The sequence below is a fragment of the Paenibacillus sp. RC73 genome, assembly GCF_044908085.1.
GTDB lineage: Bacteria > Bacillota > Bacilli > Paenibacillales > Paenibacillaceae > Paenibacillus > Paenibacillus terrae_A.
Genome location: NZ_JBIYCV010000003.1, coordinates 403,700 through 461,370, shown reverse-complemented (window position 1 = coordinate 461,370; position 57,671 = coordinate 403,700). Strand labels below are relative to the sequence as shown.

Below are 57,671 nucleotides of genomic sequence, written 5' to 3'. Positions count from 1 at the left end.
CTGTGTATGATAAGCCTCACTCAATTGCTCAATTTGGTGCTTCACCTGCTCGGGTGAGCCAACCACCATGCGCTTGCGATTCTCGCGGATGCGCATCCGGTCATATGGCGTATACGGATAGGCCAATGCCTTTTCTACGGAAGGTGTGCCGGCTGAGCGCATTCCCTGCTCCAGCAACACCAGGGACAGGTCCATACTGGAAGCCAATCGGTTGGCTTCCTCTTCGGTATCCGCACAGATAGCAAATACAGCGACAAGTGAACGCGGCTGATCACTGTGCTGCGAAGGCTTAAAATGCTCCTGATACTCTTTCATCGCTCCTGTGCCGCCTTCGCCGTTGATGAACTGCGCAAATGCAAAGCCCACGCCACGTTCGGCTGCAAGCCCTGCACTGTCGCCGCTGGAGCCTAGCAGCCACATTTCTGGCACGGTTTCTACGAGCGGCATCGCCTGTAATGAGCCGAAGCGATGCTCACTGCCTGTACTATCATGCAAATAAGCTAGCAGGTCATCCAACTGCTCAGGGTACAGATCGACGCCACCTCTAATTTTGCCCTCCTGCAAGGCTCTGGTAGCGATTGGCATGCCTCCCGGGGCACGTCCCAGGCCCAAATCCATGCGCCCCGGGTACAAGCCCTCCAGTACACGGAAGTTTTCCGCTACTTTATAGGCGCTGTAATGCGGCAGCATCACACCCCCTGATCCCACTCGAATTGCCCGGGTACGAGCGGCCAGATGCGAGATCAATACCTCCGGGCTGGAACCAGCAAGATTAGAGGCAGCATGATGCTCTGATACCCAAAAGCGATGATACCCCAAGCGCTCCGCCTCTATAGCAAGCTCAGCGGTCTTTTGTAATGCTTGCGCATGCGTCATGCCTTCCGATACCGGAGATTGGTCAAGAATGCTGAGTTTTATCATATAAAGTCTGACCTTTCTGTTTGGGAATAAGAATAGGCATTAATTATAGCACGCGAAGCCACAGTTACCCAAGAGGGCTCAATTTTATTTACCCTGAAAAATTGATTTCACACAGGAATTGGAAATGTTTATTTTTCGTTGAGGCTCGCCTTCACTTTATCCGCTTCATAAAGATGAGAACGCTTTTTAAAGAAACTAAACAGATGTGTGACGATAACCTTCAATACAGCATAGCCCGGAACCGCCAGTATAATCCCTACCACTCCAAACAGATTGCCCGCCGTCAGAATGACAAAGATAATCGTGATTGGATGCACCCGGAGAGACTTGCCCATAATTTGCGGAGAAATAAATTTACCCTCAATGAGCTGTACGACTGTCCATACAATGACCATTTTGAGCAGCATAACCGGAGATGTTACCAAAGCTACAATTAATGCAGGCGTAATGGCAATCACAGGTCCCAAATAAGGAACAACGCTCGTAAAGGACGCAATGACGGCAAGCGTCAGAGAATAGTCCAGTCCGATGATCAAGTAGCCGATATACAACAGCACCCCGATACAGAAGCTGACAATAATCTGCCCCCGGATATATGAGCTGACCTGATGATTCATTTCGGTCATAATGCGATCAGTCTCTTTACGAAACATAGGCGGGAACATCTTCAGCACCGACTGTGGCAGCTTGCGTCCATCCTTCAGCAGGTAGAACAGAATAAATGGAACCGTAGCGATCGCAAGCACCGTTTCTGTGACTACACCCAAAAAACTTCCCAAACTTGCCCAGATATTATTAATGAAGGCAGATAACTTTTCAGAAGCTTTGGAGGCCAGCTCCGACGGATTGATTTGAATCGTGTTTTGGAACTGGTTCACGAAGTCACTGCCAATTAATTTCTCAAACTGTTGTTGTACTTGCTCGCTATATGCAGGCACATTTTGAATCAATCCCTGAATCTGATCGCGGATCACGGGCACTACCGATGTAATCACGATGGTAATGATCCCTATGATGAGCAAATACAGCACAATAATGGAGTATATCCGCTTGACCTTGTTGCGCTCCAGTACATCAACCAGCGGATTGAACAGATAGTACAAAACTCCGGACAAAATGACTGGGAGAATGATCGTTTTCAGCAGCACAATAACGGGGGTAAATATGTACGAAATTTTGGTAAGCACCAATACATTTAAGCCGATCAGCAGCAGTACCAGCAGGAATAACACAAACTTGTTGTTCAGAAAAAACTTTTTGAATCGGTCTTTCCATGCCGGAGTTGTTTCCACATGACATTCCCCTTCTCTTTAAGCAAATGAGTGTAATGACCCTTCATATCGTTAAGATATATTCTTAGATCAAAATATACAAGGTTATACCCGAATAAACACAAAAGCAAACAAAGTTGTACGACAGCATACAGACTTTGCTTGCTTTGGAATGTTATGGAGTATCGTTTGTCTTGGTTGCAGCGGAATCCGTCGTTGTGGTCACAGGTTTGTTTTCTTGCTCAAACATATTTTGTACAAAGTTCTTAAGCTTTCTCTGGTCCACACCCAACACCTGTGCCCCCTTAACCGTTGTCTCTCGCACCAGCTCATTCGGTGGAATTTGCTGTTTCGCGATCGTTTTGGCGTCGATATTAAAGCCCAATGAAGCCAGTTGCAGCATTTCCGTTGTGCTCAGATTCGTTTCAATATATGGAGAGATGCTGTTTAAAATACTTGGCAGCTTAATCAGAGACGAGGTCGACTGGATTTTGCCACCCAGCTCGGTAATAAATTTGCGTTGCCGCTCCGTACGCGTAAAATCGGAAGTGGCATCATGACGAAAACGCACATATTGCAAGGCCGTTTTACCGTCCATGTGCTGCATTCCCTTTTTCAAATCAATATCAAACTGGTGCTTGTCTGCTTTGGAAGTGTAGTACATATCCTTTTCGACATCCAAATCAATACCGCCCACAGAATCCACCAGCGCAATAAAGCCGTTAAAATCCGTGTATACATAGTATTGGATCGGTATGCCGAGCAGGCCGCTCACCGTTTGTCTGGTCAGATCAGGCCCGCCGTAAGAAAATGCAGCATTCAATCGACTTTGCCCATGGCCCGGAATATCAACGTACGTATCACGCAGGATGGACATGAGCGTAGCCTTCTTCGTGACCGGATCAACAGAAGCAACCATAACAGAGTCAGAGCGTCCTGAATCCTCCCCGCGTGAATCGCCGCCCAGCAGCAAAATATTCACTCTCTCTTTCCCATCCCACTCTGGGGGAAGAGATACTTCTACAGGCTGTACATTCGTTGGGGACTGGCTTTGTGCTTGCGGCTTAAATTTCGAATCCTGACCGGTAGCGACCGAAATTTGATTTGTAAAATGATATATAGAGTAAGCATAATATCCGCCCACCAAAAGAACTGCCGCAGTCACAGAAATGCCCAGCCATTTTAATATTTTTCGCATATTTTCGAGTAACCTCGCTTTTATTCAACATCTTTCAGCTTATAAAAGCATACCCTCCCTGCAAGTTATCTGTCAATTCGCGTCGTCTGTTCAGCGTACACGATTGACCTGTGACTAATGGTAGTTTTCCTTGTCTGTCACGCTGTTATTCTTATGTTCTTGCGGCGCCAGGTTAGCTTTGTCAGGAGTGTCCGCGTACCATGGATTAAGATGCACAAGCACCTCGTAAACCCTCGGCTCCTGCTTCATCACGGCCCCTTTGATCAGCCGGATAATATCATGTCCCTGCTGAATCGTCAGGGAGGCATCCACAGAAGCGCGGATATCCACAATAATGTAATGACCGTGCTCACGGGCACGGATGCGGTCAATTCGCTGAACCTCGGCTACACTTAGGGCTGCTTCGGCATAGCTTTCGATTTCCTCGGTTGCAATCGCCTTTTCCATCAGTACATCTATGGATTCACGGCCCATTTCCCACGCCAGCCTCAGAACCAGCAATGCGACCACAAACCCGGCAATCGGGTCACCGTAGGATAAAATATGAATGCTCCAGTGCTCCCCGATCAAGCCCAAACCGATACCCAGTACAGCAGCAGCGGAGGCGTACACGTCCGCCAGATGATCTTTGGCCGTAGCAATGAGACCCTGGCTATTGGCTGCCCTTCCGATACGGATCGTATATATATACAGCCATTGCTTCCAGAGCAGGGAGATGATCGCCGCCACCAATGCCAGTATATGTTCCTTCGGCATCGGTTCAAACAGCGCCATAATGGAATGGTAGCCGATAAATATGCCGGCTGCGAACAAAATGACCGCTACCACGCTGGCTCCAATAACCTCTGCCTTGCCGTGACCATATGGATGATCCTCATCCGGCGGCAGACTCGATATACGCATCGCCCCCAGCGCCGTTGCCGAGGCGATTACGTCCCCGGCGTTATGCACACCATCAGCAACCAGCACCTTGCTGTTGAACATGACGCCTGTAATGATTTTAATGCCAGTTAATAGGATGTTGCTGATCAGGCTGATCCACGCTGACACCATAGCGCGTTTGCCCATATCCTGTTCGTGCATGATGTATAACCTCCGTATCTATCTTAAAAACAACTGTTATCGCCAAGTTAATCAGTTGTTTTTAAGGCAGCTATGCTGCTGGTTTTCTTTGTTTGCCCAAAATAGTAATGCCGCTTATTCCATCCTATGATGCTGCCGCGTTGGCGGCATGGGTGGAGATGATAATAGCCCCGGAAGATGAGCCTCTCCGGGGCTATTATCATAACCATAGTTGAGCGTTCTATGAGAACGCTCTTGCTTTATCTGGACCGTCCGCGACGGCCTCCCTGTCCTTGAGTCCCGCGCGGGCCGCCTTTGGCTTGTCCAATGCGACCACCTTGGCCTCCGCGAGCGGAGCCGCCGCTGCTGCGGTCATACCCGCCGCGTTCGCTGCTTTGCCCTGCCGAGCGACCTTGGCCTCCCCGAGCGGAGCCGCCGCTGCTGCGGTCATACCCGCCGCGTTCGCTGCTTTGCCCTACGGAGCGACCTTGGCCTCCGCGAGTGGAGCCGCCGCTGCTGCGGTCATACCCGCCGCGTTCGCTGCTGCGGCTGGAGCGACGTTCGCCGCCTGCGGAAGCTGCGCGTCCTTCGCGCGGCTGTTCCCGCTCCGTGCGGCCACGGCCTGTGCCGTCACGACGGTCAGCCTGTTCACGGCCGCTGCCCCGGCGTCCGCCGCCGGAACCGTTGCCGCCGAAGGAACGGCGGTCGTTTCTGCCTGAGCGGCGTTCTCCATCCTGCCGCTCAGCTGTACCGGCAGCAGGTCTACGCTGCCCGCCGCCCTCGCTGCTGGTGAATGTGACACCAGCAACCTTCTGGATGTTCCGAAGCTCTGGAACATCCCGTGGCGTGGCGAGCGTTACCGCCACACCCTTGCCTCCGGCACGGCCAGTACGCCCGATGCGGTGAATGTAGCTTTCGGCATCCTGCGGCATGTCATAGTTGAAGACATGCGTTACGCCTTCCACATCCAGGCCGCGTGCGGCTACATCAGTCGCTACAAGCAATTGAAGCTTCGCTTCACGGAACGCCTTCATCACTTGTTCACGCTTGTTCTGGGACAAATCCCCGTGAAGCTCGCCGCTCTCGAAGCCCATTTCTTGCAACTGCTCATTTAACGCAGCAGCGCGGCGCTTTGTACGGCAGAAAATAACAGCCAAATACGGACGATCTGCATTCAGCATATCCACTAATGCTTGCTGCTTGCCCCGATCCGTCGTCTGTACAACGACCTGACGGATTTGGCTCACCGGAACGGAAGAAGCAGACTTCACTTTTACATCCACAGGCTCGTTCATATATACACGAGCCAGTTTGCGGATACCTGCTGGCATTGTAGCGGAGAACAGCATGGTCTGTCTCCGGTACGGAACTTCCTGAAGAATCGTCTCTACATCGTTCAGAAAGCCCATGTGCAGCATTTGGTCGGCTTCATCCAGCACCAGCATTTTAACACCGCTCAGATCCAGCGTGCCGCGTCTCAGGTGATCCAGCAATCGTCCGGGTGTACCGATAATCAACTGTGCGCCGCCCTTCAGCTTGCGAAGCTGACGCTCTACATCCTGGCCTCCATAAACAGCCAGCAACGACAAGCTTGGCTCCGTAGCAGCCAACACGTTCGCTTCCTGTGTAATCTGGAGCGCCAGCTCACGCGTTGGAGCAATCACAAGCGCCTGCGGATGGCGCTTGTCCAAATTCATTTTTTGCAAAATCGGCAGTAAAAACGCAAGCGTTTTACCTGTTCCCGTATGCGCCTCGGCAATAACGTCCTGGCCTTCCATCAACAGCGGAATGGATTCCCGTTGCACAGGTGTTGGTACTGTAATTCCCTGCTCTTTCAAGGCGTCTACCCAATGCTGCTCTACGCCTAATGCTGCAAAATTCTTCAAGTGATATTCACTTCCCTTATCTGTATTCAATATGTGTCACGTAAAATAGGTTCATGTGCCATATGACATCCATCGTTCCATAGTTCAGAATTCCCATTTTTGTATCGGTTCTCATTCAACCCTTTTCAGGAAGGGAGCTTATCCGTTATCGTTGATTCTGTTCATGTAACCCAAACATACGGCCGCAATGCGGCTCAGGCCGTTCCATATATGACTTTCCTAGTATACGCGAAGTTGAACGGGTTTCCAAACCATTTTAATGAACGGATGCAAAAGGTGAATTTAGTTGCCATGTCAGATATTATGAAATAGGAAATGCTCGAACAGAACACCCAGACATAAATTATGTTTCCAGTCATGGACTTGTTTTTCTTTACCACAACCTTGAAAAATCCATTATACTAAACATCAGGAGGTTGAAACTTATGCATATTCAGGTTCAAAACGTTGAAAAAATAGAAAACGATTATCTCATTCATTACAAAGCAGGGGGCGCACTGCCGTTCGTTCCGCATGATATTGTTCTGATTCATGGCAAGCAATATTTTATCGGCACGATTGTGGAGGTAGGGGCGGAACAGGCTCTTGTACGGATCAATCCGCAATATGAGAGCCAGTTGGCAGGCTCCATCGGGCTTGAACTGGCTTTCTCACCGACCGTCTCCATTCAAGGAGCAGATAAAATCGTGGAAAAGCTCGGATATTTCCCTCCCTTTCATTATGACCACATTACAGCAGCCGATATCACAAAGGACCAGATAACATTGACGATTGAACTATCACCACCTACCGTACTGATACCCAAATCACCCGATCTGACGCCTTCCGCTGAGCAACCCTTACTTACTATGTCTTCAACGGAAAATGTATCCCGTTACGCGGTGACCTTTACTTTTTTAGAAACAAAGGAACATGAGTTGACGGCTATGGAAACGGAAAATATCATTTTACAGCTTGATTTCCGTTATGAAGAAGCGGACATGGTCATTGATATTGATGCAATAACCGGTCTGTCAGGCAGCTTCCTGTGCAGAGGCATCCGTACGGAGATTGCAGAGTTGAATGAATAAACAGGAGGCTCGGGAGCTGCTGCGCTGTCATTCTTTTACACATGATGATCTGGATCATCCCAAAATGACGAACGGATTTTTTCTGTTGCAGTTGGCGCAGCAGTCGTCCGAGGATGAGCTTATTCGTATGGAGGCGCTGAAGGTCATCGGACTGTACACGGATGGCAACCAGCAGCCGACCATTTTACGGGGAATTTGCGAGCTGCTGGTCACGCCTGACGAAGATGATGATGTGCAAATAGCCGCTTTGCAAACTTTGGCATGGATGCCCTGCTCGGAAGCAGAACTCGGATTGGCCCTGAAGCTGATCCACAGTGATGCATACATATTAGTCAAGGAAGCAGCCTTTGCGCTGCTGTGCTCACATAAGCACCTGCCTTTCGCACAACATGCCCTGAAGCAATTGTTACAACATGAGGAATTCGGCGTGTCTGCCAAGCGGGAACTGTCAAGATAATCGACAACCAAAGGAGAATCAACCTACTCATGCGAGTCAAAATATTTATATTCATACTTATTATCGGGGTAATATGTGTTCCCGCCTATTTCATCATGAGCAGCTTCGGGTTATTTCAAAATGAAAAGGTACTTGTACAGTACAAGGTTGCCGTGGACTTGGAGGGTGAAAAGTATGATGCCTGGCCTGTAATCAGCAGCTTTACCGCTATAGACAAAAAAGGCGACGACCGTCAGCTCTACTATCAGGCGGAAGGCGCCGGCTTAGAATACTTGTTTCAGTTAGCCTATGGACAATATGAACTCAAGCCCTCCAAAGAAAATCCTTTTCTGGACGGAAGGATTCACTACACCCTGGATCATCCCGATTACGTTCGGCAAGAGAAGAAATATAAGAACGCCAACGATTACAGTCAGTTACAGCATTATTATAACCAGCAGGAACAAGTCATCTATACTTATAATCCCGAAGCCAGGCTTGACAAGGCATATGTTCGCTCCATTATCACAACAGGTATGACTCGCAGCTCTGGTGGATCAAGCAGTCTTGTGAAAGATAACTACATCAATATCAGTAGACTGTTCAAGGACAAGCTGGGAATTACCGTAAAAGTAGACGTGGACGAGGACAATAAAATCGTTACTCTATTCATAATATGAAAAATATCCGTGAGAAAGGAAGGGGATACTTATGACAGAAACACAACAATATCGATTGGGACCTGCTTATTTGGAGGGATGGGCTGTACCCGAGAACCCGGACGCATGGATCGAGCAGGAATGGACAGGAAAGCTCCGTTCTCAGGCCGGACATACGAAATTTCATATTTTTTATTATGGAGAGTGGATGGACGAGCTGATCGCCGTGACTGAATTTGCACCTCAGCTCATGATTGCGGAGGATACGGTCACGGGCGAACAGATCGTGATATTTGACGGAACCCGACACGGTTACGACGCACTGCTATGCGAAGTATATACGGAGGAACAGCAGAACAACCGCACTCCCCTTTTACCCTATTTAGATGAAGACGGTGAGGATACGTTTGAGGTGAGCGTGACCGCTTATTACAATGTCGATTGGGATGATGAATTTTCAGACGATGTGGATGAGGATGGGCAGCTTGAGCTGATCAACGGCAAGCTATGCGATTTTGAAGAGGCGAAGCGGAACGGCTTTGATGCGATTAGTATTACGATTACAAGCGCCAAAGGTCTGAAAACAGAAATCATTCAGGAAGAGCTGGCCTGACGAGGATGGAACAGAAACGCTTCAAGGATGAATCTCTGAGCGTGAGCGGTATGAATGAATGGGTATTCACCAATCTGGAACGTTTTCAGAGCAATCCTGTCAATACCACCTATTATATCATCCCTGAGGAAGAGCTATGGGAGCTGGAGGATGCAGGTCTCACCGTCACCAATCACCGCGATGAAAGTATTCCCGCTTCCCTTCCCGATCACCATGCACAGACATGGCTGGAGATAGCGACCGTGCAGGATGTCATTGAAGTGCTACCGCAGCGGCAACGAGCCGGACATCCACCGCATCGCACAGGGACTTCAGTATTACCATGAATACGATGCTTTTATGGAATAAGCGTCTCCAGCCGCACTTTTACCTCAGGATCAGCCTGTTTCAGGCTGCTTTTCAGCTTTTTCTCGCCGCCCCAAATTCGGTAAACGAGCAGCTCTTTGTCGTAATCCTCCAGCTTCTCAAGCTCCTCGATCAGCACCTGTGCCTGCTCTACGCTTTCGATTCCAGACGACTTCAACGGCTTAGCACTTTGGTTGCCTGCCAGAAGAATCTTCGTCCAAACTGGAATCGTGTCCGGTGTCAGTCCATGCGCATCTGCAAAAACAGCCGCGTAGCCATCCTGTACCGACTGATGCTCCGTATCCACCAGCTTCATATAGCGAATCACCAATGAAAAATAGTCCGTTCCTTTCAGGCCCAGCCCCATCACCACATAGGTACCCGGCATCGCCGATTTTTCTCCTGGCTCCACATCGTTGTACCACTTGAACTCTTCCATCGCGATATCTGCATATTCAGCCAGTAGCGGGTAGAGAGCTGGATATTCCAGTGCATTGGCAAAAAAACGATGCAACGTGGATTTAGCCAGCTTGGGCACAGGCAGGATATTTTTCACCTTGCTCTTGAGCTTCAGGCGATATTCCTTGGTAAAGCCCTTCTGTAAAATATCGCATACATATACGAGCGCTTCCCTGTAGCTCTCTTCTTCCTCCGAACGAATATGAACCTCCAGCGTTTGCAAAATATCATTCGCTTTACAGGTGACACGCTCGCTTGTGTATAGCGCTGGAATGCTACCTGATCCGCTCTTGAGCCACTGGGCGGCCTGCTCCGAGCCTAGCTGTGAAGCGATCTCCAAATATTTCTGCCGTGCATCGGCATCGGTCGAACCCACTCGCATCGCGGTGAGCAGGAACATCTCTATGGCTGGTGCAGGAATATCTGAAGGACGAATATCAGGCTTCACCGTATAATCCAGCCCGTAGCTTTTTTCACGATCCGCATACCTCGCCAAAAATTCATCTTCGGCCCAACGCTTCAAGTCACCGTTAAGCTGATGTCTCCATGCTTCCTCACGATTGCGGCTCACCTTCACTTTTGCATCCATTCGATCCAGAAGGTCACCTACCCGTTCGGCATCTATAGGGTACAAATGAGGATCGAGCAAGTGCCTCACAAAGAAAAAATCGTCCTTTTCCTTCGGCACAGCTTTACTGGAGGGGTTGAGCTTCTGTTCCACAAACTGCTGGATAGAGGCTAACAAATGCTGTCGTTTATCTTCGTTTAGAAGTGAAAATGTAAAATGGCTGGATTTCTTCTCCAAGACCACTTCCAGATGAAATTCCAGCCGATAACGAAAGAACATGGAACTAAATTTTTCAGACTTAAACAGCGTCTCTATCCGTTCCCTGATCACAGGCATCCATTCGTCCTGCACCTGCTGGAGCGTTACACCCTCCGTAAAACCAGAAATTTTCGTATCCGGTCTACGGTTATCCCAATCAAACGGTTCATAGGTATCCACCCATAGCCCGTCCTCCTTACAGGTCACTTTTAAGTATTCATGAATCCCTTCGTGAAGGACACTTTTTGTCTGGAATTCGGCAATGCGCTTTTGCTCAGAAGCGTACGCCTTATCAATTGCCTCGAAAATCGGATCTATGTATGCTTGTACCCCTGATGCCATTATGATGTGTTCCTCCTTCATCCCCTACAAATTGTAGTTCTAACGTAATTAAGATAGACTAATTTATAACTATTTTATTTCCTGATTATAGCATATCTCTCATTTACTTTTGGACTCAATGAGCAGAAAGCAACGGAGCTTCGTAATGAGATTCTGTCATTCTTGCAGAAGCAGCATTGCCGGACTTTAAAGTAAAAGGAGGACGAATGAAAATGACGGCATATTTTGAGCAAACCCTTGATAGGCTGGGGGATATCGCAAAACGTCTGAGACAAAGCGGAATGCCTGACGTGGAATACAAGTGGACGGAGGGCATCTCCACAGGTGAGCTAACTGCGCTGGAGGAACGACTACAGAGACCTTTACCCGCCTCCCTGTCAGAATTGATACAACGATGTGGCAGCCTATACCTGTTATGGTCGCTCCCCCAACACTGTATTGTAAGTGATGTATCGGGACGTACAGGTGAACATAGCTCCATCTCTGATTACGAACTGAACATACTCGAAGATATCACGGGTGAGTTTGGCTGGAATCATGAGTATATTAGCTATTTCACATCTTATGGGGAAAATGCAGACTCACCAGCGACGACGGACGAACATCGGTATCTGATTTTCAACTACAACGGTGCGGGCGATCCGGTACTGCTCGATTTGGCGACATCATCTGCCGAGCCAGCGGTGTTCTGCTATGATCACGAGCAGGATCGGTTCACCTTGCTTGCGGACAATCTGCCCGCCTATATAGACACCATCCTCACACTACACGGCCTATGGATATGGAATTGGACGACAGTGATTGACGAGCATGGCATTCAGCTAAAAAGTCCCCCGCTACAAATGTGGGTACGCTGGCTGGATACGTTCTGCAATGTGAAGCTGGAGGATGCCCATTCACTTGAGGCTTTGATTAGACACACCACGATGCATGGTGTAGACAATCCTGCCATATTACAGGCTTTTCAGCCCTATGATCCGAAGGATATCTTCCTTGCCTGGGAGCAACTCATTCAGCATAACCCTACACAACTCGCTACATGGGCCGTTTTTATAGGAGAAACCGCTGGCGACGGGGCTGCCGACTGGGTCCGCTCCTTATGGCAGCCGGGCAACGTGCAAGCGTGGACTTCTTCTTCGGTTCCCAATAGCGGCTCTATTGCTGTAGGTACATTTGTATCCACCCGTGCCTACCTGACCGCCCGCTGTCTGCCTGGGCATGAAGGCTTGGCATACGTGTGCAATTACCTGCTACAGCATTCAGCGGTGGATGGTAAATTAGAAGGGTACACCGCTAACGGGCAGTTACAGCATTTTCATTCACCACAGGTCATTGACTGGATCCGGGATAAGGTGAATCATCCCGTAGAGGGCTGGGCAGCGCTTTTCGCCCACTCCCGTCCTACAGCTGAGCAGCTGCTTGAATGGCTATCTGATAGCGAGCTTCATCAGAAAATCACAACCGAAGCATTGAATATCATGATTCAACGGGATCTTCTTCCCACTCTGGAAGCAGACACTTGGGCTAACATCTCAGACCTGCTTCATGCTTCTTTGCAGCTTGTTATGCTCAAAAAAGATAAACGCCGTATTGAAGCAGTGCTGGAGCAGCTTTCTGATTTGGGGCTTTGTTAACCTTTTGGAGCCGCTGCGTCAGCGGCTTACCCCCTTGAAAAAGGTATCTATAGTAAATGAAATTAATTCGTCATTCGATTTTTCCGTAGGGAAATCAAAATTCAGGAGCAGAGAAGTCAAGCCGTGCAACATGCTCCACACGGATGTGGCGATCAGGCGATCATCCCCTTGAGTTATGCTGCCATCATCCATAGCGGCTTTTAGTCCGGATTCAAGCAGCTCAAAGCCTTTAAAGCGTCCACTGTCAATAAGGCTGATTAAGCTTACAGATTCCAGGTTGCTGATAAACAGAATGTTGTAATATTCCGGGTTAGCCGTTCCAAAACGAACATAAGCGTCGGACACTGTTTTCAGCACATCCAGGGCATTCAATCCTGCTGCCTGTGCTTCTTCCGCACGCTGCTGAAGAGACTGCAAAAACATGGAATTTCCTTCAATCAGCAGTTCTCGGACAATCGCTTCCTTATTGGCAAAATAATGATAAATGGTCGTTGGCGAATATTCGATCTGATCCGCAATTTTGCGCATAGAAACTTCGGCATACCCTTGGTTCAGGAAAAGCGAGCGGGCGGCCTCGATTATTTTCCGGCGGATTTCACTGCTTTCACGTTCTCGGCGTTTGATATGTTTCATGAGTAGATGTACTTGCCCTTTCTGCCGACCCCAATTTGGCGGCGATACGATCAGCTTCCATTATACCCGAGTTCATAGCCCCTTGAAACCCGCCCCCGGGTTGTGTCCAGGCCCCAACCAATGACAGACGGTTCACCGCTGTTTTGCGCTTCAGCCTTTTAATACCGGACTGCCGGACAGTTTGCGCGTAGCCATAGACGGCCCATCAGGATTGGCAGTATAACGCTGCATCGTACGCGGTGTGCCCAACTCGGCCACCACCACTTTACTGCCAAAACCCGGATACAGCTGTTCAAGGCGCTCCAGTATCTGCCGTATTACGGCTTCTTTTTTGGCTTTATATTCGGGACGTGTGGCAGGCCAGTTCTCAAATCTGTCCAAAAATGTAACTGCGATGACGCCTTTTCCAGGCTCATTAAGCATGGGATCCATGGCGTTATAATTGGTGAGCATCCAGTTGCCTTTGGTATACTGACCGCTCATCATGACTTCATAATCTGTCTCCGAATCCGGCTCGTTACGCAGGATTAAGTCTTCTTCGGTGATGCCCAGCTCACACGGCTTGCAAGATAACCCAAGATACAATTGGGTGAGAGATGTGCCGGTCTCCAGCCTGCTGACGGCTTCCAGCTCACGGCGGGCAGCATCATGGTTCGACAGCAGACGGCCATAGGTATGATGGGGACTGATACCGGACACAATCCAATTGGCTTCATATACGTCCCCTTTTTTCAGGCGTACACCAACTGCTTTGCCGCCTTTGAGCACAATCTCCGACACCTGACTGCGCAGGTGAACCTCTCCGCCGGCTGACTCAATGGCGGCAACCAGCGCATTGGATAAAGCCTGTGCGCCTCCCTGAATATAATACGTTCCCTCCAGATGATAGCCGATCCAGGGAATGAAAAAATACAAGGCGGCAAGCCGCTTCGGGGGCAATCCATAATAGCCCCAAAGCGCAGTGAAAAATTCCGTGAATCTCTCAGACAGCCTGAACTGACTTACAGCCTCCCAAGTGGTCATTTGCGTCCAGCGGAAGAAGGTTCCTGCTTTGAGCAGGCCAGCTGCCTTGCGCCAGAAAGTGAGGGAAGAGGAAGAGAAGGCGGAGAAGCCTTCCTCAAAACGGCGAATACCTGCAAACAGGCTGTCGATGGCTGCCTGCTCAGCAGGGAACATGTTTTTGAGAAGCTGCACATATTCCTGCACATCGGACGGGATATCAATGATCTGCCCTTCCCAACGAATGGAGTAAGGGTGCTTTTTGCGGAGAGGTACGATCCGTCGATCCACTTTGCAGTCTTTCAGCAACTGAGCGAAGCTGCCTTCTTCGAGTCCGCCGACGCCATGGAGGGATACGTCAAAAGTATAACCCTTTCTTTTGAATTCAGTTGCGAAACCGCCGGCCAGGGTATGACTTTCAAAAACAGCCGTTCGGTAACCGAGCGCGGAGAGCCTTGCTGCACAGGACAAACCGCCAAGACCTGCGCCGATGACGATAACATCATACTTGTTCATGATTTCATCTCCTTTATTAACATTGTTATTTAAATTAACACCGTTAAGTTAAAGGGATTATAACCCACAACATTACGTTTGGGAAGCCCCGGTTTTTGGGGTTATCTGTCGGGGCTAACCATCAAAACATAAGAGATTTAGCTCTTATTACATTACAGCCGCAAAAGTTGAGATAATACAAAAAACATCCAAAATTGTAGCGCTTTCACTTGTCAAATTCCAATGAAGATGCTATCCTGCAAGTGGGATTGTTACTGAAAAGGCAAAACCCGAGTACATTTGTGTACCCGGAGTTTGCCTTTTTTTGATTTTATATCGATGCAGCATTATACAGTCAACCATCCCAAGCATGTGTAAGCGCTTTAAAAAAATGACACCAAAGGAGATCAATTTCATGCAAAGAAGACGTTTCGCCCTTGTTTTACTATCTTTCGTGTTCCTGCTCACGATCGTTTTCCCGTCCTCCAGCTCTGCCGCGGCATCCGATGTACCAGCACCACAGGCTACCCTGCTTACTCAGGTACAGCCTTTGGGTGAAGTCGTTTCTGCTGTTGTACTGAAATACAGCACCAATATTGACGGGGCATCCTTGTCCACTTCCAGCTTTCAGGTTCAATCTGTACTCAATGATGTATACACAGACAGAACCGTGACTGGTGTGTATACCAACGATTCTGGAATCATCACCAACCGCAGTACTCATGGCAAATATGTCGTGATCGAACTGGATACACAGGATAAAAATGCAAGTACCCTTACTTACGATGCAACGAGTGGCGTCAACCGCATCAATACGTTGAATTATTACATTAGTCAAAAGAAAGACATTGCATCTCAAAAGAAAGCAGTCATTCCAGCCACTGCACAGACTGTAAAAGCAACCGATAAAGTTACACCTATCGTGGACGATTTCCAAAAAAACACCTTTGAAAATAAAGACGGCTTCAAACTGAACTACTTTACGTTTGAGCCTAAAGTAGAGTCTGGCAAAACCTACCCGCTGGTTGTGTTCCTGCACGGAAACGGCGAGCGTGGTGACGGAAACGGAGTGAACCTGCTGGCGAATGCTGGTGCCGTTACTTGGGCTTCTCCTGAGCAGCAAGCCAACCACCCTTCCTTCGTAATCGCTCCACAAAGCCCGATTGACCTGGAACATAAATTCATTTGGGCGGATGAGCCGCGCAACAGCGCTGTAGCCGATCTGGTACGTGAAACGGCGTTAAAATATCCGATCGACACTAACCGAATCTATATCGTTGGTCTTTCTCAAGGAGCTATGGGAACGTGGAGATTGTTGGAGAAAAATCTTGATTTGTTCGCCGCAGGTGTGCCGATTGCCGGTTTGACCAACTATGAAAAAGCCGTTAACATGTATGCACCTGTTGATCCTAAACACGTGGAAGTATTGAAAAACGTACCTATTTGGGCCTTCCATGCCGTAGACGACACCTCGGTAAGCCCTAAAAACTCGCAAGAAATGGTAGCTGCTATTCAAGCGCAAAACGGAAATCTCATTCATTTTACTGAATATGAGGCAGGCATTATCAAACCTGTAGGACACTTCTCATGGGTTCCCGCTTTGCAAAATCAGGATATGATTGAGTGGCTGTTTGCACAAAAGAAATAAAATTGTTTTTCATATCTCTAAAAATAAAGCGCCAGATAGGTTCGATATCCGTCTGGCGCTGTTTTGCTATCTAAAAAAACTACGACAGCATAATTAACTAACTTATAAGTGAATTCCATTTTTGCTCTAAGTCGTTGAGGTAGCCTGCGCTATTGCGATTAAATTTTTTGCGTAATATAACGCTGGTTAAACGCTGATCCCACAGTGCTTTTCGAGATTTATAGCGAGTAAAGCAAACTGAGCGCAGTCGTGAAATGACATGTTCTTGGCGCAGTGCATCATTCACTAATACGATCATTTCACCATTGCGTATGATGTAACTGTTCCAATTACGAAGTCCCGTAATACGACGGTGACTAGCCTTCGTCCGTCGAAAGAATTGCTCTAAGTCATTGCTCGTTCTTGGAATGTAGTAATGGTCATAACAAGTGAACAAGCCTTTCCAAAACCCTCTGGAAAAGTTAAGTAAATTGTTAACCATTAGCTCGTCACTCTGATGCGTGTAGGTTTGTTTCACCCATTCCAGTAGCAGGGACAGTTCCCACCCAGCCGTCTCACTACTTTTATCTTCCTCAGGAGTGAGAATGCTAGCGATATGTTCCAAGGGTTTCACTAGCCGCGAAACGGCTGTATAACTAGGTTTTAATTCTTCAATTTTACTGAATATTCTGACAACACCTTGAAGTAAATTAGGCTCTTTTTTTACTCAAGCATCTTTGTAAGGAAGCTTGTATGGCTTGTGCACGTTCATAAATTTTGGTACTCCTAACGCTGATAATCTGCCGTTCTACCTTACGGATTCCAAAGGTAATAAACTGGATACAGGGATCGCCGATCAAGGCGAGCCAGAGGGGATAATCGCGTTCATGACGGTTGGTCATAAGCTGCCGCAAGAGATGGTATTGCAAATCAATGTGAATCGCATCGGTGGGACTGAGGGAAGCTGGAAAGGCCAACTTCAAATCGACCAACTGAAGTCATCAACCCCAAGTACCAAGTAATCCGTGCTTTAAAATTTCCAATGAGAAAGGTGGACACCTCATGAGTGTCCACCTTTTTTTGTCGCGAATAAATCAATTTTGAACCGGGGTCCCTTTTCATTGGTTTTGAGACTCATAAAGTATGGATTCAGCAATCGGTATGCCGGGACAGCAACCGTCAGTGCTTAGGTAAGAACTTTTATCACTTCAACAACAATCTTAGATTAATAAACTATGCTGCCCGTTAGCTGAGCGAAGGGCTGCCACGCGGCAGCCCTTTCGATGTTGAATCTATAGTTCCCCGAGGGAGTTTAATAATCATAATACGGTGTTAACAAAATTTAGTGTATATGCTCAGGGTGACACTCACCTTTATGACAGTACCTGTACTAAAAGTGCGTACTTACATATTTACAGTGCAATCTTTATACTCAAAGAAGGAAATAAATAAATTTCTATAACCTGGAAATATAGAAACTTAAGAAAGAGGGATAATTATATGTCTAATGCTTGGAAAGTTTACTTATTAGCCGCTGTTAGCTTCTTGCTTGGAACATCCGAGTATATCATAGCAGGGATTCTCGACACAGTTGCAAGAGACGTTAATGTCTCCGTCGCTGCTGCTGGTCAGCTCATTACTGTTTTTTCACTCGCCTATGCTTTTGGAACACCTTTCCTTATCGCATTTACAGCACGAATGGAGCAGCGCAAGCTTTTAGTTTATTCACTTGGTGTATTTGTGATTGGAAATATTATCGCCGTAGTTTTACCTGGCTTTGGATTTCTTTTAGTCTCACGCGTTATTCTTGCACTAAGCATGGGAGTATTCGTTGTAACCTCCTTTACTGTCGCTACCAAGATGACTCCACCTGATAAACAGGGAAGTGCAATTGCAACAATCCTTATGGGCTTTAGCACCTCGTTGATTATCGGTGTTCCGCTAGGCAGAGTTATTGCTTCCGCTTATGATTGGAGATTGATCTTCGAAGGAATCGGTGCACTTAGTATTCTTGCGATGATCGTTATACTCTTAGTCATCCCACGCTCAAATGGCGATGAGTCGGTTCCCTTGCGCAAACAGCTTGCTTTAATTAAGCAACCGAAAATAATTGCAGCCCTAATGATCACTTTCTTATGGATTTCTGGTTATTCTACGGTCTACACCTACATTTCTCCCTTCCTGCTGTCGATTACAGGGATGAACAGTAAAACAGTTATCATTGCTTTATTCGCTTTCGGGATTGCCAGCTTATTCGGCTCAAAGCTTGGCGGCTATAGTACGGATAAATGGGGATTCCCTCGTACTTTATTTGTCAGTATGGTACTGCATATAGTAGCCTTAGTTCTACTGTCATTATCAGCCCAATCGCCTGCTATCGTTTTCCTTGTGCTCATATTTTGGGCTCTCTCTGCTTGGTCAACAAGTCCAACTCAGCAATATCACTTAATGACGCTTGCTCCGGCGGCCTCAGGCATTATGGTGAGTATGAATAGTTCAGTTTTACAGCTTGCTATGGGTGCTGGTGCAGGAATTGGAGGCGTTTTCGTGGAACAAGTTTCCTTAGCTTCGATTAGCTGGATTGGAGCTGCGGTTGTTGCCATCGCTGCAATAACCGTTATGGTATATTTACGAGTAACCCACTCCAAAGCTTGACAATCTGTAATAGTTAGCTTTATTAAGACTGCTATAAAAAAGAAGTATTTCCCTGTTCAGGAGATACTTCTTTGTAATATAAACAAGACAACTATGCCTACCGCTGTACAGCCTCCAGAGCTGGCGAACTGTTTTTCTCTCCCCACTCGCACATCATATTTAACAATGGAATGAGAGAAAGACCACTTTCAGATAATGAATATTCAACTTTTGGAGGTATTTGGGGAAATTCCTTGCGTATGATAAGCCCATCTGCCTCCAGCTCTTTTAACATGATGCTTTGCGTTTTAAAGGAAATGGTACCGATACATCGATTCAGCTCATTAAACCGCATTACCTTATTTTCAGACAGCCAATACATAATGATCATTTTATATTTACCGCCTATTAAGGACAACGTGTATCCAAAGCCAGTTTCTTTTAGTTTCACGCCAGTTGGAATATAGGTTTCGCGCACAAGTTACACTCTCCTTTTGGTAAGTATATGATATAAATATGCATACTTTATAATACATCATTATGCAATCTTATTGAAAGGATGTAAATCGCTATAAAATTTGATATATCCTAAATTTGAATAAATTTTAGAAACGGAATGGGACCGGAACGATGGCAGCGCGAACGCGGAGGGCGAGTGTTGGCCAAAACAGGAAACGGTTAGTTGAGTAAAGATAACCTTTTTATTACTTCTTCAGATATTCGATTCACAATGGAGAATGTATCTAAATAACCCTCTATGACAATGTCTGAACTTGGTTTAACTGTCCTTTCCATTTCCAAATAAGCCGACCTTCCCTTAACTAAATAGTTTTTTAACTATGACAGCATAATTAACTAGCTCATAAGTGAATTCCATTTTTGCTCTAAGTCGTTGAGGTAGCCTGCGCTATTGCGATTAAATTTTTTGCGTAATAGACTGTTCCGTTTTCTCTGTTACAAGCGCTTTGGATTCAACTTGCTCTATTTTTCGTTCGATGTCGCGAATCCCGCGCATGCTCTTTTTGAGTTCCATTTTTAACTTGCGATCGGCGTCGATAATGGGCTTAGCAATGTCTTTCAGATAGTGGTACTGACTTTACTTTCGCGTAACTCCTTATTACTTATTTTATAAATAAAATGACTCGATTCAATAAATACAACTCTCTAATTCTACTGTACTGCTGAAATTGCTAAAAGGCCCATTTTTTCTTAATAATAAAAAGCGCCGGGTTCATTCCCCCCAACGCTTCCTTAATGCCTTCATGTATGAAACAACGATTATTCCACTTTGCCGCCCTCTACGACCAATTGGTCTGTAAAGCCTTCTCCGTAAACAGAGGTCAGTGTGTCCTTGTAGGCTTGATGCACAAAGTTTTCCTTGCCTAATGTAGCCAGCTCATTGTTGATCCAGTCTAACAGCTCCTTATTTCCCTTCGCTACTGCGGGTGCAATCGTATCCTGGCCGCCAAAGGCCGGAATGGTTACGGTGAAGCCGGGATTGGCTTTCGCCCAAGCGATCAGCTCTGTATTATCGTTAGCGATGGCAGCGCCGCGCTTGTCTTTGAGAGCTGAGAAAATTTCCGTGTACTGATCGAATTTGAGCAGCTTGATGTCCGGATAATTTTTCGTAAAATAAGTCTCAGCCGTCGTTCCTTTTGCGACAATCAGCTTCTGATCCGAGTTCTTCAATTGATCAATCGTAGTGATCGGAGCGCTGTCGGGTGATACAATGCCGAAGGATAATTTCATGTATGGATTAGTAAAATCGACCTTTTCTTTGCGCTCGTCCGTTACGGTAAAGTTAGCCATGATGATGTCTACCTTGTTGGATTGCAAATAAGCGACCCGGCTGGCGGCATCCACCAGCACGAACTCTACCTTGGACTCATCGCCCAATAGATCCTTGGCAAATCGTTTCGCAATATATACGTCAAAGCCCTGATTCTTCCCTTCTGAATCCACGTAGCCAAACGGAGGCTTATCCGCGAAAACACCAATTCGGATTTTGCCGTTCTTTTTAATGTCCTCAATCGAAGCAAATTTTGCCGAGCCAGAATTGCCATTGACATTGCCTCCTGCTCCCGCGCAGCCCGTCATTCCGATAAGCAGCAGGCTTACAGCCAGCAATAATGCCGTTAACTTCAACCCTTTTTTCATCGTATTCATCCCCCTGTTTATGTAGTTTCATACTGAAATATATCCAGAAAGTGCTGGGCACGCTCTGTTTCCGGTTGGGTGAAAAATTGCTGTGGCGTGGTCATTTCGCATATTTGTCCTTGATCCATAAAAACGATACGATCCCCCACCGACTTGGCGAATCCCATCTCATGCGTCACGATAATCATCGTCATTCCCTGTCGCGCCAGTTCTCGCATCACATCCAGCACCTCTCTGACCATTTCCGGGTCCAAGGATGCCGTGACTTCGTCAAAGAGCATAATTTCAGGGTTCATACACAGTGCGCGTACAATCGCAATCCGCTGCTTTTGTCCGCCTGATAACTCTCTCGGATACGCATCCTTGCGATCCAATAGACCGACCCGTTCCAATAATTGCTCCGCTTGCTTGAGCGCTTCCTGCTTGTTTCTTCGCTGCACTTTAAGCGGGCCTAGCAATATATTTTCCAAAACGGTCATATGGGGAAACAGCTCATAGTTCTGGAATACCATCCCGATATGCTGCCGTATCTCCCGCCAATTCACTTTTTTATCCGTAAGATCCTGCCCTCTATATCGGATTTCTCCGCCTTGGACTGGCTCCAGACCATTGAGGCATCGCAGAAGTGTGCTTTTTCCACAGCCCGAAGGGCCAAGAACAACCACGACCTCCCCCTTCGTTACCTCCAGATCAATCTGTTGGAGTACCTTTCGATCACCGAAGCTTTTGTCCAGTCCTCGAATCTCCAGCAAAACCTCCACAGCCTCTGCCATTACGCCCACCCCATCCTGCTAATTTTGCCATCTGCGTTCGAATCTTTTGGAAAGTCTGGATAACGGATAACATACGAGAAAATAGAGTATAAAAATAAAGCCGTACACCCAAAAGGATGCCGCTGGCGCTTTAATCACGCCAAGCTCAATAATCTGTTGTCCGACCTTTACCACCTCTACCACGCCGATCAGCACCACCAATGACGTCGTTTTGATCATCCGTGTCGCCAGATTAATAGAACCCGGCAGCATTCGGCGCACCGCCTGAGGAATGAGCACATGACGGTATAACTGTCCATACGTCAGACCCAGTGCTTGCCCGGATTCCACCTGATGCCTGGGTAACGATTCGAGCGCACCACGAACGATGTCACCGATCTCCGCCGCACCCCATAAGCTAAACACGATAATTGCCGTTAGCTCCCCGCTAATGTTCACATTCAGCAAAGGCGTGAAGCCGAAGTACACCACATACAGCCAAACCAAAATCGGAATAATGCGAAACGTCTCCAGATAAAGCCGTAATACAAATCGAATCGGTCCCGACTTTAAAGTGCGCAATAGCCCCATCACGATGCCCAGCACTGTGCCGATCACAATCGAAATAAATGCAATTTCCATCGTAACGAGTAATCCACCTAACAGACGTTCAAAATTGGAACCTTCAAAAAGCACATTAATCCCCGAATTCTGCATATCGCACCTTCCTTTCCACCCATGTCAGCAGCATCGACAAAGGCAAAAGCAGGACGAGATAAGCCAGCACCAGCAGAATCAGCGATTCCGCCGTTTTGTAGTACATGCCGATCAGGTCTTTTGCCACATTCATAATATCTAGCAAAGCAATGGCGCCAACAATGGAGGTTTCTTTGAGCAGAAAAATCGCATTCGCACCCAAGGATGGAACACTGATAGCAAAGGCCTGTGGCAAAATAACATACCGCGCCAGTTGCACCTTGGACAGTCCCAAGCTAAGCCCGGATTCCGTCTGAGTTTTACTCACTGCTTCAATCCCACCACGGAACGCCTCTGCCATATACCCTCCGCCCAAAAAGGTCATACCAATGATGGCGCACGTCATTTCGCTCATATGCAACCCAATTTTTGTAAAACCATAGTACAGAAAATACAACTGTACCAGCAGCGGTGTATTTCGGGAAAGCTCAATATACGCTACAATAATGCCGCTGATACCCTTCACCTTGTAATACAACACGATACTGCACAGCAAACCGACGATCAGCGAAAAAAGTATGGCCCAAAAAGCAATCTTCAGTGTAAGCCACATCGCCTCACCATACAGCGGCAAGCTCTCTACGATAAACTCCCAGTCTAAATTCATATGTACATACCTTTCAATTTTCGATTAATCCTATGTATTTTGTGAGTTTAATAACAATGATTGTATTCCAGCCCAATTATTACGTCAATACTCCGACGAAAATTTGTCATATTTATCTATGATTTAGGAAGAAAACCTTTATTTCATTTCAGAAATGCATGCAAAAAAGCCTGAAATGGCTAAATTCCATTCCAGGCTTTGATCTATTCTATACGATTTATCACACCAGCGGCTCCGTAACTACAGAACCGCCGAGCTTTTCCACAATCAAACGGCTTTCCTCGTTCAGTCCCCGCAGGGTAATCAATTTACCGGATTTCGTGTACTTTTGCAGCACCTTCCCAATGGCGGTTACCGCAGAATGATCCCAAATATGCGATTGGCTGAAATCCACCACCACGCGTTTCGGATCATCCGAAGGTTCAAAATGGTCGACAAAATGAGTCGTCGAAGCGAAAAACATCGGACCGCTAACATGGTACACCTTTTCATCGTTGTCCTCTGTCGCGCTGATGCGGATTTTAGCCATTTTCCAGCCAAAATGCAGGGCACTCAGCAACACACCCACGATAACTCCCTTAGACAAATCATGCGTAGCCACCACAATGACGACCGTCGTAACCATGATAAGCGTGTCCGCTTTGGGAACCCTGGCTATGTTTCGGAGCGAATTCCAGTCCACTGTTCCGATACACACCATAAACATAACTCCCACCAGTGCGCCCATCGGTACTTCCTTCACAACCCCGCCGAGCACCAGCAGCAGAAAGGCCAGAAACACCCCTGCCGTGAAGGTGGACAAACGCCCTCTACCTCCCGAGCTAACATTAATAACGGATTGCCCGATCATAGCACAGCCACCCATACCGCCGAAAAAACCATTTACAAAGTTGGCAATCCCTTGCCCACGGGCTTCCCGGTTTTTATTGCTTTTCGTTTCGGTCATTTCATCCAAAATACTGGCTGTCAGCAATGATTCCAGCAGTCCCACCAGCGCCATCGTAAAGGAATACGGCAGCAATATCCACAATGTATGCAACGACCACTCAATTTGCGGCATATGGAATGAAGGCAGTGAGCTAGTCAGCGTACCGATATCGCCTACGGTTTTAACATTTAACCCGAACATATACGTGATGATCGTCATGATAACGATTGCCGTCAATGGAGCGGGAATGCTTTTCACAAACCTCGGCAAAATATACACAATGAGCAGCGTACCCGCCACCATCGCGTACATGATCCAATTGGCTCCGTGAAAGTGGGTGAGCTGCGCCATAAAGACGAGAATCGCCAGCGCATTCACAAACCCGGTCATGACTGGCTGCGAAATAAAGCTTATAAAACGCCCTATTTTCAAAACACCCAGCAGCACCTGAATAATACCTGCCAAAATAGTAGCCGCAAACAGATATTCCACGCCATGATCCTTCACCAAACCCACGACCAGCACCGCTACAGCCCCGGTTGCTGCCGAGATCATCGCCGGGCGCCCGCCTGCAAAAGAAATAACAATTGCCATCGAAATGGAGGCGTACAGTCCGACCATCGGATTGACGCCGGCAATGATCGAGAAGGCAATCGCCTCCGGGATTAGTGCCAGCGCCACGGTCATACCTGCAAGTATATCAGCCCGGATATTACCGAACCATTGTTGTCTAAAATTCATACGGTTTCTTTCCAGCCTCCTATATTAACGGAGAACAGCGTGTTGACCCGCGCCCGGTGTCGTTCCGGGCCTCCGTCCAGCGGCCAATCGCATAGGCTCTCCTATGATTCGGCTCGTTTCTCTCACACGAACCCGCCCGTTATATTCAGTCCATCATTATAACGTAAGGGGTTCGCAGAAACGAGTCAGGTAAGAGGCTATTTGGAAAAAGAAAACAGGCGTTTCCTTGGAATATCGCGTGTTTCCTTCGTTTAATTCGTTTTCTTATAATTAAAATTTTCGCAATTCCCGTACAAGCTCCAATAGGGCGTCAGAGATATCCGGGTCGGAGCTATGCTGGAGCATGCTCTCAAAGTCAGGTAATGCCCGCTTCAATAACCGATAACTATAATCGTAATAGCTCCAAAAGGCCACCGGATCATAGCCTCGCGCTTCTTCCTCTTCCCATTCCAATTCATCTTCTTCAGGATCGGTGTCTTCTGGCCACAGATATTTTTCATCCAACAGCATGGTCAGGGATTCGACAGACTTCTGTGAATCGGCTTGTGCATTTTGCATGTCCAATGCCCCGATAACTGCGTGATAACACTCTAATTCTTCTAGCGTGATATCATCCGCTTTTCTCGCATGCATATTTCTTAATAAAAAGAGCAACGCCCATGGCGTAACCTGCCACAATGTGCCCTGATGCTCAATCAGATTAGCAATGTCATCATATTTTCCGTCCGATATCAATTGCGGCAGCTCGCTACCCCTGCCATATGGAGTCGTCAGACGGTGCCACGGCACATCGGTGATTTGGAAACTATGAATGGGGATGGTGTTGATCTCATGATTATCCATGGCTCATCCTTTCCGATGGGTATCTAAAATCTTCCTGATTTAAAAATAGAATACAGCAAAAAAGCAACCATTAAGAGAGCGACGACAAAGCCAATCTCAATCGCAGGCACATTCCACAGCACAGTCGCCTGATGATTCAGCGATGAACCGATAATTAGGCCGACCATAATAATGCTGAACGCCAGCAGTACGATGCTGAACGACAGGCGATTGCTGATTTGATCCAGCCTGCGCAAGAGCATTTCCAGCTCCGGCACGGTGACCTCCAGCTTGAGCTTGCCTTTGCTGATAATCGAAGCCAGGTGCCTTGCCTGCCCTGGAAGCTCCATCAGCGTCTCGACCAGCTCGGTCGCACCGCCCAGCAGCTTGCCCCGGATACGACGGCCGCTAAAGCGCTCCTTTAACAGCTTGTTGCCAAAAGGCTCCGCCAGAGCAAGAATGCTAAGATCAGGGTCGAGATGCTCAATGACCCCTTCCAGCGTCAGCAGCGATTTGCCGAGCAGCAAGACGTCTGAAGGCAGGCCGATCCGGTGCCGCTGTGCTGCGCCGAACAGGTCGTTCAGGGCATTCCCGATGCTGACCTGCGAGAACGGAACATCCGAGTAATCTTCGCGCATCTTATCCAGATCGGCACGCAGCGCGTTCATATCCGTATCTGGCTCAACCAGCCCCAGCCGTTCGATAGCCCGAACCATGGCATCGGTATTTTTGCGCATCAGCGCGATAATAAGCGAGGCAAGATGATTCTTCATCTCTTCACTCAGCCGCCCGGTCATGCCGAAGTCCAAATAAGCGAGACTGCCATTTTTCAGGACAAGCAAATTTCCCGGATGAGGATCGGCGTGAAAAAAACCTTCAATAAAGATTTGATGCAGCATACTGTTTACCAGCCGCTGTGCCAGATCCTTCAAATCATATCCACGACGTAATAGCTCTTCTCGATTGCCCAGATGGGTACCATCCAAAAACTCCATGGTTAACACACGTGAAGAGGTATGGTCCCAATATATTTTCGGAATATGGATATGCGGGTCCTGCTCGAACTGGAGCGAGATTTTCTCCGTATTGCGGGCTTCATGGTTGTAATCCAGTTCCTGAATAAGCGATCTGCCCAGTTCCTCCACCATCTGGCTAAGCTGATAGCGTCCCACCCATTCCCAGCGTTTGACCGCTATTGCAGTCAGTTCCCGCAAAATATCCAGATCCCGACGAATGATGCGGTTCACGCCAGGCCGTTGGATTTTAATGGCGACCAGTTCTCCGCTGTGCAGCTTACCCAGATGCACCTGACCAATGGAAGCAGCAGCCAGCGGAACATCGTCAAAACGGGTCATAATATCCTCCAATGACGTGTCCAGCTCCTGTTCCAAAATGCCGCGTGCTGTTTCAGCAGAAAAAGGCGGCACCTGATCCTGAAGCTTGACCAGCTCACGGATAATCGGCTCCGGCAACAGGTCTGCGCGCGTACTTGCCAACTGCCCAAGCTTAATAAACGCAGGCCCCAGATCCTCCAGCACCAGCCGAATCCGTTCGCCCAGCGTTTTGGACTCTGGCGTTTCTCTCATCAGCCACTTACGGGGCAGCGATAATAGCTGGAACAGGCCTATTTCCTCCACCATATAGCCAAAGCCATGACGCGCCAGCGCCATGGCAATTTCCCGGTAACGACCGGCGTGCTTTATACGAACCGCCATTTTAATCCAGTCGGTTCCCTTCTTCAGCATCGCTCGAACCCGTAAGCGCTGCCTTTTCTTTTTCCAGCTCCGCTACCTGTTTTTCCAGGGATGCCACACGTTGCTCCAAACTTGCGACATCATTTTCGGTAGGTACGTCCAGCTCCTGCAAAATGCGGCTAACCTGCTCGCGGATTGCCGTTTTGAATTGTCCCTGTTCCTCTGTGCCCCGTTCGATCAGACGATCGACCAGCGCTTTGGATTCCGATGGTGCAAGTTCTCCCCGGTTTACAAGATCCTCGACGGCTTTTTCCACCTTTTCTTTGCTGACAATGGTGAGGCCCCATCCCAATGAGATGGCTTTTTTGAACAAATCGCTCATGATATATCCTCCCCTACCTGTGATTTCCTATAGTATAACCCGAAAAGGGGAACCGCATAAAGTCCGCAGCTCCCCTTCCCTAGTTAGAAGACATCAGTTATACTAGCCCCGCAAGCGTCCGGCCCACTTGGCAGCCTGAAGAATCAACTTTCGATACCCTTCATGCTGGAAGCTTGGCTGATTGTGTCCAGGCATCAAATATACAACCCGACCCAAGCCATAGGACAACGACCATGCTGCTGGGCACCATTGGCCCTCGTATTCGTATTCCATCAACAGTGTTTTTTCAGTAAACGGATCAAAATCAAACCGATACGGCTCCTCCTCGATCTCAAACGGTTCAATCCCTTCCATAATCGGGTGGTCCGGCTCCGTCACCTTGAAGGACAACTGGCCCGCAACAGGATGCCGCAAAAAACGCGCCCCAATGAGCTGTGCAATTTCATATCGGCCTTGCAACGTAATTCCGTTGTGCAGCACGAGCAGTCCACCCCCGCCACTGACGTAGGACAGCAACCCTGCTGTTTGCTGGGGAGACAGAACCTCCTTGCGGCTATCGCAGTATGAGATGCATAAATCAAATGAGGCCAGGTTTTCCTTGAGCAGCATTTTACGATTCTCGCTGCATTGTACTGTCATCCAATCCTGTAAAATATGGCTAATCTCTCCGTCCACCCCTTGTAGCGGGTGAAACTCCGGATACGTATAATCTCCTAACAACAATGCTTTTCTTCTTTCCATGATGAATCCTCCTTGCCTAATCTGTATATAAGGACTTTAAAGGCGATGTCCCGTGTCATTTGTTCTTATTTGTGTCGTCTCTGGGCTCAAAAATTTAAACTAGCCCTCACCCGTTGCGCATAACACCGCCATCATCGCCCGAGCTATGGCATATATAAATAATTCTACAGGCGGGCTATTAAATCCTTTAGCAGAAGATTATAGCATATATATTCGATCGGAATAAACATATTCAAAAATTTATATGCGTGAACACTGGCGAATTCATCGGTTTATGGTATACTCGTAAGAAAAAAAGCGTGTTCATGTGTTTTCTAAAAAAGGCTGGATCGCTTTTTAGTAAGAAGTTTATGCTTGCGGTTATAGAATTGTTAAGCTCTTCTTAAAACTTATACATTCTATGAATCTTAAAAACCGGGGAGGTTGCATGAATGAAGAGGACTGGAATGACCCGGCCTTTGGACAGCTTGGGACGAATTGTGCTTCCTAAAGAGTTGCGCATGACGATGGAGATTGACATCGGCGATCCATTAGAGTTTTTTATTGAAGACCAGACACTCATGCTCCGTAAGTACAAATCAACCAATTGCATATTTTGCGGTGCGGTTGATACGAACACTTATTTTAAAGACCAGTTTATTTGCGACGAATGTACAGCAGCAATGAAAACGGAAGATTTGCTTCCGGTCACGGTGGCAGAAACCAATTTGACTCCAATCAAGCAAAATATGCATATGAAAAAGATTTATCAGCGTACAGATGTTATTCTGGAAAAAATGAGAGAGCTTATGGAAGAGCATCCAGCATCCTCACAAAAACAACTCGCTTCTATGCTAGGCGTGAGTCAGGGAAGGATTTCCCAGTTGAAGAAGCTCATGTGAGTAAATCACCAAAAAAGTAATGAATACGCTTCCATGTTATGTAAGGTTGAATCTTACCTAAGTTTAGAAAAGCCGGACCCTTGTCAGCAAGGAACCCGGCTTTTTTGGCGTACACATGAAGTTGTTCTTTTATCCTGTTAGGAACTATAGTTGCGATGGTTGCCAGATGGTGGATTACTGACCGAATGCCCTGCATTTTTCCACCCAGCGTACTGCCGCCTTGGGAAAAGAAGCGAGATGGATATGTGTATAGGCTGCCAACAGGTTCCCCTTCACATAGCCTTCGCTCTGGAGCCCGCGCATCCCCTTGGTTTGATAGGCATAAGGGTACGGGGAGGCTGATTCATCATAGACCATCACGGAATAATGAAACTCATGTCCCCGGATTGTCTCTCCAGCCTCCAGCAACAGACAATCCTGTAATGCAGTTGCTTCCCGGTAGCCGAGCGCGGCCCGCTTGTCCTGCATTCGCACATCGGACGGGATGACCCCCGCCATGCTATGCACAGCACCGGAACGATCTGTAAGCGTACGTGCCAGTACCATGTAACCACCGCATTCGGCGAATACAGGCATATCCCCACTCACCGCGTTGCGGATATCTTCCAGAAAGCCCGTATTCGCAGCAATGGCAGCGGCGAACTCCTCGGGGAAACCACCGCCCAGATATAGGCCGCTTGCCTGCTCAGGTACGCGTTCTCCAGCCAGCGGACTGAAAAAGGAAAGTTCAGCTCCCGACTGACGCAGCAAATCCAAATTTTCCGGGTAGTAAAAATTGAACGCCGCATCTCTGGCAACGGCAATGACCGGACGTTCCCCGGCGTCGGCTTGCGTCTCCGACGAAAGCCGATCCGGGGCAAATAACGGCTGCACTGGCAGAGACAACGGCGGAGCCGAGTCCGCCAGTACCCGCAGCGCGGCCAAATCCGTGCCTGCGCGGATCAGCTCTGCTGCCCGTTGAAAGAGCGGCTCCAGTTCGCCGCGCTCAACAGCCGGGACCAAGCCCAGATGACGCTCGGGAATATCCAGACCGTCGTCACGTTGGAGCCAGCCGAGCACGGGGATGCCGCACTCCTGCTCGATCGCCTTTTTGACGATGCCGTAATGCCCTTGGCTTCCGCAGCGGTTCACGATCACACCCGTAATGCGCAGCTTCGGCTCCAGACGCTGGAAACCTAGTACAATAGCGGCCGCGCTTCGTGCCATACTACGTACGTCAACGACCAGCAGCACAGGGCTATCCGTCAGCATGGCGATTTCGGCAGTCGACCCGGTGTTGCTGAGCGGGTCCTTGCCGTCATAAAGCCCCATGACGCCTTCAATCACGGAAATATCCGCACCTTCGGAGGCACGGATAAAGGTTTCACGCACCGTATCCGGCGAGGTCATCCATGAATCGAGATTACGCGAAGGCGTTCCGGTCGCGGCGGTGTGATAGGTCGGATCAATATAATCCGGCCCGCACTTAAAACCCTGCACCCGCAGGCCGCTATCGGAAAAAGCCTTCATCAGCCCGAGGGTGACGGTCGTTTTGCCCGCGCCACTGCCCGTTCCAGCCACGACAATACGACTTCTGTGTGCAACAGAGGACTGAGCTGTTCGCACATCCTGCTTATTGCGATCAGTCATAAGATACCCGTGCTACGGATATCGTCATATTGCCGCTTTTTTTCTTCTCCAGCAGCCAATGATCTGCACCAGAGGATAACAGCGCTGAAGGCTCGCTGACACCGTACGCTCCTGTGTACTTAAAGACCGTTTCCGATGGATTGGGAAGCTGTACGGTGTTTAGCTCTGACGGGATGTACGTCACCAGCTCCCAGCCGTATTTGGCGCAAAGGGCAAGCAAACCCTCTTCATCCTTTTTCAGATCAATGGTCGCAATATTGCGCACGCTTTTCACTGACAAGCGAAGCTCATTCAAGCTGTCCAGCACGCCAGCCTCCAGCTCCTCCACAGCAGTCCCCCGATTACAGCCGATGCCGAGCACCAGACTTTTCGGACGATACAGCACACCATTAGCCAGAAACCGTTCCTCTTCCTCCGGCTCCAGCAGACGGTCGCTAACGACCAATGCGGCATTGAACGGCTCTTGTGAAGCTTCTGCCATCGAAGCATATACCTTGATATGGGCAGGCACAGGCTTGTCATAACGCCACCAGTTCCGTTCGCCTGTCTCTTGCACGAGCGCCACAGGCTCCTCATTCACAACAGCCGCGCTTACCGGAGTTGCCTTGTCGAAGCTGTCGACCACCCAACCCAATTCCCGACCGAACATGTCCACCGGAATCGTGCCCTGCACATCCGATGCAGTCGTAATTACCGGGCGTGCGCCGAGTACCGAAGCCACATGACGGGTCAGTTCATTGGCACCGCCCAAATGCCCGGACAGTACGCTAATGACATGCTCCCCGCGATCATCAATGACGACCACCGCCGGGTCTACCTTTTTATCCACTAAAATCGGCGCAATCATACGGACGACCGCACCGAGGGAAATAAATAAAATAATACCGTTATATTGCTTAAATAAATCCGGCAAAATCAGCTTGACCGAGCCTTCGAACAATTGAATACCGTGCTCCTGCTCGTCGCCCCGTTCAAACTTGGACATGTAATACACGTCCGTGCCCGGAAAGCTGGCTCCTAAATGACGAACCATCTCCACTCCGTGCTTCGTGATCGCCACAGCGGCAAATGGATTACTCACCGGGCTTCACTCCCTTCCGGTAGCCATGGGTGAACGACTTATCATATAGCTTGGAACGATGTGCGTCCTTGTCTACCAGACCAGGGTCCAGCGCCCAGCCTGCCAAAATCATCGCATGCATCGTAATTCCCGCTGCCCGTAGATCGGCTGGCAATTGAGCGAGCGTCGTGCGCACGATCTTTTGGTCCGGCCAGGTTGCTCGCTGCACAACCGCTACAGGCGTGTCCTCGCTCCAGCCAGCCGCCAGAAACTCGACAACAACCTTCTTCGCCAACGTTGCACTGAGGAATAGAGCCACTGTACAGTGGTGGGATGCCAGGTCGCGCAGCTTTTCCCGATCCGGTACAGGTGTGCGGCCCTCCGCACGTGTCAGGATGACGGTCTGCGTCAGGTCAGGCACAGTCAGCTCTGCGCCAAGTACGGCAGCAGAAGCGAAGACCGAGCTGACACCCGGCACGATTTCGTAAGCGACTCCGCGCTGCTTCAGCAGCACCATTTGCTCCAAAATGGCGCCGTACACTGCCGGGTCCCCCGTATGTACACGAGCTACACTGCGTCCTGCCTGCACAGCTTCGCTCATAATTTCGACCTGCCGCTCCAGATCCATGCCTGAGCTTTGCAGCACCTGCGCCTCTGGCTTGGCCGTGGCGATCAGCTCGTCGTTCACAAGTGAATCCGTGTACAGCACAACGTCGGCTGTACGCAAAATCCGGGAGCCCTTGACGGTAATCAGTTCCGGGTCTCCGGGACCCGCTCCTACGATATATACTTTCGGCTCCAAACTCATTTGCTCACCACCATCAGACTCAGATATTCAAGCTCCTGTCCGCGCAGCTCGCGCGCGTTACGCCATACCATTTCATAAGGAGAAGTGACCTTGGTAATGACAGACGCCCGATCCCCCAGATTCAGTTCATCCAGCACATCCAAAATCAGATCCAGCACCTTGGCAACCTTGATAAACACGACCGTATCGTGATTTTCAATCGCCCGCTTCATCGCTTCCTTATCATGGGTAGCCGGAATAATACCGACCTGCTGATCTCCGTCTGCCAAAGGCAACTCCAGCGCCGCCGCTGCTCCCAGCACAGAGGAAATACCCGGAATAGATACAATCGGCACCTCAGGATGAAGCTCCTTCATGAGACGCGCCAAGTGAATAAAGGTACTGTACAAATTCGGGTCCCCCTCGGTGACAAAGGCTACATCCTTGCCTTGACTTAGAGCCTCCCAGCAGGCCACCACCGTTTTGTTCCACTCCCGTTCCAACACAACCGGGTCCTTGGTCATCGGGAAAATAAGCCCCAGCATCTCTTTTTCCTCCGGGTTTACGTACAGCTCCACGATTTCATGGGCATACGATTTGCCTCCCCGACGTTTTTTCGGATAAGCCACAACTGCGCATTCCTGAAGCATACGGTACGCCTTGACCGTAATCAGCTCGGGATCACCCGGCCCCACGCCTACGCCGTAAAGTGTTCCTGTTGCCGCCGTATTCATGCTGTCTCTCTCCCCCTCTTTGATCTAGCAAATTACTCCCCTGCTACCTCGTCAGCCGCTTCTACCGACGGCCGCCCTGTAATAACATATATCGGATTTAGTCCGTCAAAACGCGTCATATTCAAAATCGGCTTGCTACGCGCTGTTTGCAGTAACGTCACCGAGGCTTCCAGCCCCGCTTCTTGCATCGCCTTCATGCCATCATGCAGCGTCTCAATCGTTGCAGCATTCACTACGATTCGTCCATCCGTACGCAGACGGGAAGCACACAGACGAATCAGCTCTGCCAGCTCTCCCCCGCTCCCGCCGATAAACACCGCATCCGGGTCTGGCAGCTCGTCCAGTCCGGCAGGCGCTTTGGCGTGAATGACCGGAAAATCGGTGCGGAATTTGATCTTGTTCGCTTCCACATTGGTGAGATCGCCTTCATTCTTCTCAATGGCAAACACTTGCCCGTACTTCGCCAGCCGCGCACACTCCACAGCTACAGAACCAGAGCCTGCGCCAATGTCCCATACGATGCTTCGCTCTGTCAGACGCAGCTCGGACAGGCTGAATACACGCACTTCGCGCTTCGTAATCAGCCCTTTTTCCGGCTTGCGCTGGTGAAATTCCGCGTCCTCAAAGCCAAACCCCCGACGAATCGCAGGTACGTCCGCACCTTTACGGCGGCGCAAAATAACCACGTTCAGTGGTTGGAACTCTCCCCGCGCCATCTCTTCCAGCGTATAATGCCGATACGTCTCATCCGGTCCGCCCAAATGCTCGCCGACAAAGGCATCGTATTCTGTCATCCCGTAATGCAGCAGATAGGCAGCGACTGCGACGGGATGATTCCGGTCGTCCGTCAGCAGCGCGACCTTGTTCTGTCCGTCGATCCGCTGCGCCAGTCCGGTCATCGGACGACCGTGTACGCTTTCCAGCACCGCATCCTGCCAGCTCTCGCCCAAACGCGCGAACGCCAACTGAACCGAGCTGAGATGAGGCAAAATATCCAGATGCTCAGCCCCCAGCTTGGCGGATAAATACCCTGCGATGCCAAAAAAAAGCGGATCGCCTGACGCAAGCACGACAATATCCTTGTCCTCACGCAAACGTCCCAATTCTTCCACCACGGCGGAAAAGCCGCTCTTTAATGTTCGTTTTTCCCCTGCGGCTGTCGGAAAAAAGGCCAGTTGGCGCTCTCCGCCAACCAGCACGTCCGCACGCTCGATTCGCTCCAGCGTCTCCTGCGACAGACCTGCCCCTCCATTTTCACCGATACCAATGACACGGATCACTCTACTCACCGACTCTCGCCCTCCCCAGCACATTCCCTTTCATCGTTACCAGTACCATTTCTACAACGATTCCACCACCTGCATGCTCCAGACAATGATGACAGCCATAGGTGCACAGCTTTTCAAAAAAGCTCAGCGCATTCGCCTCGGTCATCATATCTGCCACCTGTGTAGCTGTATTCGCCTCAGCCACCGCCGCTGCAAGCGATTCGTCCACACCCGCTTCACGCGCGACCTCGGCCAAAAAGCCAAAATCCACCGGGGCGCTCTTGGAATGAACCATCATGACACCTTGAGCGACCTTCGACAGCTTGCCGGGCATGCCGACGAGAATAATTTTCTTCATGCCTAACCGTTTTCCATGCTTGATCGCAAAGCCGACAAAATCGCCCATCTGAATAAAGGCTTCTTCCGTGAGCTGATCATACATTTGCATGGCATATTTTTCACTACTGCCGCCTGTGGTCAGGACAATTTCCTGGCAGTTCATCGCTTGCGCAACCGATATAGCCTGCACGACGCTGGCTTTATAAGCAGACGTGGAAAATGGAACCACCACACCTCGCGTACCCAGTATAGAGATACCGCCAAGAATGCCAAGTCGCCCATTCAGCGTCTTCTTGGCGATTTCTTCGCCGTCCGGTACGCTGATGACGACACGGACACCTTTGGCCGATCCGTGCTCCTCAAGCACGCCTGTGACGGCCTCCGTAATCATCCGGCGCGGCACAGGATTGATCGCTGCTTCCCCGACAGGTACAGGCAGGCCAGGCTTCGTCACCCGCCCCACGCCGATACCGCCGTCGAGCTCAATGCCCGGTTCCTCCCGCCAGCTAACAGACGCGATAATTCTCGCCTGATGCGTCGCATCCGGGTCATCGCCGCCGTCCTTGATCGTCGTGCAGGAAGCCTCGTCCGCGTTCAGCACAGGCTCGATCAGCTCAAACGCATGATCGAAACCCGCTGGCAGCGATATCACCGCTTCCTTCGGCGGAATGCCCGTGATGAGCAGTTGCACCGCTCCCTTGGCAACCGCAGCCGCACAGGCTCCGGTTGTAAAGCCTGACCGCATCGGCTTGTCCGGCGCGGGGGCTTCACCACTTTTCATCCGTTTGGGTCTGTCGGCGGACGCCGCTTCCTTTTTCATGCCAATTCCTCCTTAACCTCTCATGCTGATCATGCTCCAATTCATTTCATGATACAGCAAACGGGCAACCGCATCTAGCGGACAGCCATTAAGGAGATTGCATTCAATGCCGCCACGACGATGGTACTGCCGCCCTTGCGCCCAATGTTCGTAATGAACGGAATATCCAGCTTGCGCAGCTCGTCCTTCGATTCTGCCGCCGATACGAAACCGACTGGCATCCCGATAATCAGGCCGGGCTTGGCCGCTCCTTCTTTCACCAGACGAATCAGCTCCAGCAGCGCTGTCGGCGCATTACCAATCGCATAGATACCGCCTTCACCTGCCTGAATCGCTTTGCGCATCGAAATAATGGCGCGTGTCGTATTCAGTCTTTTTGCTTCTTCCATCACGTCCGGGTCCGAAATGTACACATGCACATCCCCGCCAAACTGACGGATACGATCCTTGCTGAGTCCCGCCTGAATCATTTGCACGTCAGCAACGACCTGCTGCCCTGCGCGAATAGCTGCAACCCCGGCTTCAATCGCTTTCGGATGAAACACCATGCTGCGGCCCAGCTCAAAATCAGCAGACGCGTGAATAACGCGCTGAACGACTGGATATTGCGCTTCTGTAAAAGGATGCTCTCCCAGTTCTTCCGTGATCATCTCGAAGCTTTTGCCCTCAATCTCCTGCGGCTGCACCGTCAGCGGTTTGAAATCTGTTTTAAAATCCATCGTTTCGACTACTCCTTTATGGAAAATTAGTTTATATACGCATTTTAAGATGACTATATTTTAAATACACGTCAGAAAAAGTTCTGGATTTATCGGATTGACTGGGTTGTTAATTACCCGGATCGATCAGATTCACAGGGTCATAGTTCAGATCGAAGGGTCCATTTTGGTTGTGCGCAGTGCGTCGATCACTCCGTCAAAATGATCAAATACGGTGCCAAATTCCACTTCCGGTCTGGAAATCAAAATGACATGAATACCCAGCTCCAGGGCAGATTGAACCTTCTCATCCACCGCTCCCGTGCGTCCGCTTTCCTTGGTCACCATCACCGTCGTGCCGAAGTGCCTGTACAATGCCTCGTTCATCTCGCGGGAAAAAGGTCCCTGCATGGCGATAATATTTTTTTGCTCCATGCCTAGCTCGCCGCATTTCTCCATATTGTCCAGACGCGGGAGCATACGTGCAACCAAACGAATCTCCGGGTCTTCGAGCAAATGCTTGGTGAACGTGCCGAGCGTCTTGCTGCCTGTCGTAAGCATTACTGAGCCTTTGAGCTGCTTCGCTTCCAATGCGGCTTCCTCATAGGAGGGTACGATGTGAAGCAGCGGATGATTGTCATACACCAGCCCTGCCCGCTCGTAGCGAACATAAGGAACCCCGGACTCGCGGGCGGCTGTCATAGCATTCGCATGTGCTTCTTCTGCAAAAGGATGACTGGCATCAACGATAGCCTGTACTCCCTGTTCCCGAACCACTGCTGCCATTTCATCGGCTGTCATTCGACCTGTACGTACGTCCAGCCCCACTTCGGACAGGCTCGCTGCCGCGCTTTCTGTTACGACGGAGGCCAATACTTTGAAGCCGTTGTCACGGATTTGCAGCGCCAGTTCCCGAGCATCGCTCGTTCCGCATAGCATGAATATCATGAGCCCTTCACCTGCCCGCTGCCAGAAATGCCGCTTCCGTTCACCACAGACGGCGTATGTGCATGATCGTGGTGGTGTTCATGATCATGGTCATCATGGCTGTGCGCATGTACATGCTCATGCTCGTGGTTGTGATCATGTGAGTGTTTCTCATGATGATGATCGTGTCCATGTGCATGGTGGTCATGGTCGTGATGATCATGATGGTGATCGTGATGATCGTGGTCATGTCCGTGATCGTGATCATGGTCGTGGTGATGATGGTGGTGCTCCTGCGCCTCCAGACGGAACTGGCAGTTATCGCAATTGGCCATCACCTTGCCAACCAAGCCTTCGTTGGCACGCTCCAGCACTAGCTCGACCAATTGTGGATGGAACCCAAAATATCCGCCCATTTCCACTTGTAATGCAGGATGAGACTCCGCAAATTCCTCCGTCATTTCTCCGATACGCTTAATCAGCACACCTGTGAACAGAAAGTATGGAAGCACGATGATTTTTTTGGCACCCAGACGCAGACAACGCTCCAAACCATCTGGAAAAGAAGGCTGAGTCACACCGATAAAGCTGCTCTCCACCCACGTATACGGGAGTTTTTCCCACAGCATACGGGTAATTTTGAAAAAGTCGCTATTCGCATCCGGATCGCTGCTTCCGCGTCCCAGCACCAGCACAGCCGTTTCTTCATCCGTCACCTCGGCAGAAGCCTCCACAGCGCTATCCATACCGGCTGGAACCGCAACCGGACGTGCCTCTTTCAAGCGACTTTGCAGAATACTGACAATTTTTTCGTGAACGCCAATCGGACGTCCATATACAAATTCCACCTGAGGATATTTAGCCTTCGCACGATCAATCGCCATCGGAATATCAATTTTGGCATGTCCCGCCGCGAACAGAATAATCGGAACAAGCACGACTCGCGTCGCCCCTTGTTCCACACATGCCTGCACACCCTCAGCAATGCTGGGCCGTGTCAACTCCAAAAAACAGGTTTCCACACACATATCCGGCACACGATCTGCCACCGCCTGTGCAAACTCCAGCAGCTCCCGGTTCCCCTCCGGGTCCCGACTTCCATGTCCAACCAACAATATTGCATTCACTGCTGTATTTTCCTCCTCATCAAAATAGGGATGACCTGCAAGACGCCCTATTTTATCTATATGCTTACATCCATAAAAACAGGCTTTCTAGCCCGTTAATCACCACAAACGGCATTCACTTCCACTATTGCAGGCGCATCTTCATGCCGAAAACCCGCTACCACGCCCACACGCTTGAAAAATTTATGAAAACGCTCGTTCGGATGCCCTTTTTCCTTATATTCAGCGATGACGTTCTCAACGATATCCGTAATCTGATCCCCCGGAATGCCCTCTGCCACAGGTTGAGCGGCATGAGCGTTGCGTCCGAATTTTTTGCCGCCGAGGAACAGATCGTATCCTCCCTTGCGGTACACAATCCCGATATCCTCCAGCACCGCTCCATAGCAGGCCATACCGCAGCCGTTCAAAGCAATGCTCGTTTCCTTGGGTGCCTGCAATCCGCCCAGTACAACCTGTAGATGCTCTGCCACAGGCACAGCGTCATCCTTCTCCATATTGCAGAAGTCGCACGCCTTCACCTTAAACACATCGCCAATCGGCATCACGATGAATCGTTCATCCCGCAGCCGCCCTACCAGCTCCTCCGGGTCCGCGCACGGCACGCGCAGCACGATCTGGTGATCCGGCGTGTACTCCAGCTCGCCTTCATCACCCGCTACCTCGGCGAGCAGCGCCATCTGGCGAGCGGTGAACTTCTTGTTTCCCACGCCGGGGGAAACGCCCACCTCAAACAACGCAGGCTTGCCAAAGCTGCCTGTCGCTGTTGCGGCCGTAGCCACCGCTCCGGCCACGGCTGCCGTTCCAGCGACGCTCACGGCGGGCGCTTGCCCGCTCCAGCGCGCGCTCGCTTCGCCCGGCAGCTTACCGCCCGCAGCGAGGCGGCTCAGCGCCTCCGCTGCCAGCGATGCCGGGACCGCCCCGGCTTGCGCCGCAGGCGCGGCCTGCACGGCAGCCACCGCTTGCGGGCGTGCCTGCGTGGCAACCGCCGCAGCAGCACCGCTCGCGGAAGGCGCGGTCCCGCCAGCTCCCGCAGGGGCTGGCACTGCGGGAGCTGCGCCTGCCTGCGACGCATTCAGCGGGCGTTCCTCTTGCGCGCCCAGCGACCACGGCTCCGCTTCCGTGCGAAGCCGCTGATGCGGCTTGAGCGCCTGCTCGGTCGCATCCAGCGTATACTTGCGCTGATACCCGCGCGGCGTCACGATCAGGCCGTCATACACCATTGTCGAGGAATTGCCGATAATGACGGTCGTCAGCATACCGATATCATGGTTCAGCATGTCCTCCAGCGTCGTCACTACGACTTGCTGACGGTCACGGTAAGCACTCTTGACCAACCCGACCGGAGTCTGCGGATCACGGTAGCGCAACAAAATGGACTGCGTCTCAACTATCTGGCGTGTACGCCGACCACTGCGCGGATTGTACAGTGCAATGACAAAATCTGCCGAAGCTGCCGCTTCTACACGTTTCACAATCGTTTCCCAAGGGGTCAAATGGTCACTCAGACTGATCGTGCATGCATCATGCATGACGGGCGCACCCAACAGCGAAGCACAGGACTGAATCGCCGATATTCCCGGCACGACTTCTACCTCAACCCCGTCCTCACGACGCCACCCCTTTTGCATCAGCACTTCGTACACTAACCCGGCCATGCCATATACGCCTGCGTCTCCACTGGAAATGACGGCTACCTTCTTGCCCATCTCCGCCTGTCGAACCGCCTCCTGCGCACGGCTCACTTCCTCTGTCATCCCTGTGCGCACAATCTCCTGTCCGTTCAACAACGGACGGATCAGATCCACATAGGTGTTGTAGCCGATAATGACCTCACTCTCGGCCAGCGCATCCAGCGCCCGTTTGGTGATATGTTCCATATCCCCCGGTCCGAATCCAATCACGAGCAATTTTCCTAATTGGCTCATCGTTATCCTCCTTCTTAAATCTAGGCTATGTTTTCCACACTTCTATCTATTTCACTTGTATATGGACATCCTGTAACTCAAAAAAACCCATCCTGCCCGGATGGGTTTCCTATGTACGCATCGTATCATCAGACGGACACAGCATAAGAAGACACTTCTTGTCTTCCGCCATCGTGTCGTTGCTTTCCATCTGCCTGTTCACGCTTGAAACGCTTCTGCACGTTCAGCTCCACGCAAACCTGTAAGCAACATGGAAAAAGCAGCGTGCGCCTGATTTCCTGATTTCGTACACCCATCCTCTCCGCGAAGGTTAACGGTGCATACAGATCAAGGTAGGTCTCCTGGCTCGGCATCAACAGATTTTTTCGTCTTCCCCGTTTTCTTACGAGTGACGTCTGAAAAAATCCTCTTCCTTACAGTGGCGGGACCGCTCGGGACTTGCACCCGATTCCCTGTTACCCTTCGTTCCATCGCAAAGGCACCTTGTCTGTCCGCTATTTGATTATGGGTCTTATCATAACCTTGGCTCAATCAGTTGCGCAAGCATGAAAAACGCTTTATTTCAAGTTCTCTGCCTTATTTTTTAACATATGCAACAATTCGTCCGGGTCCGCAGAGATACTCAGCAGCGTTGGGTGGTCAACTCCGGTAAATCCCTCGCGCACACTATGACGCACCATTTCCGCCAACGGGTCAAAATATCCGTTCACATTCAGCAGCCCGATGGGCTTGCGATGAATGCCGATTTGCGCCCAACACAGCACCTCGAACAGCTCCTCAAAGGTTCCCAAGCCACCCGGAAGGGCAATGAATGCGTCGGCCATTTCGCTCATCACCGCTTTGCGTTCGTGCATGCTCGCCACCTCAATAAATTCGCTAACTCCCCGGTGGATAATCTCTGCATCGAATAAGAGGGTCGGCATAATCCCGGTGACCTGACCGCCCCCTGTCAGCATCGCATTCGCGACCTCGCCCATCAGCCCCTTGCTGGAGCCTCCATAGATTAAACGGACATGATGTCTCGCCATAGCCTCTCCAAGCTTGCCTGCCTCCTGAAGATATACCGATGAATGTCCGGGTCTGGACCCGGCAAATACACAAATGGAATTCATAACGTCTCAGCTCCTATTCTGGTATCCCGCATCGAGGCTTTTTCATTATATTAAATAAATATTTTCGCTATAACAAAAACTTCTGTCGATGCATTTCCAACAAAAAAAAGATAAAGACCCTGTAGGCCCTTATCTTCATTTTACCCTTTATCGCAAGGATATGGGTTAGTTTTCAGTTCACAACTTCAAGACCGCAGCCGTGCACCGAGGCGCTATGCTCAAAATATCTTCCCAGCTCCACCATCATAGCGCCCATTCGTTCCTCCACCGGAAACACAATCCGTTCAATCCCTTCCTCCAAAATGGACTGCGCCGTCACCTTGCCTACCGACACAGCGATCACATCCTGGCGAAAAGCTTCCAGCACGTCTTCCATCTGCTTCTGGTCCCTCGCATATTGAGCCAAAAAGCGGATCTGTGGACCGCTGGTGAACGTAACAGCATCAACATTACGATTCACGATATCCGCCAGCAACGCTTGCAAATTCGCTTCCTCTGGTGGAATATGCTTATAAGGAAGCACCTGCCGGGTTACTGCCCCCTGCTCGTCCAGCCACTTCACCAGCCGTGGGGCCGGATCACCATGCAGCTGCAACAGCACTTCCTTCCCCTTCAGATCATACGGCGCAAAAGCACGCGTTAACCCGGTCAAGCTTCCATCCTCGTCTCGTACATCTGGCGTGAAGCCACGCTTTTTGAGTCCATTGACCGTCTTGTAGCCCCGCGCCGCAATATTTGAGCCTAGCAGCAGCTCCATAATCTGTTCCGCCACGCCCATATCCTCCGCCATATCGAACAGCGCGTCCAGCCCCATACCTGTCGTAAAAATGTTCCAGTCCGGCGGCCGCTTCACCCACGATACAACCGCATTGCGCAGCTCAATATCATCCAGAAAAACCGTGCCCTGGGCCGGACGCTGCACTGGCTCGCCTCCCATTTTTGCAACCAGCATTGCCATTTCGTCTGCTTTACGGGGACCGGCAAGAGCAACTCTCTTGCCTGCCATGCGTTGTGCCATCCTGTTCCCTCCCTTGTAGAAATCGAAGTCATAATCCTTTCTACCAAGTATACAATTAGAGGGCTGAAAGACAAATAAGAATTCTTTTTCCTATGAATACAGTAAACTTATAAGTTAGCTTGTTCTGTTCTGCTTGCCTGCTGGCTTTCTTGCTGGCTTTCTTGCTGGCTTGTGCTATCCTGCTTCTCTCCAGATGGCTTATGATATTCGTTATATTCTTCAGGCTTGGGTCGGAGCAGCAGCCATAGCACAAAAGGCATGAAGACAAAGAAAATAATCATCACCATCGTCCACTCCCGGCTAAAATCATAAATTTGGACGATATTAGAAAACAGCATAAAGGAACAGACATAACCCAACAAGCCTACGGGCCAAACCATCAGACTCCCCCGTGTATGGGCAAACATGCGCTTTACCGCCAAACTGGTAACGTACAGATCAACACCAATCTTTGTAAGCAGGGTTGGTACAGTCAGTGCAGCCACAAACAAGTCGAACCGATCCAGAAAGTCGGTTAACTGCAACTGACGCGCCAGTTCATACGATGGATAAAACAGCCGCGACAAGATAGGAACTCCAATAACCAGCTCCTCCAGCAGCACCATGATGATCATAAAAGCGGTTCCGGTCAAATGTCCTAGCCACGCGCTCCGGGGACCATAGCTTTTTCCCGAAATCACAAAAGGCAGCAGCATAATATCTGCCATATATCCGAGCATACGCCAGCTACCTTTGATAACTCCATTTACATCCGGGTGCAAAATCGGTCTCAGTGCCGAAAAATCCATATTACGCCCGAAAACAAGCGGCATCGTCAGCATCGTCAGAACCGACAACGGTACAAAAATCTCCGCCATATTCACAATCGTGCTTATACCGCCCTTAGCCATGAACGTTAAGGTCAGCAGCATAATAAGGGATATGACGACAATCGGAGTCAGCGGCAAAAGTACAATTCCCACCAGATCGGTAATAATTCTCAGATCTCGTGCAAAAATGATCAGGAATAAAATAATATAAAGCACAAGCAGCATACGCCCTAGCACGGGGTGAGAGCTGACTATGGCCTGTAGCAGATCCTGATCCGGAAAACGCCGCTTAAGCTTCAACATCGCCCAGATCGGTAAGCATATTACGATGGCAGCAATCGCACAGGTCCAATAGGCATGCTGATGCGCGTAATCTGCTGCCTGCGTCGGAGCATGCACAATGGTAATACTGACCTCCATCAACATACCAAGCAGCACGATTTGTCTGGTTGTGAATTGCTTCATACAGGTACATCCTCCTTTTGGCCGCAGGCATCCATTACATGCGTTGCAATGCAGCCGACGTATGTATATCAATGAACCGGATCATTTCCAAGTCTTGCTTCATTCTACTTCCCCCGTTCTTCTCCCATACGCTTGGGTCGTAGCACAGGCATAGCACTATGGCTGCAACCACGCAGGTCCAATAGGCATGTCGTTCTACGAACGCTGCCGCCTGTGAAGGAGCATGTAACAGGGTTATATTGGTCTCAAGCAACACACTGAGCAGTATGATTTGCCTGGTTGTGGACTGTTCCATGCACGAGATCCTCCTTTTTCCCCACAGGCATCTTGCTCTCTTTACAACACAGGAGGGATCCACATGTCAATGAAACGGCTTAGCCATGTGGCCACATATACGGAACTCTTTGTCGAGGTTCCGTAGATCCAGATACCAATGCTAATGACATACAATACGCGTGAGACCCAGCGATTGACTGCAGGTGCAGATTTCAGACTTTTGCGGTCAATCAGATACATGAACAGCGTAGCCAGCACCAAAGGCAACAAAAATACTTTATTCATTTTGGATGTCCTCCTTTTTGATCCCGAATGGTTTGGTGACCGCACCGATATTCTCAATATGCACGATCGGATTTATGGTGACCTCCACCTTGGGATACAATTGCTCCCATCGAGGTTTAATCCGTTTCCATTCATCTGGACGACTCATAATGATAGCCCGGCCAAAGCCAAGTATGTCTGAATGATATTTTTGCTGAATAACCCGGACAGCCTCACCCAGCTCTTTCTTGATCTCTTCGGCAACCTGCTGCTCCAGCCACTTCAAATTTTCCCCATTGGATATATCGAAAGTAGTCTCATCCTCTCTTACATTCCCGTTGCAGTTCAGACGAATGGTCATTCGAATATCATCCCCCTGAATATGAGGCTTGATATGGACGTTATTTTCGATGAGATGAACGGATATATAACCAGCACCTTTAGGAGGGGGGATGAATATCTCCGTATCCTTAGCCTGCTCCATACCCAATAGCAGAAACCGGCTTAGATGGTTATCTATAATCCCCGTTACCCTGTCTTTGCGAAATACAGCCAGCCCATCCACCTGAATATTCGTCTTCTTGTCCTTTATGTTGGCGGGACCATTTTTTACGAGAGACATCACTGGCACAGCCGGGTCAATACCATCCATCAGGATTGAATTCATCAGCAATTTAATGGAGCGAGGTTTTTTCATATATGAGTAATTAAGCTCACGCACCATCTCTGCTGGATATTGCTCAATCGGGGCATCCGCCTGAAGCACTTCCAGCGTCGAGCCCTTCGTTATGACGACCAGCGAAGACAGACGGTTCTGCGGAATACGCGCCAGCACATCCATCATTTTGCTGATCCCCTCACGTGCCAGTGCCTCGCCGAATAATAGCACCCGCCGATGGGAATAATTCAGCGTTCGTGAAACCCCTCGCTGTTCCTCAGTGCTTGCTCCCCGGAAGCTTGGACCTATCTTGGACTCCAGATAATAGGATTTCGTTCCACTAGTACCTCCACCGCCTCCTGTGCTTCCCGAAGATCCGAGTTGTCCGGGAAGAGCAATTTGCATCGTTACACGGTATTGATCCCCTTCCTTATCCAACCCGGTCCCCATTACAAAGGCTACATCGTTCACTTCACGGCGATCCCAGCATCCACCCAAAAGAACAGAACAAAGCAGCAAACAGCTGAGCACAGCCGCTTTACGTACTTTCCCTGCATCAGACTCTTTGGGCTTCTTCATTACCATCCCTCCTCGGTTGTGGGCGATCCATTCATGTTTCCCTTCGCTCGTTTGTTGTTACCTTTTCCAATCCAGGAAGGACGTTTGGTCATTTTCCACCATGGCGCACGAACGACGATATCCTTTTGGTCCATGTGATTGTATGGGCTATACCCGCTCATGTAAGGCACACCAAACGACGTTAGCTTGGTTAAATGTGTAGCGAGCAGTGTGGTCGCGATAATGATTCCAAACAGCCCGAACACACCTGCCATCAGCATAATCGGGAACCGTAACATGCGGACCGTAATAGCAAAGTTAAAACGCGGAATAGTAAACGACGCAATACCTGTGAGCGACACGATAATAACCACCGGTGCCGACACAATTCCCGCCTGTACAGAGGCTTGACCGATAACAAGTGCACCGAGGATACTGACAGCCTGGCCGACCGTTTTGGGGAGACGAATCCCCGCTTCCCGTAATGCCTCAAAGGAAATCTCCATAATCAATGCTTCCACCAAGGCGGGGAAAGGGATAGATTCACGCGCCGCCGCAATGCTCAGGATGAGCGTCGTCGGCAGCATATCATGATGATAGGTCGTGACCGCTACATATAATGCAGGTAAAAAGAGGGCTAATATGAGAAAAAGAAACCGAATCCAGCGCACCATGTTACTGATGAAAAAACGCTCGTAATAGTCTTCGCTCGCTTGCATCATCTGCCACATCGTGACTGGCCCAATCAGGGCAAAGGGCGTACCGTCCACAAAAATGGCAAAACGTCCTTCCAGCAATTGCGCGGTAACCGTATCCGGACGTTCCGTGTATTCCATTTCCGGAAACGGTGAAAACGGGTGATCCTCAATCAGTTCCTCAATGTATCCTGTCTCCAGCACACCATCTATTTCGATATCGCTAAGCCTTTTTTTTACATCCTCCACCAGCTTCGGATCTATGATGCCCTCAATATAGGTAAGTACAACACCTGTTTGGGTTTCTGTTCCCATGGTCATGCTGTGCATCTTGAGCTTGGGGGTCTTCAGCTTGAATCGCAGCAAAGCGGTATTTACACGAAGGGTCTCGGTAAATCCTTCACGCGGCCCACGAATAACCGCCTCGGTCTGAGGCTCCTCCACGCCACGGCGGACGCCTCCCTTAGCACTGAAGATATACGCACGAGACTTACCGTCTACGAACAAGGCGGCATTGCCGTCCAGTATCGCCGCCGAGACCATTTTCCATTGATCCATCGTTTTGGTCTGGGACATGGAAATCCGAGTTTCATCCAGCGGATCTAATGTTCCGTTTACCTCGGGGTCGTTAAGCATCATGCCCAAAATGAAAGGTCGCAGGATATGATCCTGCAAATCCTCCGATTTCACCGTGCCTTCAATATAAGCCAACATCCCTTTGCGTTCAGGGGAAATCATCAGCTCTCGATAGACGATATCAGAGCAATCCTTGAAAATATCACGCAAAGCAGTCAAATTGTCTTCCAGACTGCTCCGTAACGGCTGTTCCAGCCATGATGGTTCAGGCAGTCCTTTAAGAGCATCGTAATTTCGTGTCTTGCGATCTGCAGCCGGAATCGTGCGCCGGCTCCACGGTAATCTCGGCAGCTTGGGAAAGTGAACTTTCTTCATCGTTATCCCCCTCTACGAATGGCCGATCAGGTATATGACATGTAGGATGTACCAGCCTGCGCAGGATTATGTATCCAACAGTCTCAGCATGTTGAATAGATGACAAAAAGACCCTGCAATCATGCAGAGTCTCCGAAAACATCATTATAAAAATGGTGATTAATCTCCCCAATATTCGTCAGGATGGTACTCAATCTCAGAACCAGCTTCGAACGTAAGCTCCCCTGTCTGATCATTATATTTCACGCTTTCCGGGTTAACGTAATACCAATGCTTCACAATGGCTCCGTCCTCTGGCGTTACAAAACGGAATACATTCAGTTCCCTGCTATAACGCACAATCTCCACCGCTGCCTCACGCGGCAGCTCTTGAAGCGTGAAGCGAAACACGCCGTCCGCCGATTCCAAACGGCAATCCAAAGTCTGCTTGCGGCTGTCAGCAAAGCTGCGACCCGTGACGGCATGCTTGATCAGCCATGTTTCCTGCTGCGCCATTGCGCGCACCTCCTTTTAGGGCAAATCAATCAGCATATAAAAGACAGGCTCCTGTGCCTCCAGCGACAGCTTCGGCTCCTGCTCAATGCGGGCCGAATCGCGCCCGTTCAGCATATGTTCACCGTTCACACGCAGTGAGCCTTCGATAACAAACAAGAACACGCGTCGCCCCTCGGACTGTGTGAATTCCACACGCTCTCCGGTCTGAAGCTTGCTTAAATAAATCGTCAAATCCTGATTAATCGCAGCTATTTCGCCATCCGTGCCCGGAACACGCTTCCCGGCAACAACAGGCAGAAGCTGACCATGCAAACGATCCGGGTTGAACGCAGTAGCTTCATACGACGGTTCCAGTCCTCTCGTAAGCGGGCTAAACCACAATTGCAGCAGACTGACATCCTCTGTTTGCGAAGCGTTGTGCTCCGTATGGATGATCCCGTGGCCTGCGGACATCCGCTGGATACCTCCAAAATTCGTCACCGCCACATGTCCACGGTTGTCCTCATGACGCAGCTCGCCGTACAGCACAATAGAGACAATCTCCATATCACTATGCGGATGCGCCCCAAAGCCTCGTCCCGGTGCGATCACGTCGTCATTACAGACACGCATGGGACCAAACTCTGTATTGTTATCATCCTGATATTCCGCGAATGAAAAGCTGTGACTGCCCCGCAGCCATCCCTTATCGAAGCTGAATCGGGAAGCAGCCGGATATATTGTGAACATAGTAGCCCTCCTTCAGGAAGAAAAATGAGATCAAATCTTTTTCATTGTACCTGAGCCCCAACGATAAAGCTATGCCCCCGTCTGGGCGATAATTTCATCCATAAAAGACTGCAAGGTACTGGTCACATAGGCTTCCTTACGACGGATAAATACCGTTGTCACTTCGTTGTACGGCTCAGGCATTGCATGACAATGCACCAGACCCCGGGCAGCCAGCCCGCTGATCGAGGATTCAGGAAAAACCGTCATTCCAATGCCAGCCGCCACACTGCCGATAATCGTCTCGAATGTTCCAAACTCCATAATCTGCTTGGGAATAATGCCCTCCATCTTGAGCCAGGTTTCCAGCCGCCCACGGTAGCCGCAGCCTTTTTTATATAAAAGGAGCGGACGGGTCGTTACATCCTCAACGGAAAAGTCATCTCCTTGGGAAACAAGGACCAGCTTTTCCTGAAACACATCCAACTGTTCAATGAGGGGATGCTTCACCGGTCCGGTAACAAAGGCACCATCCAGCCTCATCTCCGCAACCTCCTGTACCAGGTGCTCCGTAACCCCTGCCTTGAGGGACAGCTCGACATCCGGGTACTTGCTATAGTAAGCATGTAAAATCGCCGGGAGAGCGATCACTGTCTCCACGATTCCTATCTCCAACACCCCCGAGGGCGCTGAGGTACTCTGAAACGCATGTTTCATTTCCTCGAATTGCGACAAAATGCTTTTCGTATATTGCAACAGACGCTTGCCCTCCGCGTTGAGGATCATGCCCCGCTTATGTCTATAAAATAAAGGCGTTTGCAGCTCCTTTTCCAGTAGCTTGATTCTGGCCGTTACATTGGACTGGACATAGCTAAGCTCGGCTGCCGCCTTGCTGACACTGCCATGAGCAGCCACCGTCTGGAAAATGTTTAAGTCGTTCAGATCCACTACTGCTCCCCCTTATCGTGAAGGACAAGGCCATCAAAATTGACGTACCTTGTCACTTATTATCATTTTAAATGATGATAACGTTTATTTTCAATCATTTTACCAACAGCTCCCTATCCATTATGATGTGTCTAAGATATGTCCGCTGCGGCCGGCAAGGAGGAGCTTTCTTTCACCATGAATAGACAAATCATGACCGGATCTTTATTGTGCCTGATCGCCAGTATGTCCTGGGGGGCCATGTTTCCGGTTTCGCACATTGCATTGCAACAAGTCAATCCGCTGTACTTTTCATTTTTACGTTATTTTTCGGTTACGCTCATACTGATCGTGCTATTGTGGCTCAAAGAGGGACGTGCTGCTTTTCGCTTTGAGGGCAAGGGCAAGACATTGCTGTTCTTTGGTACGATGGGATTTACCATTTATAATATGGCCGTTTTCCAGGGACAGCACGCGATGGGTGCAGCAGGTACCATTGTAGCTTCTATTATGGAAGTGCTGATGCCGATGATTTCGATTGCGATGATATGGGTCATGACCCGTAAAATGCCGCCAAAATACACACTGATCAGTATGATGATCGCACTGGCTGGAGCTGTACTCGTGATTACAAACGGAAAATGGACCTTTTTCACACTCGCCGGACAGCATTTGCTGCCGCTGCTGCTCATTTTCGCAGGGGTGATTGGGTGGGTCGTGTATTCCATGGGAGGCAGCCATTTTGCAGGGTGGTCCACTCTTCGATACTCTACCTTAACCTGCCTGCTCGGAACTCTGGTTTCCTTTGTAGTCGTCACAACCGCCTCCGCCTTCAACTGGGTTGCGGTACCAGACTGGCAGCATGTATGGTCGGTCAAATATGAAATGAGCTTTATGATCCTGCTTCCGGGGCTGGCAGCCTTGCTGAGCTGGAATGCCGGAATCCGAATGCTGTCACCACTGAACGGAATTTTGTTTATTAACTTTGTACCGATTACCACACTGGTGCTTATGTATTTCCAAGGCTATACCATCAGCCATTTTGAACTGTACGGGACATTGCTGGTCATTTTCGCGCTGCTGCTCAACAATATGGTTCAGAGAAGTTCTCTACGCACTTCCGACAGTCCGCGCCGCATGCGTTTTCGGCTGGATCGTCGCAAGTCATTCCAAAGATAATTTTTGTACCTACGACAAAGAAGTTGTGGCAAAATGCATGTAAAAAAAAGCGCCCGGACATGAGATAAACTCATGTATCCGGGCGCTTTTATCGTTTTATTGATCTTTTCCTTCTACTTGGAAACGTCCGACCAGTTCGCGCAGTTCCTCTGCCATTTGGCTTAGGTCCGCTGAGGAAGAAGCAATTTCCTCAATAGAAGCGAGCTGCTGCTCAGCGGCGGCTGAGATCGACTCCGTGTTGCCCGCTGCCTCGTTCGAAATATGGGAAATATCGCTCATAATACTCACGACACCTGACGCACCCCGAGCCATTTCCTGTGTCACTCCGGTAATGTCATTGATATGCTCCATCGCTCGTTCCACGGCATGGCTAATTTCTGCAAAGGATTGCTCCGACGTGCTTACCGAATCAATTCCTTCCGTAACTCGTGTCCGTGCTTGGTGCATAGCTGTCAAAGCATGGTTCATATCCACCTGCATCGCATCAATACGCTGCGAAATCAAGGTAGCCGATTTGGCCGATTCCTCGGCCAGCTTACGTACCTCTGTCGCAACCACAGCAAACCCTTTACCATGATCCCCGGCGCGTGCCGCCTCAATGGACGCGTTTAGTGCCAGCAGATTCGTCTGTTTAGCAATTCCGGATATAACGCTGATAATATTCACAATTTCACCGGAGCGCTCGCTAAGAGAATCCATCGCCTGTCCCAGATCATTAACCGTCTCGTCGATGTCATGCATCTTCTGTACAGCTTGCGTAGCTGCCTTGCTGCCCTCTTGAGCTGACTCGGCATTTCGCTTCACATTCTCAGATACGCCCATCATTCGCTCGGATACATTCTCAGCCTGCCGGGCAAGCTCCTCCATACGCCCGGAGCCATATTTTACACTCTGAACCTGACGTTCGCTGCCTACGGCTACATCCTGAATAGCAATGGTGACATGCTCGATGGCTTTGGTCGTCTGATCTGCACCCGCAGCCAGCTCCTCTGCCGAGGAACCTACCCGATCTGTTGTTTCGTGTACGCTTCGAATCATCGTACGTAAACTGTCCACCATCGTTTGAAAATGGGAAGATAACTCGCCAACCTCATCTGTTTTTCCGGTTTCCAGATCTCCCGTCAAATCTCCTTCACTGATTCGCTCTGCCGATTTTTGCAGCCTGCGGATCGGCACCAGAACCGAACGGGTGATCAGGAAAATCGCAACAAGCGCAATCACCAACGAGGCTGCCAGCACGAAAATAGTTACGTAACGCATGGCAGCGGTGGCATCGCTAATTTCAGATTGATGGAAGGTTCCTGCAATTTTCCAGCCGGTATCCTCATTCGTTACATAGGTCAAATATTTCTCATGATTATCATGCACGTAGTTAAAGTTTCCGCTCGACGCAGTGTACATCGTATTAATAAAGCTTTCCTGAGAAGATGTACCCGGTTTAGCCGTAGGATGGACCACAAATTTTTTCGTATGGTCCATAATGACGATATACCCTTCCTGCCCCACTTTGATGGAAGCCAGCTTACGTACACTTTCCAGATTCAGAGAGATTCCGAGAACACCGGACTGGTCGGAGAGCGTTTGAGATACCACGACAACAGGAATACCCGAAGAATTGATGATGACAGGGGTGATCATCACCTTATCGGGCTGCTTCATCGCTTCGATGTACCATGGTCGTTTGCGGGGATCAAATGTACCTTCGTTCTCCTTGGGTACGCCGCGAATCATCAAGCCCTCTGTTGTACCGACAAAAATATCGTTCGCATCTTCGTGTAAGCCTTTGTATTGGATCAGCTCAGGCTGAATCAACGGACTATTTCGACCGTCAATCATCGATCTGTCGAGGCGCTCCGCCAAATAACTCGCATCTTTAATTTTACTGGCGATTGCATATTCAATAATTGAGTTGGCCGTCGCTACCCCCTGATTTGCACTGCTGTAGAGCTGTTTCTCCATAGCATTAAATGATGATTTATAGGTCGCGATAGATATACTTAAGCTTGGTAACAACAAAACAAGTAAAAATCCTAAAATCAGCTTGTTCCTGAGTGTCCAAATGGTTTTTCTCTTTCGCATTTTTTCCATGTGTTTTTCCCCTTTACTTGAAAAGCTATGTTTTTGAAATTACACTCGATGGAAGTTATATCGGTTAAATAAAGCAAATGATTTACATCCAATTTTCATAAATGAGCAAAATAAAAAAACCGCGCCCTGAGACTAAGGACGCGGTTATATGATCATTTAGACCTGTACGTTACTGCTTTCATGCTTTTTACGGCTGAACAACTGATCCAGCGAAAGAAAACGTGCGCCAACCAACGCTTGCTGGAGACTGGCGAACAGAACCAGAAGATCAAATTCAATCGAGCCAAAGGGCTGTCCTTTTTTAGCAGTCAGCAATACACCGATCATAACGATGGTCAATGCTGCCCCGGCGAGTCGTGTCCCAATGCCCAGGACAAGCGCAATACCGCCAACTAGCTCAACTGTAGCGACCACAGGAGCCAACCATCCAGGAAGTCCGATACTTTGGAAGAAACCTGAGGTACCGTCTAATCCCTGAAATTTTTGTGAACCGTGAACAATAAAAATAACCCCTGTAAAGATTCGTACCAACAGTAATCCAATATTCGTAAGTGTTTGATTCATATGCTCATCTCCTCTTAATTTGTGTACAGATTAGGTAATCAACACTACAAAATGTAGTGTATTATGCATCAATAATCGGTAGCGCATAAAGCGCCACCCATTAGGATATATCTTGCCAAACTACATTAACGCCAGGGCAAACATAAGCGTCAGCATCACTAGCACATAGCTGGATAACATAATCGAACGCCAGGGCAATTGGATTACCGGCTCTTGCTGAGGGTCTAGAATACGTGAGATCCGATAATTAATGGACGTTTCTGCAAAAGAGGAACAAGCGGCGGAATTCACCAGATGGGCATTCGCGGGCGTCATTCTCAGCAGTTTGAGCAATGCACTTCCAATTCCCATTGGTGAACCTGTGCGTTTAATTGCTTCATTGTCAGCCAAAATTTCACGGGCTATCTTATAATGGTTGGTAATATGACGCAGCACCGGCAAGTAGAACAGCAATGTGGCGCACATTTGCAGCAACCATGTCTTTAATGGATCATAATGCTTCATATGATACGCTTCATGGTATATGACAGCCTCTTCCTCGTACTTGTCCAGTAGGGACAGCAATGCGGAGGATAATACAATGCGAGGCTTCCATAATCCCATGGTGAAAGCGGCAGGCTTGGCATAATCAATGACCCAAATCCGGTCGGCTCCCAGTTCACGATATCGTTCACCCAGTGCCTCCGTCAGCGGCAGGTCACGCATCCGGCGCAGTCTGCGGAAAGCCGCCCTTGTGGCCATACACTGCCGTATCGCTTCTACCCCGGCAATCCCAAAGGTGAGAAAGACGAGTCCACTGAGGGCATCCACCATGTAGCCAATTCCATAGTTCTGCAACAGACTTCTACAAATCTGAAACACGTTAAAATCCAATTTCCAGCCGAAAATATGCTGCCCGGCGTACATACCCATCTGTATAAGGGCGAAACCCGAAATAAAGGCGCCTGCTGTAAACAGTAATTTAGAACGTGTTTTCCACATCGTCTATATATCCTTTTTCCATTGTTTAATTTTTTGTTCCAGACGTTCGATCAGCATAGGATCGGCCACCTCCAGAGCATCAATCATATGATTTACAGCGAGTGGACCGAATTCATCCACCAGTTCGTGGCTTAACTCCTTGGACTGTTCATCCCTGAATTCTTCCCTGCTCAAAACCGGTCGATACAAAGACGTTCTCCCGCGTATACTCTTACTCAGTATTCCCTTTTCCACCAGACGGTTCATCACGGTCATCACCGTATTGAAATTAAAGTCCCGATCCCCCTCCAACGCGGTCTGCACTTCTTTGATGCTCCGATCCGAAGTGGACCATAAAATATCCATAATTTTGGCTTCCAGAGGTCCGAAAAATCGGTTGAGTCCGGTTTCGCCAGTTTTAAAATTCAGTCGTTTCATAAGAAGCACCTCACACTACCGATTGTAGTGTATATATCCTGATAAAGTCAACCGTCACACCTAATGTCAGTTTCTTCAAAGGGATTTATATACATCCGCCGAATGTCTCCATCCGGCGGCAATTCATAGCCTGATCAGCTTCAGTTCAATCCGCCAATCTGTAGCCTACACCTCTTACCGTTGCAATATATTCAGGCTCCGCAGGCCGGTCGCCCAGCTTCTTGCGCAAGCTTTTAACATGCACATCCACGACATTGCTGCCGCCTACAAAATCCGTCTCCCAGATATCATGCATCATCTGCTCCCGAGAAATGACTTTGCCTTGAGCATCAATCAGCTTCAACAACAAATCATATTCCGTTTTGGTCAGATTTAATTGATTCTCTTCTTTATATACTAACATTTTATCACGGTCAATCCAGATGTCCTTGAACACCGTACGACGGCTGCCTTGCGTTGCCTGACGGGAAGCTGCCGGATGACGTACAATCATCCGTTCAATGTCATGTACCATATGATTAGAAGCCAGCGGCCATACCAGCACCTCTTCCGAAGGAAGCAGCTCATGCGCACGAACAGCCATCCGATCCTGAATCACATACATAACGGGTGTATCTTTCATCTGTTCCGCCTCAAGACGATTACGGATATCCAGTAATTCACTCCGTGTATCGGTAGCGGTCAAATCGTAAATCAGCAGATCGCTTCCCAAATGACGTTGTACTTCAGGCTCCCAGCGATGGAACACCATCACATCAAAGCACGCGTCTGACAACGTACGTACCAAACCATGAACGACACCCGGAACCGAGCTGATCAGAACGATGCGGCGTGTAGTCGGGCAGTACAACGGCTCATTGGAAGGAACCGTCTGTAACGCAGGGGCAGAGGGAGCGGATAACATCGTTGTCCAGTTACCCTTCACCCGTTTAGGCATCTCGGCTGCTGTGAAACGATTCGTTATTTGATTCGCTTGCTTTGGCATTCCTTACACACTCCTCCGAATACGACATGGGCATGGGCGATGGTATATCCCGTTTCATGTGCAACCGTCTCGATCCAATCATGTGGAACCTCGCTCATCACTTCATCTACCCGTCCACATACCTGACAAATAATATGCTGATGATCATCCATTCGTCCATCATAACGACTGGCAGCTTCCCCTAGCTTCAACTCGCGGATCAATTCCTTATCTGTTAAATAACGTAGCGAATTATATACCGTTCCATAGGCAAGATTATATCCGCGCTCCATCAACCGGTTCATAACATCGGCTGCGGTAGGATGATCGTGGGCCTCACGAACCACATCATATACCGCTTGGCGCTGCGAAGTTAAATTTAAAGTTCTCATACCGCATCTCCCTTAACGATCGCAGATTATATTTATTCTCAACTTATAATTACAATAATAAATCAATTTAGAATAAGTATAAATCCTAATTCATTTCAAGTCAATGGGATCGGATAAATTGAGCCACTTTGCAACACAATGTATACAAGATATACGTTCAGCTCATACACACGGGGAGGATATTTTATGAAAATACTCTGGATATTCACACTCTTTATGGTACTCATGCTCGGAACCAATCTGCTGGTGAACTGGCTATTTGGTATTCATAATCCTTGGGATTCTATTTCATTGGCTTTTGGCACCCTGCGACCATCCGAATATATCGTCTTGGCAGGAATGCTGCTGTTGCTCTTTGTTACCGTGGGCAAAAAGCAAATTGGATACGCACTTCAATTCCTTTTCTCACGATGGTCACGTTTTCTGAGAGTTCCCTCTTCTAACTCTGCTTCTTCGCACAAGAGCCATCAGAAAAAGCAGAATGGGGAAAATGTAAACAAATAATGGATGAATATAAATTAGGGACTGCCGTCCAAATTCAAAATGCTCGCTCAGGCTCGATGTTCCTATCTGGGACCACAGTAAAACAAGGATACCGCAGGGAAGCAGCGTTTTTCGGTAGGGTAAACCAAATATATCGGATATCCCCACCGCGGATGCATAGAAGAACAAAGCCACTTTAAAAAAGTCCCCGATCAGTACAGACATCAGTATAATGACATCGGGACGCTGGACGTATTCCGAAAGCTGGACATTCGCAAACGTGCTTAATAATGGAAAGATAGAACGCTCCGTTATATCCGTACCCAGCACGGTTACATTTAATATGGCGACTTCAACTAAAACGATACCCGCAGCTATAATGCCCACATAACCTGCTCTGGTCATCTGTGAAGGCTTATGTACACAAGGGATAAACATCATGAAACAGATCATTTCACCGTAAGGAAAAGGCAAACGTTCTCTAATTACTGAGCTGAGTACAGGCTTAAAGCCCTGACTCATTACAGGCCTCAGCTCTTCCAGATGAATGCTGCCCGATAAGATTAATAGTGTAGTTCCCCAGAAAATGACGAGTAACACCACCGAAAGAAAGATCTGTCCAGTGCGGGCCAACACTTCAAATCCGAGCCAGAGAACATAAATCACACATATTACCATCAGAAAGGCAACGACCATACTTGGTGTTTTTTCCAGTATGGAGACACGGACCAGCTCAGTCTCATCGCGTAGATTTCTACTGGTTAAATACAGAAAAAACA

The 57,671-nt window shown here is 49.3% G+C and carries 58 protein-coding genes, 1 pseudogene and 1 riboswitch (2 of these 60 running past the window's edge); of the genes and pseudogenes, 12 read left to right on the top strand and 47 right to left on the bottom strand.

Annotated elements, in window-relative coordinates; all coding sequences use genetic code 11:
* The 5 genes from ABH897_RS08975 to ABH897_RS08955 form a co-directional block, all read right to left on the bottom strand.
* Positions 1 to 921, bottom strand: the 5' portion of a protein-coding gene (locus tag ABH897_RS08975; RefSeq protein ID WP_404519401.1) for an LLM class flavin-dependent oxidoreductase. 99 nt of this gene lie to the left of the window's left edge; only the first 921 of its 1,020 coding nucleotides appear in the window; it begins with the start codon at positions 919 to 921; its stop codon lies beyond the left edge, outside the window.
* Between the two features lie 128 nt (positions 922 to 1,049).
* Positions 1,050 to 2,213 carry an AI-2E family transporter gene (locus tag ABH897_RS08970; RefSeq protein WP_283653637.1) on the bottom strand — a complete coding sequence of 388 codons (1,164 nt, stop codon included), beginning with the start codon at positions 2,211 to 2,213 and terminating at the stop codon, positions 1,050 to 1,052.
* Positions 2,214 to 2,367: 154 nt separating this feature from the next.
* Entirely contained in the window at positions 2,368 to 3,390 is a 1,023-nt protein-coding gene (locus ABH897_RS08965) for an LCP family protein (RefSeq protein ID WP_283653638.1), read from the bottom strand.
* Between the two features lie 114 nt (positions 3,391 to 3,504).
* A complete protein-coding gene (locus ABH897_RS08960; RefSeq protein ID WP_404519400.1) occupies positions 3,505 to 4,473 on the bottom strand; it encodes a cation diffusion facilitator family transporter in 969 nt (322 codons plus the stop codon).
* Positions 4,474 to 4,712: 239 nt separating this feature from the next.
* The gene (locus tag ABH897_RS08955; RefSeq protein WP_404519399.1) at positions 4,713 to 6,338 is read right to left on the bottom strand and encodes a DEAD/DEAH box helicase; all 1,626 of its coding nucleotides are present in this window, start codon (positions 6,336 to 6,338) and stop codon (positions 4,713 to 4,715) included.
* A gap of 425 nt (positions 6,339 to 6,763) precedes the next feature.
* Here ABH897_RS08955 and ABH897_RS08950 point away from each other — a divergent pair, with 425 nt between their 5' ends.
* From ABH897_RS08950 to ABH897_RS08930, 5 genes are read left to right on the top strand one after another with little or no spacing between them, the layout of a single operon-like run.
* On the top strand, positions 6,764 to 7,408 hold the full coding sequence (locus tag ABH897_RS08950) for an immunity 50 family protein (protein ID WP_404519398.1): 645 nt from the start codon (positions 6,764 to 6,766) through the stop codon (positions 7,406 to 7,408).
* Positions 7,401 to 7,865 carry a HEAT repeat domain-containing protein gene (locus ABH897_RS08945; RefSeq protein WP_283653642.1) on the top strand — a complete coding sequence of 155 codons (465 nt, stop codon included), beginning with the start codon at positions 7,401 to 7,403 and terminating at the stop codon, positions 7,863 to 7,865. Before ABH897_RS08950 ends, ABH897_RS08945 begins: the two co-directional genes overlap by 8 nt.
* 29 nt (positions 7,866 to 7,894) lie before the next feature.
* Entirely contained in the window at positions 7,895 to 8,524 is a 630-nt protein-coding gene (locus tag ABH897_RS08940) for a hypothetical protein (protein ID WP_283653643.1), read from the top strand.
* 31 nt (positions 8,525 to 8,555) lie between these two features.
* On the top strand, positions 8,556 to 9,116 hold the full coding sequence (locus ABH897_RS08935) for a hypothetical protein (protein ID WP_283653644.1): 561 nt from the start codon (positions 8,556 to 8,558) through the stop codon (positions 9,114 to 9,116).
* A 5-nt stretch (positions 9,117 to 9,121) separates the two neighbouring features.
* Positions 9,122 to 9,442 (top strand): hypothetical protein, encoded by a 321-nt coding sequence (locus ABH897_RS08930; RefSeq protein WP_283653645.1) that lies wholly within the window; start codon positions 9,122 to 9,124, stop codon positions 9,440 to 9,442.
* A gap of 11 nt (positions 9,443 to 9,453) precedes the next feature.
* Here ABH897_RS08930 and ABH897_RS08925 read toward each other — a convergent pair whose 3' ends face one another.
* On the bottom strand, positions 9,454 to 11,088 hold the full coding sequence (locus ABH897_RS08925) for a DUF6138 family protein (RefSeq protein ID WP_404591655.1): 1,635 nt from the start codon (positions 11,086 to 11,088) through the stop codon (positions 9,454 to 9,456).
* A gap of 212 nt (positions 11,089 to 11,300) precedes the next feature.
* On the opposite strand from ABH897_RS08925, the gene ABH897_RS08920 reads away from it, so the two are divergent.
* On the top strand, positions 11,301 to 12,722 hold the full coding sequence (locus ABH897_RS08920) for an SMI1/KNR4 family protein (protein ID WP_404519394.1): 1,422 nt from the start codon (positions 11,301 to 11,303) through the stop codon (positions 12,720 to 12,722).
* A gap of 18 nt (positions 12,723 to 12,740) precedes the next feature.
* On the opposite strand, the gene ABH897_RS08915 is transcribed toward ABH897_RS08920, so the two are convergent.
* Positions 12,741 to 13,355, bottom strand: coding sequence for a TetR/AcrR family transcriptional regulator (locus ABH897_RS08915; RefSeq protein ID WP_283653648.1), 615 nt, complete (start codon positions 13,353 to 13,355; stop codon positions 12,741 to 12,743).
* A pseudogene (locus ABH897_RS08910) lies at positions 13,327 to 14,870 on the bottom strand (phytoene desaturase family protein). The gene ABH897_RS08915 and the pseudogene ABH897_RS08910 overlap by 29 nt, the downstream one beginning before the upstream one ends.
* A gap of 394 nt (positions 14,871 to 15,264) precedes the next feature.
* Between ABH897_RS08910 and ABH897_RS08905 the strand changes: the two are divergent.
* Positions 15,265 to 16,497, top strand: coding sequence for a peptidase (locus tag ABH897_RS08905; RefSeq protein WP_404519393.1), 1,233 nt, complete (start codon positions 15,265 to 15,267; stop codon positions 16,495 to 16,497).
* 97 nt (positions 16,498 to 16,594) lie between these two features.
* Here the strand turns inward: ABH897_RS08905 and ABH897_RS08900 are convergent, their stop codons facing one another.
* Positions 16,595 to 17,110 (bottom strand): hypothetical protein, encoded by a 516-nt coding sequence (locus tag ABH897_RS08900; protein ID WP_404580924.1) that lies wholly within the window; start codon positions 17,108 to 17,110, stop codon positions 16,595 to 16,597.
* Between the two features lie 124 nt (positions 17,111 to 17,234).
* Here ABH897_RS08900 and ABH897_RS08895 point away from each other — a divergent pair, with 124 nt between their 5' ends.
* Positions 17,235 to 17,498, top strand: coding sequence for a hypothetical protein (locus ABH897_RS08895; RefSeq protein ID WP_283653651.1), 264 nt, complete (start codon positions 17,235 to 17,237; stop codon positions 17,496 to 17,498).
* Positions 17,499 to 17,976: 478 nt separating this feature from the next.
* Complete coding sequence (locus ABH897_RS08890; RefSeq protein WP_283653652.1) at positions 17,977 to 19,131, top strand: MFS transporter; 1,155 nt, start codon at positions 17,977 to 17,979, stop codon at positions 19,129 to 19,131.
* Between the two features lie 97 nt (positions 19,132 to 19,228).
* Here the strand turns inward: ABH897_RS08890 and ABH897_RS08885 are convergent, their stop codons facing one another.
* The 10 genes from ABH897_RS08885 to ABH897_RS08840 all read right to left on the bottom strand — a co-directional run bounded on the left by ABH897_RS08885 (position 19,229) and on the right by ABH897_RS08840 (position 28,690).
* A complete protein-coding gene (locus ABH897_RS08885) occupies positions 19,229 to 19,588 on the bottom strand; it encodes a winged helix-turn-helix transcriptional regulator (protein WP_283653653.1) in 360 nt (119 codons plus the stop codon).
* 800 nt (positions 19,589 to 20,388) lie between these two features.
* Entirely contained in the window at positions 20,389 to 21,267 is an 879-nt protein-coding gene (locus ABH897_RS08880) for a cysteine ABC transporter substrate-binding protein (RefSeq protein ID WP_404580926.1), read from the bottom strand.
* A gap of 17 nt (positions 21,268 to 21,284) precedes the next feature.
* The gene (locus ABH897_RS08875) at positions 21,285 to 22,040 is read right to left on the bottom strand and encodes an amino acid ABC transporter ATP-binding protein (protein WP_404591653.1); all 756 of its coding nucleotides are present in this window, start codon (positions 22,038 to 22,040) and stop codon (positions 21,285 to 21,287) included.
* A gap of 18 nt (positions 22,041 to 22,058) precedes the next feature.
* Positions 22,059 to 22,736 carry an amino acid ABC transporter permease gene (locus tag ABH897_RS08870; RefSeq protein ID WP_404591651.1) on the bottom strand — a complete coding sequence of 226 codons (678 nt, stop codon included), beginning with the start codon at positions 22,734 to 22,736 and terminating at the stop codon, positions 22,059 to 22,061.
* On the bottom strand, positions 22,717 to 23,382 hold the full coding sequence (locus ABH897_RS08865; RefSeq protein WP_283653655.1) for an amino acid ABC transporter permease: 666 nt from the start codon (positions 23,380 to 23,382) through the stop codon (positions 22,717 to 22,719). The genes ABH897_RS08870 and ABH897_RS08865 overlap by 20 nt, the downstream gene beginning before the upstream one ends.
* Positions 23,383 to 23,602: 220 nt before the next feature.
* Complete coding sequence (locus ABH897_RS08860) at positions 23,603 to 25,051, bottom strand: SulP family inorganic anion transporter (RefSeq protein ID WP_404591649.1); 1,449 nt, start codon at positions 25,049 to 25,051, stop codon at positions 23,603 to 23,605.
* A 270-nt stretch (positions 25,052 to 25,321) separates the two neighbouring features.
* Positions 25,322 to 25,894 carry a hypothetical protein gene (locus ABH897_RS08855; RefSeq protein WP_404519392.1) on the bottom strand — a complete coding sequence of 191 codons (573 nt, stop codon included), beginning with the start codon at positions 25,892 to 25,894 and terminating at the stop codon, positions 25,322 to 25,324.
* Between the two features lie 23 nt (positions 25,895 to 25,917).
* Positions 25,918 to 27,588 (bottom strand): ABC1 kinase family protein, encoded by a 1,671-nt coding sequence (locus tag ABH897_RS08850; protein ID WP_404519496.1) that lies wholly within the window; start codon positions 27,586 to 27,588, stop codon positions 25,918 to 25,920.
* Between the two features lies 1 nt (position 27,589).
* Complete coding sequence (locus tag ABH897_RS08845; RefSeq protein WP_283653658.1) at positions 27,590 to 27,949, bottom strand: phasin family protein; 360 nt, start codon at positions 27,947 to 27,949, stop codon at positions 27,590 to 27,592.
* A gap of 102 nt (positions 27,950 to 28,051) precedes the next feature.
* Complete coding sequence (locus tag ABH897_RS08840; RefSeq protein ID WP_283653659.1) at positions 28,052 to 28,690, bottom strand: ThuA domain-containing protein; 639 nt, start codon at positions 28,688 to 28,690, stop codon at positions 28,052 to 28,054.
* Positions 28,691 to 29,121: 431 nt separating this feature from the next.
* Here ABH897_RS08840 and ABH897_RS08835 point away from each other — a divergent pair, with 431 nt between their 5' ends.
* On the top strand, positions 29,122 to 29,571 hold the full coding sequence (locus tag ABH897_RS08835; RefSeq protein ID WP_283653660.1) for an AbrB/MazE/SpoVT family DNA-binding domain-containing protein: 450 nt from the start codon (positions 29,122 to 29,124) through the stop codon (positions 29,569 to 29,571).
* Between the two features lie 174 nt (positions 29,572 to 29,745).
* On the opposite strand, the gene ABH897_RS08830 is transcribed toward ABH897_RS08835, so the two are convergent.
* The 21 genes from ABH897_RS08830 to ABH897_RS08730 all read right to left on the bottom strand — a co-directional run bounded on the left by ABH897_RS08830 (position 29,746) and on the right by ABH897_RS08730 (position 49,845).
* Complete coding sequence (locus ABH897_RS08830; protein ID WP_404591647.1) at positions 29,746 to 31,200, bottom strand: cobyrinic acid a,c-diamide synthase CobB; 1,455 nt, start codon at positions 31,198 to 31,200, stop codon at positions 29,746 to 29,748.
* Entirely contained in the window at positions 31,193 to 32,281 is a 1,089-nt protein-coding gene (locus ABH897_RS08825) for a cobalt-precorrin 5A hydrolase (protein WP_404591645.1), read from the bottom strand. Before ABH897_RS08825 ends, ABH897_RS08830 begins: the two co-directional genes overlap by 8 nt.
* Complete coding sequence (cobM, locus tag ABH897_RS08820; RefSeq protein WP_134912100.1) at positions 32,274 to 33,068, bottom strand: precorrin-4 C(11)-methyltransferase; 795 nt, start codon at positions 33,066 to 33,068, stop codon at positions 32,274 to 32,276. The genes ABH897_RS08825 and cobM overlap by 8 nt, the downstream gene beginning before the upstream one ends.
* Positions 33,065 to 33,781 carry a precorrin-2 C(20)-methyltransferase gene (gene cobI / locus ABH897_RS08815; protein ID WP_283653664.1) on the bottom strand — a complete coding sequence of 239 codons (717 nt, stop codon included), beginning with the start codon at positions 33,779 to 33,781 and terminating at the stop codon, positions 33,065 to 33,067. Before cobI ends, cobM begins: the two co-directional genes overlap by 4 nt.
* A 32-nt stretch (positions 33,782 to 33,813) precedes the next feature.
* On the bottom strand, positions 33,814 to 35,070 hold the full coding sequence (gene cbiE / locus ABH897_RS08810; RefSeq protein WP_404591643.1) for a precorrin-6y C5,15-methyltransferase (decarboxylating) subunit CbiE: 1,257 nt from the start codon (positions 35,068 to 35,070) through the stop codon (positions 33,814 to 33,816).
* A complete protein-coding gene (locus ABH897_RS08805) occupies positions 35,063 to 36,208 on the bottom strand; it encodes a cobalt-precorrin-5B (C(1))-methyltransferase (protein WP_404591641.1) in 1,146 nt (381 codons plus the stop codon). Before ABH897_RS08805 ends, cbiE begins: the two co-directional genes overlap by 8 nt.
* Before the next feature lie 74 nt (positions 36,209 to 36,282).
* Positions 36,283 to 36,927, bottom strand: coding sequence for a precorrin-8X methylmutase (locus ABH897_RS08800; protein ID WP_014278561.1), 645 nt, complete (start codon positions 36,925 to 36,927; stop codon positions 36,283 to 36,285).
* Between the two features lie 147 nt (positions 36,928 to 37,074).
* A complete protein-coding gene (gene cobK / locus ABH897_RS08795) occupies positions 37,075 to 37,854 on the bottom strand; it encodes a precorrin-6A reductase (RefSeq protein WP_283653666.1) in 780 nt (259 codons plus the stop codon).
* Positions 37,851 to 38,960 (bottom strand): sirohydrochlorin chelatase, encoded by a 1,110-nt coding sequence (locus ABH897_RS08790; protein ID WP_404519387.1) that lies wholly within the window; start codon positions 38,958 to 38,960, stop codon positions 37,851 to 37,853. The genes cobK and ABH897_RS08790 overlap by 4 nt, the downstream gene beginning before the upstream one ends.
* A gap of 95 nt (positions 38,961 to 39,055) precedes the next feature.
* A complete protein-coding gene (cobJ, locus tag ABH897_RS08785) occupies positions 39,056 to 40,888 on the bottom strand; it encodes a precorrin-3B C(17)-methyltransferase (protein WP_283653668.1) in 1,833 nt (610 codons plus the stop codon).
* Positions 40,889 to 41,016: 128 nt separating this feature from the next.
* Positions 41,017 to 41,241 (bottom strand): hypothetical protein, encoded by a 225-nt coding sequence (locus ABH897_RS08780; protein ID WP_404591639.1) that lies wholly within the window; start codon positions 41,239 to 41,241, stop codon positions 41,017 to 41,019.
* A riboswitch (cobalamin riboswitch) is annotated at positions 41,203 to 41,388 on the bottom strand. (Overlaps the previous gene by 39 nt.)
* A 57-nt stretch (positions 41,389 to 41,445) precedes the next feature.
* On the bottom strand, positions 41,446 to 42,000 hold the full coding sequence (locus ABH897_RS08775) for an LOG family protein (protein WP_283653669.1): 555 nt from the start codon (positions 41,998 to 42,000) through the stop codon (positions 41,446 to 41,448).
* 172 nt (positions 42,001 to 42,172) lie between these two features.
* The gene (locus ABH897_RS08770) at positions 42,173 to 43,018 is read right to left on the bottom strand and encodes a uroporphyrinogen-III synthase (protein ID WP_283653670.1); all 846 of its coding nucleotides are present in this window, start codon (positions 43,016 to 43,018) and stop codon (positions 42,173 to 42,175) included.
* Between the two features lie 107 nt (positions 43,019 to 43,125).
* Positions 43,126 to 44,292, bottom strand: coding sequence for a GerAB/ArcD/ProY family transporter (locus ABH897_RS08765; protein WP_404591638.1), 1,167 nt, complete (start codon positions 44,290 to 44,292; stop codon positions 43,126 to 43,128).
* Positions 44,293 to 44,326: 34 nt separating this feature from the next.
* Positions 44,327 to 44,587 (bottom strand): hypothetical protein, encoded by a 261-nt coding sequence (locus ABH897_RS08760; RefSeq protein ID WP_404591636.1) that lies wholly within the window; start codon positions 44,585 to 44,587, stop codon positions 44,327 to 44,329.
* Between the two features lie 41 nt (positions 44,588 to 44,628).
* Complete coding sequence (locus ABH897_RS08755; protein WP_044644384.1) at positions 44,629 to 44,853, bottom strand: hypothetical protein; 225 nt, start codon at positions 44,851 to 44,853, stop codon at positions 44,629 to 44,631.
* The gene (locus ABH897_RS08750) at positions 44,846 to 46,075 is read right to left on the bottom strand and encodes a Ger(x)C family spore germination protein (protein ID WP_349361884.1); all 1,230 of its coding nucleotides are present in this window, start codon (positions 46,073 to 46,075) and stop codon (positions 44,846 to 44,848) included. Before ABH897_RS08750 ends, ABH897_RS08755 begins: the two co-directional genes overlap by 8 nt.
* The gene (locus ABH897_RS08745) at positions 46,069 to 47,694 is read right to left on the bottom strand and encodes a spore germination protein (RefSeq protein ID WP_283653674.1); all 1,626 of its coding nucleotides are present in this window, start codon (positions 47,692 to 47,694) and stop codon (positions 46,069 to 46,071) included. Before ABH897_RS08745 ends, ABH897_RS08750 begins: the two co-directional genes overlap by 7 nt.
* Positions 47,695 to 47,853: 159 nt before the next feature.
* The gene (locus ABH897_RS08740) at positions 47,854 to 48,189 is read right to left on the bottom strand and encodes a hypothetical protein (protein WP_283653675.1); all 336 of its coding nucleotides are present in this window, start codon (positions 48,187 to 48,189) and stop codon (positions 47,854 to 47,856) included.
* A gap of 15 nt (positions 48,190 to 48,204) precedes the next feature.
* Positions 48,205 to 48,918 (bottom strand): pirin family protein, encoded by a 714-nt coding sequence (locus ABH897_RS08735; protein WP_283653676.1) that lies wholly within the window; start codon positions 48,916 to 48,918, stop codon positions 48,205 to 48,207.
* Between the two features lie 69 nt (positions 48,919 to 48,987).
* Positions 48,988 to 49,845 carry a LysR family transcriptional regulator gene (locus ABH897_RS08730; protein WP_283653677.1) on the bottom strand — a complete coding sequence of 286 codons (858 nt, stop codon included), beginning with the start codon at positions 49,843 to 49,845 and terminating at the stop codon, positions 48,988 to 48,990.
* A 177-nt stretch (positions 49,846 to 50,022) separates the two neighbouring features.
* On the opposite strand from ABH897_RS08730, the gene ABH897_RS08725 reads away from it, so the two are divergent.
* Positions 50,023 to 51,003: a DMT family transporter gene (locus ABH897_RS08725; RefSeq protein ID WP_283653678.1), complete on the top strand. Its 981-nt coding sequence runs from the start codon at positions 50,023 to 50,025 to the stop codon at positions 51,001 to 51,003.
* 96 nt (positions 51,004 to 51,099) lie between these two features.
* Here the strand turns inward: ABH897_RS08725 and ABH897_RS08720 are convergent, their stop codons facing one another.
* From ABH897_RS08720 to ABH897_RS08695, 6 genes are all read right to left on the bottom strand, one after another.
* Positions 51,100 to 53,091 carry a methyl-accepting chemotaxis protein gene (locus tag ABH897_RS08720; protein WP_404591634.1) on the bottom strand — a complete coding sequence of 664 codons (1,992 nt, stop codon included), beginning with the start codon at positions 53,089 to 53,091 and terminating at the stop codon, positions 51,100 to 51,102.
* A gap of 156 nt (positions 53,092 to 53,247) precedes the next feature.
* Positions 53,248 to 53,655 (bottom strand): DoxX family protein, encoded by a 408-nt coding sequence (locus tag ABH897_RS08715; RefSeq protein ID WP_044644376.1) that lies wholly within the window; start codon positions 53,653 to 53,655, stop codon positions 53,248 to 53,250.
* A gap of 120 nt (positions 53,656 to 53,775) precedes the next feature.
* Positions 53,776 to 54,636, bottom strand: a complete 861-nt coding sequence (locus ABH897_RS08710) for a M56 family metallopeptidase (RefSeq protein ID WP_283653681.1) — start codon at positions 54,634 to 54,636, stop codon at positions 53,776 to 53,778.
* A gap of 3 nt (positions 54,637 to 54,639) precedes the next feature.
* Positions 54,640 to 55,053 (bottom strand): BlaI/MecI/CopY family transcriptional regulator, encoded by a 414-nt coding sequence (locus ABH897_RS08705; protein ID WP_014278583.1) that lies wholly within the window; start codon positions 55,051 to 55,053, stop codon positions 54,640 to 54,642.
* Between the two features lie 145 nt (positions 55,054 to 55,198).
* Positions 55,199 to 56,038, bottom strand: coding sequence for a winged helix-turn-helix transcriptional regulator (locus tag ABH897_RS08700; RefSeq protein WP_283653682.1), 840 nt, complete (start codon positions 56,036 to 56,038; stop codon positions 55,199 to 55,201).
* Positions 56,014 to 56,409: a Fur family transcriptional regulator gene (locus ABH897_RS08695; RefSeq protein WP_044644373.1), complete on the bottom strand. Its 396-nt coding sequence runs from the start codon at positions 56,407 to 56,409 to the stop codon at positions 56,014 to 56,016. Before ABH897_RS08695 ends, ABH897_RS08700 begins: the two co-directional genes overlap by 25 nt.
* Positions 56,410 to 56,547: 138 nt before the next feature.
* On the opposite strand from ABH897_RS08695, the gene ABH897_RS27550 reads away from it, so the two are divergent.
* The gene (locus ABH897_RS27550; RefSeq protein ID WP_483874918.1) at positions 56,548 to 56,913 is read left to right on the top strand and encodes a YczF family membrane protein; all 366 of its coding nucleotides are present in this window, start codon (positions 56,548 to 56,550) and stop codon (positions 56,911 to 56,913) included.
* On the opposite strand, the gene ABH897_RS08690 is transcribed toward ABH897_RS27550, so the two are convergent.
* Positions 56,824 to 57,671, bottom strand: partial view of a GerAB/ArcD/ProY family transporter gene (locus tag ABH897_RS08690; protein ID WP_283653684.1) — the 3' portion only. It continues 277 nt past the right edge of the window; the window shows 848 of its 1,125 coding nt (coding positions 278-1,125); its start codon lies beyond the right edge, outside the window; it ends in the stop codon at positions 56,824 to 56,826. The two genes, ABH897_RS27550 and ABH897_RS08690, sit on opposite strands and share 90 nt — an antisense overlap.

Bases quoted from the DNA above. Each gene is read 5' to 3' on its own strand.
- ABH897_RS08965 (WP_283653638.1), bottom strand. From the start codon at position 3,390: ATGCGAAAAATATTAAAATGGCTGGGCATTTCTGTGACTGCGGCAGTT.
- ABH897_RS08960 (WP_404519400.1), bottom strand. From the start codon at position 4,473: ATGCACGAACAGGATATGGGCAAACGCGCTATGGTGTCAGCGTGGATC.
- ABH897_RS08950 (WP_404519398.1), top strand. From the start codon at position 6,764: ATGCATATTCAGGTTCAAAACGTTGAAAAAATAGAAAACGATTATCTC.
- ABH897_RS08945 (WP_283653642.1), top strand. From the start codon at position 7,401: ATGAATAAACAGGAGGCTCGGGAGCTGCTGCGCTGTCATTCTTTTACA.
- ABH897_RS08940 (WP_283653643.1), top strand. From the start codon at position 7,895: ATGCGAGTCAAAATATTTATATTCATACTTATTATCGGGGTAATATGT.
- ABH897_RS08935 (WP_283653644.1), top strand. From the start codon at position 8,556: ATGACAGAAACACAACAATATCGATTGGGACCTGCTTATTTGGAGGGA.
- ABH897_RS08930 (WP_283653645.1), top strand. From the start codon at position 9,122: ATGGAACAGAAACGCTTCAAGGATGAATCTCTGAGCGTGAGCGGTATG.
- ABH897_RS08925 (WP_404591655.1), bottom strand. From the start codon at position 11,088: ATGGCATCAGGGGTACAAGCATACATAGATCCGATTTTCGAGGCAATT.
- ABH897_RS08920 (WP_404519394.1), top strand. From the start codon at position 11,301: ATGACGGCATATTTTGAGCAAACCCTTGATAGGCTGGGGGATATCGCA.
- ABH897_RS08915 (WP_283653648.1), bottom strand. From the start codon at position 13,355: ATGAAACATATCAAACGCCGAGAACGTGAAAGCAGTGAAATCCGCCGG.
- ABH897_RS08905 (WP_404519393.1), top strand. From the start codon at position 15,265: ATGCAAAGAAGACGTTTCGCCCTTGTTTTACTATCTTTCGTGTTCCTG.
- ABH897_RS08890 (WP_283653652.1), top strand. From the start codon at position 17,977: ATGTCTAATGCTTGGAAAGTTTACTTATTAGCCGCTGTTAGCTTCTTG.
- ABH897_RS08880 (WP_404580926.1), bottom strand. From the start codon at position 21,267: ATGAAAAAAGGGTTGAAGTTAACGGCATTATTGCTGGCTGTAAGCCTG.
- ABH897_RS08875 (WP_404591653.1), bottom strand. From the start codon at position 22,040: ATGGCAGAGGCTGTGGAGGTTTTGCTGGAGATTCGAGGACTGGACAAA.
- ABH897_RS08870 (WP_404591651.1), bottom strand. From the start codon at position 22,736: ATGCAGAATTCGGGGATTAATGTGCTTTTTGAAGGTTCCAATTTTGAA.
- ABH897_RS08865 (WP_283653655.1), bottom strand. From the start codon at position 23,382: ATGAATTTAGACTGGGAGTTTATCGTAGAGAGCTTGCCGCTGTATGGT.
- ABH897_RS08860 (WP_404591649.1), bottom strand. From the start codon at position 25,051: ATGAATTTTAGACAACAATGGTTCGGTAATATCCGGGCTGATATACTT.
- ABH897_RS08855 (WP_404519392.1), bottom strand. From the start codon at position 25,894: ATGGATAATCATGAGATCAACACCATCCCCATTCATAGTTTCCAAATC.
- ABH897_RS08850 (WP_404519496.1), bottom strand. From the start codon at position 27,588: ATGGCGGTTCGTATAAAGCACGCCGGTCGTTACCGGGAAATTGCCATG.
- ABH897_RS08845 (WP_283653658.1), bottom strand. From the start codon at position 27,949: ATGAGCGATTTGTTCAAAAAAGCCATCTCATTGGGATGGGGCCTCACC.
- ABH897_RS08840 (WP_283653659.1), bottom strand. From the start codon at position 28,690: ATGGAAAGAAGAAAAGCATTGTTGTTAGGAGATTATACGTATCCGGAG.
- ABH897_RS08835 (WP_283653660.1), top strand. From the start codon at position 29,122: ATGAAGAGGACTGGAATGACCCGGCCTTTGGACAGCTTGGGACGAATT.
- ABH897_RS08830 (WP_404591647.1), bottom strand. From the start codon at position 31,200: ATGACTGATCGCAATAAGCAGGATGTGCGAACAGCTCAGTCCTCTGTT.
- cobM (WP_134912100.1), bottom strand. From the start codon at position 33,068: ATGAGTTTGGAGCCGAAAGTATATATCGTAGGAGCGGGTCCCGGAGAC.
- cobI (WP_283653664.1), bottom strand. From the start codon at position 33,781: ATGAATACGGCGGCAACAGGAACACTTTACGGCGTAGGCGTGGGGCCG.
- ABH897_RS08805 (WP_404591641.1), bottom strand. From the start codon at position 36,208: ATGAAAAAGGAAGCGGCGTCCGCCGACAGACCCAAACGGATGAAAAGT.
- ABH897_RS08800 (WP_014278561.1), bottom strand. From the start codon at position 36,927: ATGGATTTTAAAACAGATTTCAAACCGCTGACGGTGCAGCCGCAGGAG.
- cobK (WP_283653666.1), bottom strand. From the start codon at position 37,854: ATGATATTCATGCTATGCGGAACGAGCGATGCTCGGGAACTGGCGCTG.
- cobJ (WP_283653668.1), bottom strand. From the start codon at position 40,888: ATGAGCCAATTAGGAAAATTGCTCGTGATTGGATTCGGACCGGGGGAT.
- ABH897_RS08780 (WP_404591639.1), bottom strand. From the start codon at position 41,241: ATGCCGAGCCAGGAGACCTACCTTGATCTGTATGCACCGTTAACCTTC.
- ABH897_RS08775 (WP_283653669.1), bottom strand. From the start codon at position 42,000: ATGAATTCCATTTGTGTATTTGCCGGGTCCAGACCCGGACATTCATCG.
- ABH897_RS08770 (WP_283653670.1), bottom strand. From the start codon at position 43,018: ATGGCACAACGCATGGCAGGCAAGAGAGTTGCTCTTGCCGGTCCCCGT.
- ABH897_RS08765 (WP_404591638.1), bottom strand. From the start codon at position 44,292: ATGAAGCAATTCACAACCAGACAAATCGTGCTGCTTGGTATGTTGATG.
- ABH897_RS08760 (WP_404591636.1), bottom strand. From the start codon at position 44,587: ATGGAACAGTCCACAACCAGGCAAATCATACTGCTCAGTGTGTTGCTT.
- ABH897_RS08755 (WP_044644384.1), bottom strand. From the start codon at position 44,853: ATGAATAAAGTATTTTTGTTGCCTTTGGTGCTGGCTACGCTGTTCATG.
- ABH897_RS08750 (WP_349361884.1), bottom strand. From the start codon at position 46,075: ATGGTAATGAAGAAGCCCAAAGAGTCTGATGCAGGGAAAGTACGTAAA.
- ABH897_RS08745 (WP_283653674.1), bottom strand. From the start codon at position 47,694: ATGAAGAAAGTTCACTTTCCCAAGCTGCCGAGATTACCGTGGAGCCGG.
- ABH897_RS08740 (WP_283653675.1), bottom strand. From the start codon at position 48,189: ATGGCGCAGCAGGAAACATGGCTGATCAAGCATGCCGTCACGGGTCGC.
- ABH897_RS08735 (WP_283653676.1), bottom strand. From the start codon at position 48,918: ATGTTCACAATATATCCGGCTGCTTCCCGATTCAGCTTCGATAAGGGA.
- ABH897_RS08725 (WP_283653678.1), top strand. From the start codon at position 50,023: ATGAATAGACAAATCATGACCGGATCTTTATTGTGCCTGATCGCCAGT.
- ABH897_RS08720 (WP_404591634.1), bottom strand. From the start codon at position 53,091: ATGGAAAAAATGCGAAAGAGAAAAACCATTTGGACACTCAGGAACAAG.
- ABH897_RS08715 (WP_044644376.1), bottom strand. From the start codon at position 53,655: ATGAATCAAACACTTACGAATATTGGATTACTGTTGGTACGAATCTTT.
- ABH897_RS08710 (WP_283653681.1), bottom strand. From the start codon at position 54,636: ATGTGGAAAACACGTTCTAAATTACTGTTTACAGCAGGCGCCTTTATT.
- ABH897_RS08705 (WP_014278583.1), bottom strand. From the start codon at position 55,053: ATGAAACGACTGAATTTTAAAACTGGCGAAACCGGACTCAACCGATTT.
- ABH897_RS08700 (WP_283653682.1), bottom strand. From the start codon at position 56,038: ATGCCAAAGCAAGCGAATCAAATAACGAATCGTTTCACAGCAGCCGAG.
- ABH897_RS08695 (WP_044644373.1), bottom strand. From the start codon at position 56,409: ATGAGAACTTTAAATTTAACTTCGCAGCGCCAAGCGGTATATGATGTG.
- ABH897_RS27550 (WP_483874918.1), top strand. From the start codon at position 56,548: ATGTATACAAGATATACGTTCAGCTCATACACACGGGGAGGATATTTT.